Origin of the sequence: Streptomyces sp. NPDC048290, assembly GCF_040652095.1 — a bacterium.
Lineage (GTDB): Bacteria > Actinomycetota > Actinomycetes > Streptomycetales > Streptomycetaceae > Streptomyces.
Window position 1 is genome coordinate 1 of sequence record NZ_JBEZLM010000013.1, and the last position, 55,465, is coordinate 55,465.

The window sequence follows — 55,465 nt, forward strand, 5'->3', positions numbered from 1 at the left end:
GTCCGGTGCGGCGAGAGTGCGTGCCGGGCGTCGCGACGCCACGGAGATCCATCAGACACCCCCTAGGGTGTCGGCGAGGCCCGCCGCCCACTTGTTGACCGTGTTGAACGTGGCCGGCGCCGCCACCACGGCGTCCGGCGGCGGGAACGGGCGGGGGTCGGCGGGACCGCGCCAGGCCGAGCGGACCGGGCGGCCGGTGCGGGCCGCCGCGTCGAGGAACCCGCCGCCCGCCGCGAGCGGGGTGGCGATCACCCCGACGTCCCAGCCACGCCGGCGCGCCTCGTCGATCAGCTCACCGACTCCGGCGGCGATCCCGGCGGCGCAGACGACGACGTAGAGGAACGGTCCGCCGTCCCCGGTGTTCTCCTGGTCCATCCGGCGAACCCTACTGAAGCGGGAGCGCCGCCCCGCGCTCGGCGTCGGGCCGCGGGCCGTGGATACGGCGCTCGTGCTCCTCGATGGGCATGTCGTCGATGCTCGCCTCGCGCCGGGTCATCAGCCCGTGGGCGTCGAACTCCCACAGCTCGTTCCCGTAGGACCGCCACCAGCGGCCCTCGCCGTCGCGGCACTCGTACTGGAAGCGGACGGCGATCCGGTGGCCGTCGAACGCCCACAGGTCCTTGCGCAGCGCGTACTCGTGCTCCCGGGCCCACTTGGCGGTGAGGAAGGCGACGATCGCGGCGCGGCCGGTGACGAAGGTGTCGCGGTTGCGCCAGACCGAGTCCTCGGAGTAGGCGAGCGCGACCGTGTGCGGGTCGCGGCTGTTCCAGGCGTCCTCGGCGGCCTGCACCTTTTGGGCGGCGCTCTCACGGGTGAAGGGCGGCAGGGGCGGGCGGTCCATCGCCATGGGGGCTCCTGAGGGGTATGGAGGGATCGCGGAGAACGAACGTTCTCCCGATGTCGGGATACGCTAGAGAACGTTCGTTCTCCACGTCAAGGAAGGCCGTTCATGGACAGTGCGGACGCCGTACGGGACCGGGCGCTCGACGCCGCCGGGGAGTTGTTCTACGCGCGGGGTGTGCAGGCGGTCGGGATGGACGCCGTACGGGCCGCCTCGGGGCTCTCGCTGAAGCGGCTGTACCAGCTCTTCCCGTCGAAGGAAGGGCTGGTGGAGGCGTATCTCGACCGGCGCGACGCCCACTGGCGCGGCAGACTCGCCGCGTATGTCGAGCGGCACGAGGACCCGCGCGCGCGGATTCTCGCGGTCTACGACTGGCTGGAGCGGTGGTTCGCCGAGGACGGCTTCCGGGGCTGCGCGTGGATCAACGCGTACGGGGAGCTGGGCGCCGCCTCCCCAGGGGTCGCGGAGCGGGTGCGGGCGCACAAGGCGGCGTTCCGGGACCATCTCGCGGTCCTCGTCGCGGACGCCGGGCGGCCTCCCGCCCTGGTGTGGCCGCTGTTCCTGCTGGCGGAGGGCGCCATGGTGACGGCGGGCATCGAGGGCGGCACCGCACCGGCCGCGCGGGCGCGCGACGCGGCACGGTCGCTGCTCGACGGGTGACCGCCGCTCAGGACGGTGTGCCCGACGGGCGTCACGCGGTGGCCAGCTCCGTGATCCGCTGTTCCGCCCCGGCCAGCGAGCGGGCCGCGAGGTCCGCCAGGCCGGTGAGATGGGGCATGAGGTCGACCCGGGTCAGTTCGGCGGTCACCAGGTGCAGGTCGGTGACCCCGAGACCGGCGAAGTAGGTCCGCAGATAGGGGGCCTGGAAGTCGTCGTGCTCGCGCGGGCTGCCGGGGCCGTAGCCGCCGCCCCGGGCCAGCACCGCCACCACCCGGGTCCCGCGCAGCAGACTCTCCCCGGAGTCCGGGTCGGTGAACGCGCCGGGGAAGGTGACCCGGTCGATCCATGCCTTCAGGGACGCGGGCACGGCGAGGTTGTACATGGGCACGCCCAGCAGCAGGGTGCGCGCGGCGAGCAGTTCGTCGATCAGCGGGCGGGTCAGCGCCCACTCGCGCTCCTCGGCGGGTCCGTCGAGCAGCGCGGGCACCTTGTCCGGCGGGACCATGCCCTCGCGCTCCACCCGGCGACCGAGCGCGGTGTAGGCGGCGGTCAGCGGCGGCACCGGGTCGGCGGCCAGGTCGCGGTGGCGGACCGGGCCGCCCCGCCGGGCCGTCCAGGCGGTCAGGAAGCGCCCGGTCAGCCGTCGGCTCACCGAGTCGGCGGGCGTGTCGGCGCTGGAGTCGATGTGCAGCAGAGTCATCCGTGGTCACCTCGGAGGTCGTGGGCTCGTCAGAGTGGTGACGGGGCACGGCGCGGAAAGGTGACCGATGAACGGCGACGGCGGCGACGGGCGCGAGGAACTGGCGCTCCGGTTCGAGGAGCAGCGCGGGCGGCTGAGGGCGGTCGCGTACCGGATGCTGGGCTCGCCGGACGAGGCGGACGACGCCGTGCAGGAGACCTGGCTGCGGCTGGCCCGGACCGGCGCGGAGGGGATCGGCAGTCTGCCGGGCTGGCTGACGACCGTGGTGTCCCGGGTCTGCCTGGACATGCTGCGGGCGCGCACGGCCCGCCGGGAGGACCCCTACGGGCCCGCCGCCCCGGAGCCGGGCGGCCCGGACGAGGGGAACGTGCCCGAGGAGCGGGCGGTGCTCGCGGAGTCGGTGGGGCTGGCGCTGCTGGTGGTGCTGGAGCGGCTGACCCCGGCGGAGCGGGTGGCGTTCGTGCTGCACGATCTGTTCGCGGTGCCGTTCGACGAGGTCGGCCGGATCGTGGACCGCTCCGTCCCGGCGGCGAAGAAGCTGGCGAGCCGGGCCCGGCACAAGGTGCGCGGCCCCGCCGGGCAGCCGGACGCGGCGCTCGGCCGGGACCGGCGGGTGGTCGAGGCGTTCCTCGCGGCGGCCCGGGGCGGCGACACGGCGGCGCTCCTCACGGTCCTGGCCCCCGATGTCGTACGGCACGCGGACCCCTCCGTGCTGCCGCCGGGTGTGCCGGTGGAGCTGCGCGGGGCGCGGGCGGTCGCCGAGGGCACGGTGCTGCTGCGGGAGCGGGCCCGGTCGGGCGCGGTCGCCCTGGTGGACGGCGCGGTCGGCATCGTCGTCGCCCCGGGCGGGCGGCTGCTGTGCGTGCTGCGGGTGACGGTCACCGGGGAGCGGGTCGCCGGGTACGAGGTGGTCGCGGGTCCGGCGCGGCTCGCGGCGGTGGAGGTGCGGGTGCTGGACGGCGGATGAGCGGCGGCGCCCCTACGGGGCGAAGGCGCGGGCCACGGCGAAGCTGTCCTCGTAGACGTGGTGCCGGACGACGAGTCCGTCCCGCACGGTCAGATGCAGGGCATAGCGGGCGCGGTAGGCGCGGCCGGTGGCGGCGGCGGTCTGGCGGATCTCGCCGAGGAGGACGGCGTCGGCGCCGTCCACCAGGAGGCGTTCGACGCGGGTGTCGACCTCGTCGGGGCGGTGGTGGCTGCCGAGGTCCCGGTAGTGGGCGGCGGCGTCGGCGCGGGTGCTGCGGGCGCGGATCCAGGGCGTGGCGGCGCGTCCGTGCTCGTCCTCGGGCCAGCTCAGCTTCCAGTCGGCGCCGTCGGCGTACAGCTCGGCGACCCGCTCCGGGTCCCCGGCGGCGATCCGGCGCAGCAGTTCCTCCACCACGGTACGGGTGTCCGTGTCGGGGGCGGTGGTCATGGTCCCTCCCGGGCCGTCGTGCGATCTTGTTCGCGGTGCTCACCACGGTGCCGGACGGCGCGGCGCCCGCGCGATGACCTCCGGGGTCATGGCGGTGGGCCGGGTGGGCCGGATGAAACGGATGCCGACCGGTGTTGGAGGGGGCAGTTGCGCCGCCGACGGACAGCGCGGCGGCGGGAAGGGACGGAAGTCATGCCTCTGGACGGTGAATACGAGCCGAGCCCCAACAAGTGGGTCGAGGACCAGGTCCAGCTGTACGAGCGGACCGGTGGGGCCGAGGGCAACACCCAGCCGGGCGGCGATCTGCCGGTGGTGATCCTGACCAGTGTGGGCGCCCGGAGCGGGAAGATCCGCAAGACGCCGGTGATGCGGGTGGAGCACGCCGGGACCTACGCGGTGGTCGCCTCGCTGGGCGGGGCCCCGAAGAACCCGGTCTGGTACTACAACCTGAAGGCCGAACCCCGGGTGGAGCTCCAGGACGGGCCCGAGAAACGGGACATGGTCGCGCGCGAGCTGTCCGGCGCGGAGCGCGAGCAGTGGTGGGAGCGCGCGGTCGAGGCGTTCCCGCCGTACGCCGAGTACCAGACGAAGACGGACCGGGTGATCCCGGTGTTCGTGGTGGAGACGGCGGGCGCGGGCTGAGCGGAAGCGGACTCTCCGGACGCGGGGCGAGCCCCGGCCGGCCGGAGCGGAAGCGAACTCTCCGCGCCGGACACGCATAAATCTGCGCCCGCCGGGAACTCGACAGTCAGGCCCCGCCGCGTTCCCCCGTCGCGGCGGGGCTTCCCGCTGTCGGGGCGGGGGCGTACGCGCAGACGGACTGGCGGGATGGGGGCGGGGTGACGCGGATGCCGTCGGCGCCGCGAAGGTCGACCCGGGCGGCTCAGCGCTGGATGCGGTCGTGGCGGGGCACGGTGCGTGCCGGGGCGGCGCCGGGACCACAAAGTACACAACCCCGGTCGCCCTTCGTCCCCAAGAAGGCAGAACTCGCTCTCAATTCGGCGACATATGTCAATCGAACATGCTGGAATTCCTCCTATCGAGGGTAACTTGCAGGGCAGCGAACGGTGTTGAGCCGTGTCCCGCGGGTTCAGCAGGTAGGAGGCGATGTCGTCGTGCAGCAGGACCCCGCGCCGCTCACCCGGCAGCTGAGAGTCCACCGGGTGCGCGGCTACACGGTCGTGGAGTTCCACGGGGAGATCGACATCGCCGCGGCGGCCGAGATCGCCCCGTACCTGGACGCCGTCACCGCCCGCCCCGGCTCGCTGATCGTGCTCGACCTGACCCATGTCGAGTTCTTCGACTGCTCCGGGTTACGGCTGCTCTACCGGGCCCGCAGCCGCGTCCTGGACCGGGACGGACAGCTCCAGCTGGTCTGCGTCCACCCGCTGACCCTGCGGGTGCTGCGGGTGACCGGGCTGTCCCGGCTGCTGCCCCCGCTGCCCACCCTGGAGGCGGCGACGGCCCGTCCGGGGGCGGCGTCGGGCTCGCTCTGACGGCACGCCGGGGCGGGGCGACCACGTCTGGCGCGGGCGCCCACCGGGAAACACGTGTCCCTTCAACCCATCGGTATGGCGCGGCACTTGGCTGGGCATCCGGAAGGGAGGAAGGAGGGCCATCGACATGTCGACTTCCCTCAGGCGCCTCCCCGGCCGGATGCCCGGCTGGGCCAAGCTGGCGAGCGTCGTGGTGCTGATGCTCGTCGTGCTCTTCGCCGGGCTCCGGCTGAGCGTGGTCCCCGGACTGAAGGACCTCTTCGGCACCGAGACCCGGGACCGCTCAGGACCCGCCCTGCTCCAGTCCATCCAGGACATGAGCCGCTACGACGCCGCCTCGGGCACCTTCCAGGTCGTGGTCGATCTGGAGAAGGACGCCCGGCTGCTGCCGGACGCGATCCGCGGCACCCGCACGCTGTACGTCGGCGCGGGCACCGTCGACGCCTATGTCGACCTCGGCAAGGTCGGCGAGCGGGACATCACGGTGAACGAGGACCGGACGTCCGCCACGCTGCGGCTGCCGCACGCGGCCCTCGGCACCCCGGCCCTCGACCCCGACCGCTCCTACGCGGTCTCCAAGCAGCGCGGGCTCCTCGACCGCCTCGGCGACCTCTTCTCCGACAACCCCAACAGCGAGCAGGCCGTGCAGAAGCTCGCCGTCCAGCACATCGGCGACGCGGCGAAGGAGAGCGGGCTGACCGCCCGCGCTGAGCGCAACACCACCGAGATGCTGGAGGGCCTCCTGCGCTCCCTGGGCTTCGAGGACGTCCGGGTCACCTACGGATGACGTAGGCGCGGGGTGCGGGTGAGGCGCGCGTGAGCTACGCGTACGGGGTGCCGGGGTGGCGCAGACCCGGTGCCCGGCGCCCGACGCGCCTTCCCCCCATCCCCCCGTCCCCCCTTCCCCCCGCCCCCCTCTCCCCCATCCCCCCGGTCCACCGACACGAGGAGCCCCGTCATGCCCCGTGCAGCCGCCCGACTCCGGCTACCGCGGCCCCCGAGCCTCGGCAAGGGGAAACCGAAGGCACGACCGACAGCACGATGGACAGCGCGATGGACAGCGCGGCCGAAGGCGAAGCCCGCGCGGACACCGAAGCCGGGGACGGCGGCGGCGCGGCGGACGAAGACCGAGCCCACGGCCCGCCGGTATCTGCGCCTGCTGGTCCGCTTCCTCGCGATGGCCTGCGCGTTCGCCCTGATGGTGGGGTTCGCCGTGGTGCTGGCCCGGCTGACCCTCCAGCCCTCCCCCGCGTCCGAGGCCCTGACCCACACCAATCTGCACCCCGGTCGCTCCCTGACCGGCTATCTCGACCGGCCCGAACTGCGCGAGGCGGCCCAGCAGATCGGCGGGAACCTGCTGCTCGGCGTCCCGTTCGGGGTGCTGGTGCCGGTGATCGCGCCCCGGGCGCGGGGCGTGCTGCGCATTCCGCTGCTCACCGCGTTCGTCATGCTCTGCGTGGAGCTGGTGCAGGGCGCGATGATCACGGGGCGGGCCTTCGACATCGATGACGTGATCCTCAACAGCGCGGGCGCGCTGGCCGGTTACCTGCTGCTGGGACGGCGGCTGGGGCGGGCCGTGCACCGGCGGGAACCGACCGTCTGAGACCGGGAGACCGGTCCGGCGAGGGTCCCGGAGTTCGCCCCCGGAAGGAGCCGGATGCTGGTCCGGACCAAAGTATTGACGGGCCCTTATCTCACAACTTAAATCAAGGGTGACCTCTCTTACCCCCACCTCGGTGGTCGCGCCCGCCCCATCGGGCCGTCCACGGAAGGGAGAGCCGTGGCCACTCCACGACTGCTCCGCAGATGTCTGCTGGCCGCCCTGTCGGCCGTCCTGGTCGGCTCGGCGGCGGTCGCCGCCCCCGCCCAGGCCGGGACCGACACGGCGGCCGACGGTCCGATCGGCACCCAGGCGGTGGTCTTCGCCGACTCCTTCGACGGACCGGCCGGTGCCGCCGTCGACGGTGCGAAGTGGCAGATCGAGACCGGCGACAACGTCAACAACCATGAGCGGCAGTGGTACACGGCGGGCAACGCCAACGCGGCCCTCAACGGCCAGGGCCAGCTGGTGATCACCGCCCGCCGGGAGAACCCGAACAACTACCAGTGCTGGTACGGCCGGTGCGAGTACACCTCGGCACGGCTGAACACCGCGGGCCGCTTCACCGCCCAGTACGGACATGTGGAGGCCCGGCTCAAGGTGCCGCGGGGCCAGGGCATGTGGCCCGCGTTCTGGATGCTCGGCAACGACCTGGGCCAGGTCGGCTGGCCCAACTCGGGCGAGATAGACATCATGGAGAACGTCGGTTTCGAGCCGTCCACCGTGCACGGCACGCTCCACGGTCCCGGCTACTCCGGCTCCGGTGGTATCGGCGCCGCCTACTCGCTGCCGGGCGGACAGGCGTTCGCGGACGCCTTCCACACCTTCGCCGTCGACTGGTCGCCCAACGCGATCACCTGGTCGGTGGACGGCACCGTCTACCAGACCCGGACCCCGGCCGACCTCGGTGGCCGTCAGTGGGTGTTCAACAAGCCGTTCTTCCTGATCCTCAACCTGGCGGTGGGCGGCTACTGGCCCGGCGACCCGAACAGCTCCACGGTCTTCCCGCAGCAGCTGACGGTGGACCATGTCTCGGTGACGACCAGCGACACCGGCACCGGCTCGGCGATCCGGGGCCTGGCCGGAAAGTGTGCCGACGTGGCGGCGGCCAGTTCCGCCAACGGGACCGCCGTCCAGCTCTACGACTGCAACGGCTCCGGCGCCCAGCGGTGGACCGTCGGTGCGGACGGCACCGTCCGGGCACTCGGCAAGTGCCTGGACGCCACCGGCGGCGGCACCGCCGACGGCACGCAGCTCCAGCTGTGGGACTGCAACGGGTCCGGCGCCCAGAGATGGGCGGTCAGCGCGGCCCAGGACATCGTGAACGTCCAGGCGAACAAATGCATGGACGTGACCGGCGCCAACTCCGCCAACGGGACCCGGCTCCAGCTGTGGACCTGCAACGGCTCCGCCGCCCAGAAGTGGACGGTCGGCTGAGCGGACCCGGCGCGGCGGCGGTCAGCGCGGGATCCAGGTGAACTTGTCGCCGCCGACCCAGCAGACCACGTCCGGGTCGTCCAGGTCGTGCACGGTGATGCCCCATTCGGCGGCCACCTCCAGCACGTCGATGACGGTTCTCGCCGCGCCGACCACCTCTCCGTCGATCTCCACGATGCGGAACGGCGGGGAGCCGGGCTGGACGCCGAGCACCATGATCCGCGGGTGGAAGACGCGTGGACTCGCTGCTTCGGTCATGTGTAGAGCGTAGAGCGCATTCGTCAGGAATGATCCGCTGATTCACCTTTTCGTCCCGATCGGCACCGTCGGCCATCGGGGTGGCGCCCGCGGGCCCGCCGGTCGTGTCCGGCGGGCCCGTGGTGTGCCCGTGGCGGCTTCCGGGGTCCGCCGTGCGCCGGACGCGGGGGTGCGGAACCCTGGAGGCAGGAGGTGGCGATGGATGCCGTCGAGGCCCTGGAGCGGATCGCCTTCCTGCTGGAACGGTCCCTGGCGCCGTCCTACCGGGTGCGCGCGTTCCGCACCGCCGCCCGGGTGCTGTCCGGCCTGGGTCCGGACGAGGTGCGGCGCCGGGCGGACGCCGGGACACTGGAGACACTCAAGGGCGTCGGCCCGAAGACCGCCCAGGTGGCCACCGAGGCGCTCGCCGGGCGCGTACCGGCGTATCTGGCCACGCTGGAGGACGAGGCGGCGGCGGAGCCGGGACCCGAGCGGGGCCGGGAGCTGCGGGCGCTGCTGCGCGGCGACTGCCATCTGCACTCCGACTGGTCCGACGGCGGCAGCCCGATCGAGGAGATGGGCCGTACGGCCGCCGCGCTGGGCCATGAGTGGGCGGCGCTCACCGACCACTCCCCCCGGCTGACCGTGGCGCGCGGACTGAGCCCCGCGCGGCTGCGCGAACAGCTCGACGTGATCGCCGCCCTGAACGCCACCTGGGCGCCGTTCCGGCTGCTCACCGGCATCGAGTGCGACATCCACGAGGACGGCACGCTGGACCAGGAGCCGGAGCTGCTGGACCGGCTCGACGTGGTCGTCGTCTCGGTCCACTCCAAGCTGCGGATGGACGCCCGTGCGATGACCCGGCGGATGGTGGCCGCCGTCCGCGATCCGCGCTCGGACATCCTGGGGCACTGCACCGGACGGCTGCTGATCGGGCGGGACGGCGGGAATCCCCGGCCGGAGTCGCGGTTCGACGCGGACGAGGTGTTCGCGGCGTGCGCGGAGACCGGGACGGCCGTGGAGATCAACAGCAGGCCCGAGCGGCTCGACCCGCCCCGGCGGCTGCTGCGCCGGGCGGTGGCGGCGGGCACGCTGTTCTCCATCGACACCGACGCGCACGCCCCCGGCCAGCTGGACTGGCAGATCCTGGGGTGCGCGCGGGCCGAGGAGTGCGGGGTGCCCGCCGAACGGGTGGTGACCACCTGGTCCCGGGAGGAGCTGCTGGCCTGGACCCGGGAGGGCCGGGTCCCCACCGGGGTGGCCCGGTGACGTGGCGGCGGCCCGGTGACCTGGCGGTGGCGCGGTGACCTGGTGGTGGCCCGGTGACCTCGTGGCGGCGCGGTGACCTGGCGGTGGCCCGGTGACCTGGGTCACTCGGGGGGCCGGGAACAGCCGGGGGCGGTCGCCCGTTGTAGAGGGCGTGGGTGCGGAGGGAACAGTGTCCCCGGGCCTCACCTTCCGCCCACAGGGACGATCGTTCGGCTGAAGCCCTGTGGAGCCTTTCGCCAGGAGGCGACCGCCCTTCGCACCCACCCACAGTCCGCCCCGACCGCGGTTCCCCCGTCGCGGTCGGGGCTTTCCCCTGCCCCGGCCTTCCCCTGTCGGGGCCGGCCGTGCGCGCCGGGACGGACACGCGGCGCTCCGCTTGACTTCGAGCGCGCTCCAATTCGTACCGTTCCGGACATGACCACTGCACAGCACAAGCTGGGTTCCGGCTTCGGGTTCCGTACCACCGCCGACGAGGTTCTCCAGGGCGTCGATCTCACCGGGCGGCTCGCCGTCGTCACGGGCGGTTACTCGGGGCTGGGGTTGGAGACCACCCGTTCCCTGGTCCGGGCCGGTGCCCGGGTCGTCGTACCGGCCCGGCGCCCCGAGGCCGCCCGGGAGGCGTTGGCGGGGCTTGACGGCGTCGAGGTGGACGCCCTGGACCTGGGTGACCTGGAGAGCGTGCGCGGCTTCGCGGAGCGGTTCCTCGCCTCCGGACGGACCATCGACCTCCTGATCGGCAACGCCGGGATCATGGCGTGCCCCGAGACCCGGGTGGGGCCCGGCTGGGAGGCCCAGTTCGCCACCAACCACCTGGGGCACTTCGCCCTGGTCAACCGGTTGTGGCCGGCCATCGAGCCGGGCGGGGCGCGGGTGGTGTCGGTCTCCTCCGCCGGGCACCAGAACTCCGGCATCCGCTGGGACGACATCGACTTCCGGGACGACTACGACAAGTGGCTGGCGTACGGGCAGGCGAAGACCGCCAATGTGCTGTTCGCCGTGGAGTTGGACCGGCTGGCACAGGAGCGCGGGGTGCGGGCCTTCGCCCTGCACCCGGGCGGCATCCTGACGCCGCTCCAGCGTCATCTGGCCACGGCGGAGATGGTGGAGCGCGGCTGGATCGACGAGCACGGCGACCCGGTCGACCCGGACGCCTTCAAGACCCCGCAGCAGGGCGCCGCCACCCAGGTCTGGGCGGCGACCTCGCCGCAGCTGGACGGGAGGGGCGGGGTGTATCTGGAGGACTGCGACATCGCCGAGCCCGCTCCCGGGGAGGGCGGGCGCGCCGGGGTCATGGCGTGGGCGACGGACCCGGAGCAGGCGGCCCGGCTGTGGGCGCTGTCGGCCGAGCGGACGGGGGTCGACGCGTTCGCGTGACGGGGGCGCGGGCCGGACGGAGGAGCCCGTCAGAACCGGGTTCCGGGCAGGAATTGCGGATTCCGGATGAACGGCGTGTGTGGCCTCGGGGGACCTCATATGCCGTCTCTCTCCTGGTGATTGACGCCGTCGAACCGGGCTGCGAAGGTCTGGACCTGAGATGGCCGAGCGCGTCCAGCGTCTCGTTCACAGTCAGGAGTCCACGTGCGCAACCCGCTGTCCCCCACCCGAGGTTCCGCCACCCCCACTCGTGTCCGGCGCCGCTCGGTGTGCGTCGCCGCACTCGGCGCGCTGGCCCTGGTCGTCGCGCTGCCCGCCCCGGCCCAGGCGAGTGTGCTCACCCCGCTGCCGCAGAACGCCCCCGGCCTGGACCAGACCTTCTCCCCCGCCTACGACTACGACGGTGACGGCTGCTACGCCACCGCCGCCATCGGCGCCGACGGCACCCTCAACCCCGGGCTCCCGCTCGGCGGTGACGTCAACGGCAAGTGCCATGACTACGCGCAGCTCGCGAGCGCCAACACCTACTCCCGTGCCAAGTGCAACAACGGCTGGTGCGCGGTGATGTACGCGAGCTACTTCGAGAAGGACCAGGCCACGCTGGGCCCGGCCGCGATCGGACACACCCATGACTGGGAGCATGTGGTGGTGTGGGTGCAGAACGACCAGGCGCAGTACGTGTCGGTGTCGCAGCACTCGTCGTACCAGGTGGCGGCCCGCTCGGCGATCCGCTTCGACGGCACCCATCCGAAGATCGTGTACCACAAGGACGGGGCCTCCACGCACTGCTTCCGGTTCGCGGGCACGGGTGACGAGCCCGCCGAGAACGCCACCGGGAACTGGTTCTATCCCCGGCTGGTGGGCTGGGACGGCTATCCGGCGGGCTACCGCGACAAGCTGACGGCCGCGAACTTCGGCTCCGCGTCGCTGAAGATCAGGAACGGCGACTTCGAGTGGCATCTCAACTACGCGAAGCCCGCGGGGATCGCCTTCGACGCCTACGCCTGACCGCGTCACGGCCCGAGGCCGGACACCCCGCGCGGGGTGTCCGGCCTCGGCTCCGCCAGGGGTGTGTGTCACGGATAGCTGGTGAGGTTGGCGACGTTGGTGGTGGAGTTGGAGGGGCCGCCCCGGTCGTTGACGACATGGCGGATGGTCCCGGTGCCGCCCAGCGACACGGTCACCATGGTGGTGAACCGCACATTGGGGTTGTTGGGCGCCTCGATGGCCCGCTCCGCCGCCACACTCGGGTTGACGTTGAAGTAGCAGTAGCTGCCGAGCCCCCACGCCTGATGGCTGGTGACCGTGTTGGCCACCTTGTAGGCGGCGTAGCCCTGGGTGGAGCCGTTCATCCAGGCGGCCTGGTTGGGCGGGTCGTAGGGCATCTCGTTCTGGTAGAAGTACGTGCGCCCGCCGTTGCCGTTCCAGATGGTCTGGTACTTCTGGTAGTGCTCGACGAACAGCCCGTACATGGTGACGTTGTCACCGTTGACGATCAGTCCGGTGTCGCCGGTGTTGCTGTTCCAGCCGATCCCGGAGCCGTGGTCGCCGCGCCAGATCCACATGTGGTCGCCGATGACATGGTCGCTGTTGACGACGAGGCTGGTGGTGGCCCTGCCGACGGCGGCGCCGCCGACCCGGAAGTACACATCGTGCAGCGAGGTCGGGTTCGCGGCGTGCGAGGCGGCCGAGTTCGCCGGGCCGACCTCCATCAGGGTGGCCGAGTTGGTGGTCCCCGCGTCGAACAGGACCCCGGCGATCTTCACCCCGTCGACGTCCGCGACCCGCATCGCGGTGATGCCGTTGTCGGGGATGAAGGTGGCGAGGCCGAGGCCCAGGACGACGGTGTCGGGGCGGTTCACCTGGAGGGTCTGGTCGAGGTGGTAGACACCCGGGGTGACCAGCAGGTTCTTGCCCGCGGCCAGGGCCGCGTTGAGGTCCGCTGCGGTGGCGCCGGGCTTGACGATGTGGAACTGGTCGATCGGCAGCGAGGTGCCCGGCGCGGTGCCGTTCGCCCAGGTGGTGCCGGTGCTGTTGGTGCGCAGGGCGGGGACGAAGACCTGGTAGGCGCCCGCCGAGTCGATGTACAGGAACGGCTTCTCCCGGGTCACCGGAGTCTGCGCGACCGTGGTGTACGGGGGATTCGGGAAGCTGGTGCCGGGGACGCCCTGGCTGCCGACGAACACCATGTTCCAGTTGGACCCGGTCCAGCTGCCCAGCTGCGAGTTACGGGTCAGCCACTGCTGCTGACTCCCCGAGTCGACCTGGCCGTCGATCTTGCTGTCGGCCATGAAGCCGCCGCTGGACCAGCCGCCGTCGCTGAGGGCGAGGCCGCCGCGGACATGCATCCGGCGGTAGGCGGACGCCTGGGAGACGGCCCAGCGGTCGGCGCCGCCGGTCGGGGTGACGGAGAGGTTCTCGGCGCCCCGCCAGAAGTTCTGGGTGGCGTTCTGCGGCGGGAACCAGTCCGCCTCGACATGCACGGCCCCGTTGATGTTCACCGCGTCCGGGGAGAGCCCGAGCCCGGCGACCTGGGTGTAGAAGCCGACGTTGACATCGGCGCTGTAGGTGCCGGGTTTGAAGAGCAGGGCGTAGCGCTGGGAGCCGAACTGGTTGGTCTCCTGCTGCTGGAAGATGGAGTTGACCCGGCTCTGGATGGTCGCGGCGGGCATCGAGGGGTCGAAGACGGCCACATTGGGGCCGAGGTCGACGCCGCCGGGCGGGGCGGTGACCGGGGCGACCTGGAAGCGCTGGGCGGCGCTGCCGTTGCAGGTGTACTGCACCAGTTGGACGCTGTCGGCGGTGGAGGCGGCGGGGACGTCCAGGCACTTGCCGCTGTTGCGGTTCACGAAGTGGTAGGCGCCGCCGCCCTCGTCCACCGGCAGCCACTGCTGGTTGGTGCCGCCGCCGTAGGCCCAGAGGTGGACGACAGCGTTGTCGGCGGTGGACACGTTGGAGACGTCCACCACCTGGGCGGCGTTGTTGCGGTTGTTGATCCGGACATGGCCGTCGCTGGTGGTGGTGAACGACCACTGCTGGGCGGTGGAGCTGTTGCAGGTGTACTGCTGGACGGCGGTGCCGTTGGCGGTGCCCGCGGCGCGGGCGTCCAGACACTTGCCGCTGCCCTGGTTGACGACGGTGGACCAGTCGGTGGGCAGCGCGGTGACGGCGTCCGGGGCGGCCTGGGCGGGGGCCGAGGTGAGGAAGGAGGCGACGGCGGCGGCGCCGAGCAGGGCGGCGGCCCAGCGGCGGACACCGGCGGTTCGGCGGTGCCGTACGGCGGTGGGGGTGGGGGTGGCGGGTGGCAACACACATCCTCCTGACGAGGACTCGGCCGGGGAGCGGCCGTGGATGGGGGGGGTTGTGGAGAGGTGAACGGAGCGGGTGCCCGGACGGTGAAGTCCGGGCACCCGCCCGGGTGTCGCGGTGCCTCGGAAGCTATTGGTCTGCACCAGAGGCGTCAAGAGATGAAACGTGGAGACGTCGTATCTCTCCTCCGGCGCACAGGAGTTGAAGTCATCCTTCCTTCGGGGTCAGGGGGTGAAGCGGGCCGCCCAGTAGGCCGTGCGGTCGAGGTAGGCGGTCTCCGCGTCGGCGCCGGTGCGGCCGTAGGCGCCGTCGTAGGTCTGGTAGCCATGGCCCGTGGGCGGGGTGGAGTCGGCGGGTTCGATGGAGCTGCCCTCGTGCCATTCGTTGAACGAGGTCACCGACACCCAGGTGGGGTTGCCGCCGATCGCCGGGTCCAGGGCGTTGTTCCACTGCCGGTCGTAGGCGGCGCCGTTCGCACGGGCCACGGTCGGGGTGGAGTTGCCCGGGACGGCCCGGTCGTCGATATAGCCGGGGGCGACGGAGGGGGCCCAGATCAGCCCGTTGGCGCGGGCGTGGTCGCCGGCCTGCTTCCAGCCGGGGGCGGTGGCACCGGCGATGCCGTCGTAGGTGTACATGCCGGAGAAGTGCGCGATCTTCGTGGTGTCGGTGGTCTGGGCGAGCACGATGCTGGAGCCGGTGACCTGGTCCAGCGCCGTCCAGTCCGGGATGTCCAGGCTCTGGAAGACGTAGTAGGCGCCCTTGTTCCCGTGGTCGGCGGAGCGGTAGAAGGCCGGATGGCTGCCATAGGTGCTGTTGATGTACTGGATGTCGGCGACCGTGGAGGCGGCGGTGCGGCCCGCGTACGGTTCCAGGTGCCAGGCGACCTTGATGCCCTTATTCTGGGCCGCGTCCAGCACGCCCCGGGCTAGCCGGTCCTCGTAGCCGCCGCGCCCCCACCAGCTGTAGACCAGCACTCCGGCGCCGGAGCGGGCGATCCACTCCATGTGCTGGGTGACGGCTCCCTGGAGGTCACCTGAGTCATAGGCGCCGAGGGTGGGGTAGAGGTCGGCGCCGATGTCGCCGGGCGGGGTGCGGTCGCCCTGCTGCCAGTGGCGCCAGCTCCCGTTGACGGCGGGGCTGCCGTACCAGGGGTAGTAGAAGAGCTGGACGTCGTCGGAGAGGGCCTGGGCGGTCTGGCTGCCCAGGCTGAAGGTGTCGACGTCGAAGAGGGCGCCCGTGCCGCCGGTGAAGCGCAGGAAGAGCGGGCCGGTGGCGGTCGCGGTGAGGGTGGTGGAGACGGTGGTGAAGGTCTCCCAGCCGCCGGTCACCGGGACGGCGACGGAGCCCAGCAGGGTGCCGGTGGCCGAGCCCGAGCGGACCTCGATCCGGCCGCCCGCGCCCGCCGAGGACACCTTGGCGGTGAAGGTGCGGGCGCCCGTGGTGGAGACGGCGGCGTAGCCCGCCCAGTCGCCGTTGTCGATGTAGCCGAGGGTCTGGCCGCCGCTGGCCGGGGCGTGTCCGGCGGCCTGGACACCGAAGGACGAGGTGAAGGACTCGGCCTCGATCTGTCCGGTGCCGGGCGGGGGCGCGCAGTTGGCGGTGACCTGTCCGGCGGCGTAGCGCAGCCCGCCGAGCAGCAGGGAGCGGAAGGCGGGGTCGGCGTAGGACTCGATGGTGTGGCCGAGTCCGGTGTAGAAGGAGCGGCCCTGGCCCTGGCCGTGGCACCAGGTGATGGGGTGGTCGGAGCCCATGGAGCCGCCGCTGTAGGTGCTCTCGTCGAGGGTCTGGAGGACGTGGACGTTGGGGCGGGGGTTGGCGCGGTAGTTGTACCACTCGTCGGTGCGGGTCCAGGTGGCGCCGAGGTGCGCGGTGGCCGGGTGGGTGCGGTCCTCGGTGCGGAGGGTCGCCGACTGGATGGCGGGGTGGCTCTGGAACCAGGCGCCGACGAGCTGACCGTAGTACGGCCAGTCGTACTCGGTGTCGGCGGCGGCGTGCACCCCGAGGTAGCCGCCGCCGGAGTCGACATAGGTCTGGAAGGCGGTCTGCTGGGCGGCGTTGAGGACGTCGCCGGTGGTGTTGAGGAAGACCACCGCCTCGTACTGGGCGAGGTTGGTGGTGGTGAAGGCGCCCGCGTCCTCGGTGGTGGTGACGGTGAAGTCGTTCTGGGTGCCGAGGGTGCGCAGGGTGTCGAGGCCGGTGGGGATGGCGTCGTGGCGGAAGCCCGCGGTCTTGGAGAAGACCAGGACGTCGAAGGTGGCGGCGTGCGCGGTGCCGGACGGGACGAGCAGGGAGCCCAGCAGGGCCAGGGCCGCGGCGGAGGTCGCCCGGCGCAGTGCGCGGGTGAGTCGGGACATGGTCGTCACCCCTTCCGTGCCGTGGTGGGGGCGTTGCCGCCCAGTGCGAAGGTGTCGAGGTCGAACAGGGCTCCCGCGCCGCCGGTGAAGGTGAGGAAGAGCGGGCCGGTGCCGGTGCCGGTCAGGGTGGTGGTGACGGTGGTGAAGGTCTCCCAGCCGCCGGTCACCGGGACGGCGACGGAGCCGAGGACGGGTCCGGTCTGCGATCCGGAGCGGATCTGCACGGTGCCGCCCGCGCCCGCCGAAGACACCTTGGCGGTGAAGGAGGTGGCGCCCGTGGTGGAGACGGAGGCGTAGCCCGCCCAGTCGCCGTTGTCGATGTAGCCGAGGGTGTAGCCGCCGCTGGCCGCGGCGTGCGCGGCGGCCTGGACGCCGAAGGACGAGGAGAACGACTCGGCCTCCCTCGGGGTGGTGCTGGGGCCGCCGGTGCCCAGGGTGAAGGCGTCGAGGTCGAAGAGGTTGCCCTGTCCGGTGGGGCCGCGGAAGACCAGGTACAGCTCGCTGGTCCCGGCGGGGGCTCCGGTCAGGGGGGCGGTGACGTCGGTGAAGGTCTCCCAGCCGCCGGTGACCGGGACGGTCGCGGTGCCGAGCAGGGTGCCGGTGGCCGATCCGGCGCGGACCTCGATCCGGCCGCCCGTGCCGCCGGAGGAGACCCGGGCGGTGAACTGGGTGGCTCCGGCGAGGACATAGGGCTTGAAGGAGACCCAGTCGCCGTCGTCGGTGAAGCCGACCGTCCGGCCGCCCTCGGCGGGGGCGTGGTCGGCAGTCTGGATGCCGGACTGGGCGGCGAAGTGCTCGCCCTGCCGGTGGCGGGGCTGGAGGGTGCGCAGGGAGTGGCCGGTCAGTCCGGCGGAGTCGGTGTACTCGGCGTCGAAGACCCCGTACAGGTTGGCGGCGCTGTCGTGTTCGCCGTCGGCGGGGATGGCCAGGGTGCCCTGGCAGCCGGTGCCGGAGGTGATGGCGTGGGTGTGGCTGTCGTGGCCGAGGAGATAGGTGACCTTGACCTTGGAGCAGTCGATGGTGCCGTCCTCGGGGTCGGTGACCTGGACCTGGAAGGGCACGGTGTCGCCGAAGGAGAACAGCTGTCCGTCCAGGGGCTGTTGCAGGGTCACGGTGGGCGCGGTGTTGCCCGCGGTGACCACCAGGCTGGCGGTGCCGGTGAGCCCTTGCGGGTCACGGACGGTGAGAGTGGGGCGGAAGGTGCCCGCGGTGGTGTACGTGTGGCTGGGGTTGGCCGCGGTGGAGGTGGCGCCGTCGCCGAAGTTCCAGGAGTAGCTGAGCGCGCCGCCCTCGGGGTCGGAGCTGCCCTGGCTGGAGAACTGGACGGTCAGCGGCAGGGCTCCGGAGGTGCGGTTCGCGGACGCCTGGGCGACCGGGTTGCGGTTGGCGCCGCCTATGTACTCGATGCGGTACAGACCGGAGTTGTTGCCGCCGGTGCCGTAGTCGAGGACGTAGAGGGCGCCGTCGGGGCCGAAGTCGGTGTCCATCACCTGGGTGCCGTTCCAGGGCATGTCCTCGATGACGCCGTAGGAGCCGTCGGCCTTGACCTCGATGGCCTTGATCCACTGGCGGCCGTACTCGGCGGCGAAGAAGCGGCCGTCGAGGGACTGCGGGAACTTGACGGTGGAGGGGTTGGCGGGGTCGTAGCGGTAGACCTCGCCGCCCATCGGGGACTCGGAGCCGCCGCCGAACTCGGGCGGGGAGCCCTCCAGTCCGTACTTGATCCAGCTCGGTTTGGCGGGTGGCAGGGTGGACTGGCCGGTGTTGCGGAAGGAGTTGTTGGCGGGGCCGCCCGCGCAGTTGTACTTGGCCGCCGAGGGGCCGCTCGGGAAGGTGTACTCGTTGTAGGTCTCGGCGGTGGTGTTGGTGCCGGTGCAGTACGGCCAGCCGTAGTTGCCGGGGGCGGTGACGCGGTCGAACTCGACCTGGCCGCCGGGTCCCCGGTTGGCGTCGGTGGCGCCCGCGTCGGGGCCGTAGTCGCCGAGGTAGACCGTGCCGGTGGCGCGGTCGACGGACATCCGGAACGGGTTGCGGAAGCCCATGGCGTAGATCTCGGGGCGGGTGTTCGCGGTGCCCGGGGCGAACAGGTTCCCGGCGGGGACGGTGTAGCCGCCGGCCGCGGTGGGCTTGATCCGCAGCAGCTTGCCGCGCAGGTCGTTGGTGTTGCCGGAGGAGCGCTGGGCGTCGAACTGCGGGTTGCGGTTGGTGCGTTCGTCGATCGGGGCGTAGCCGGCGGAGTCGAACGGGTTGGTGTCGTCGCCGGTGGTCAGATACAGGTTCCCGGCGGCGTCGAAGTCGATGTCGCCGCCGACATGGCAGCACTGGCCGCGGTCGTTGGGGACTTCGAGGACGATCTTCTCGCTGGCCATGTCGAGGGTGCCGTCGGTCTTCAGGGTGAACCGGGACAGGTTGAGGTGTCCCTTCCAGGGCGCGAAGTCGGCGGCGGTGCCGGTGACGGGGGCGTCCCCGGCCGGGGTGGTGAGCTTCGGGGAGTAGTAGACGTAGACGAACCGGTTGGTGGTGAAGGCCGGGTCCGCGGCGATGCCCTGGAGCCCTTCCTCGTCATGGTTGTAGACGTCGAGCTTCCCGGCCTGCCTGGTGTTGCCGGCCGCGTCGGTGAGGCGGATCGTGCCGTCGCGGGCGGTGTGCAGCACGGAGCGGTCGGGGAGCACGGCCAGCGACATGGGCTCGCCGGTCTCGGCGGCTCCGGTGGCGAGCTGGACCTGCTGGTAGTCGGCGGGCGGAAGGTCCGCCGGGGCGGCGGTGGCCGTACCTGCCGCGGGTGCCGCGGTGACGGCTCCGGTCAGGACGAGCGCGAGCGCGGTGAGGCTTCGCAGCCCCGCGCGGGGGCGCCAATGCATGGAGGATCGTCCTTCCTGACGGTGGGGGATGTCAGGCAAGACGCGCGCCGGCCACGCTTGCCGGGTGCTGGGGTGGACCCGGCCGTTCCCTGTCCGAGTCCATGAACTGTGCAGTAGTTGCTGAACTGTGCAGTAATTGCATGACACAACAAGGGAATTGCAGAAATCTGCTAACCCTTTGCATATTGTTGGCCACCCGGCCATTTGTCAAGCGCCTGTCAAAACTACGTACCGAGCGGTGCGCCCGGCCGGGAGCACCCGGGCGCGCCGGACCGGTCAGTGCGGTGCGCGCTCCTCCAGGACCGCCTGCCACGCGGGCGCCGGACCCTCCGGGGCGGGTTCGGGGCGGCGCCCGCCGCGCGCGAAGAAGTCGGCCAGCGGCAGGATCGCGGCCCCCACGGTGACCGCGTCGGGCCCGAGCCGCCCCAGCTCCACGGTGACCTGCTGGGCCGGGTAGGTGAGCGCGTAGGACATGGCGTGGCGGCGGACGTCGGGCAGGAAGCGGGTGCCGAGCTGGAGTCCGGCCCAGCCGCCGATCAGGATGCGCTCGGGCTGGAAGAGGTTGATCAGGTCGGACAGCCCGGCGCCCAGATACTCGGCGGTCTCCTCCAGCACCCCGAGGGCGACCGGGTCGGGCGCGGTGTCGTCGGCCGGGTAGGCGGCGGCGAGCATGGCGGTCAGGGCGGTCTCCTCGTCGGCGCCCCTCGGGGGCCGTCCGCCCGCCTCGCGCCAGCGCTCCAGCAGCGATTCGGCGCCCGCGTACGCCTCCAGGCAGCCGAGCGCGCCGCAGCGGCAGCGGCGTCCGCGCACCCGGACCGTCAGATGCCCCCACTCGACGGCCCGTCCGTGCTCCACCTCGGGGGTCACCACACAGGCGCCGACCCCGGAGCCGAAGAGCACCACGACGGCGTTGTGCGCCCCGCGTCCGCCGCCGAACCACATCTCGGCCTGGCCGAGGGTCTTGGCGCCGTTGTCGATGAAGTAGCGCACCGCGCCCGGCAGCGGGGAGCCCTCGCGCAGGAGTTCCTCCAGCGGGACCGCGTCCCAGCCGATGGTCTGGCCGTGCACCACCGCGCCGCGTGCGCCGGTCCGCTCGACGATGCCGGGCACCCCGATACCGACGCCGAGCAGCCGCTCGGGGGCGACGGCGGCGGTCCGGAGGACCTCGGTGACGCCGTCGCGGATATGGCCGGCGATGACATCGGCGTCGTAGCGCTGGGGGGCGAGGGGGCGTTCGGTGCGGGCGAGTTCGGTGAGGGTGAGGTCGAACAGCTCGACCCGGACGCGGGTCTCGCCGACGTCGACGCCGATCATGTGGCCGCTGCCGGGGGCGACCCGCAGCAGGGTACGGGGACGGCCACCGTCGGAGTCGACGCTGCCGGCCTCCTCGACCAGTCCGTCCGTGACCAGGTCGGCGACGACATTGCTGATCGAGCCGGAGCTGAGGCCGGTGGCCGGGCCGAGTTCGAAGCGGCTGAGAGGGCCGTCGAAGTACAGCCGTTGCAGTACGGCTGTGCGGTTGGCCCGCCTCAGGTCCCGTACCGTGCGCCCGTTCCGCCCCGTCATGTGGCTCCTTCCGCCCCGTGTCCCGACCTGCAACATACCTCTCGGGGTGTCCTGGCCGCGACCTTTCTCGAACCCTTAATTCATGTGCTGAGCTAAGCGAAGCGCTCCGCGGGTTGAGCAGGGGGGGCGGTGAGGTGCTGTGTGGGGGCTGTGCGGGGTCGTCGTTCGGGGCACAGGGTAGTGAACTGTGGGTGTTTCGGCGGCCAGGGGGCGTTCGGGGCGGGGGGGTCTGGCGGGTTGCTCGGCGTCGGGGCTGAGTGCGCGGTTCCCCGCGCCCCCACGAGCCTCGGCACAGGGGGTGAGGGCGGGGGTGTCCGGCCAGTTGCTCGGCGTCGCGGCTGAGTGCGCGGTTCCCCGCGCCCCCAAGAGCCTCGGCCCGGCCCCCGTTGACCGATCGCCGTCGCGTCACCCTCACCGGCGTTGCTCGGGGCTGCTGGGGGTCGCTTTAGCTTGGTTTTCGGTTGGGGTTCCTAGCATTTGCGAGTAGGTGTTTGCGAACAGAAAGCAATGCCAGCCCCCCCATGAGAGGACAGCTGCTCATGCCCCAGGAAACCCGTCCGCCCGGCGGCAGCAACCGTCGGACGTTCCTCGCCCGCAGTCTGGGGACCGGGGGGACCCTCGTCGGCGCGACCGTGGTGGGCGGGGGTGCCGCTCCGGTGGAGGCGGCGCCCACCGCGCCGGTTGAGACGACCCGGGTGACCCTGAACGTCAACGGCCGTACCCACACGGTCGAACTCGACATCCGGGCCAGTCTGCTGGAGGCCGTACGGGACGGGCTCGGGCTGACCGGCAGTAAGAAGGGCTGCAACCAGGGCGCGTGCGGGGCGTGCACGGTCCTGGTCGACGGGGAGCGGCAGCTGTCCTGCATCACCCTGGCCGCGCGCTACGAGGGCCGCCGGGTCACCACCGTCGAGGGGCTGGCCCGGGGTGGCCGGCTGCACCCGGTGCAGGCCGCGTTCATCGAGCGGGACGGCTTCCAGTGCGGCTTCTGCACCTCCGGTCAGGTGGTGTCCGCGGTCGGGCTGCTCGCCGAGGAGCCGGAGGTCGCCGACGAGGACATCCCGGAGCTGATGAGCGGCAACCTCTGTCGCTGCGCCGCCTACCAGAACATGCACCAGGCCATCCAGGACGCCCGGGGAAGGAGCTGACGTGCGGACCTTCCACCTCGAACGCCCGCGGACCCTCGCGCAGGCGGTACGGCTGCTGGACGGCGACCCGGACGCCCGGGTCATCGCGGGCGGCACGGACATGGTCGTCCTGATGAAGGAGGGCATCCGGCCCACCGGACGCCTGGTCGACGTGGCCGGGCTCGACCTCGACGGGATCACCCGGGGGGACGACGGCTCGTTCACCATCGGGGCGCTGGCCACCAACAGCGAGACGGCCCGGACCCTGCGGGAGCGGACGCCCGTGCTGTCGGAGGCGATCCGCTCCGGGGCCTCCGCGCAGATCCGCAACATGGCCACCACCGCGGGCAACCTCCTCCAGGGCGTGCGCTGCCCCTACTACCGGCAGACCGAGTTCGCCTGCAACCGCCGCGACCCCGGCAGCGGCTGCGCCTCGATCGAGGGGGCCAATCCCGGGCAGGCCCTCTTCGGCACCTCCTCGTCGTGCATCGCCGTGCACCCGTCCGACATGGCGGTGGCGCTGCTGGCGCTGGACGCGGTGGTGCTGGTGCAGGGGCCGGACGGACGGCGGGAGATCCCGATGGCCACCTTCCACCGGCTGCCGGGCGACACCCCGGAGCGGGAGACGGAGCTGCGCCGCGCGGAGCTGATCGTGGGGGTGCGGATCGGGGCCCAGCCGCGCGGGCGGCGCTCGCACTATGTGAAGTTCCGGGAGCGTACGTCGTTCGCGTTCGCGCTGGTCTCCGGGGCGGTGGTGGTGGATCTGGACGGCCGCCGGGTGCGCTCCGCGCGGATCGCGCTGGGCGGGGTGGCGCCCCGGCCCTGGCGGGTGGAGGCGGCCGAGCGGGCGCTGATCGGGCGGACGTTGGACGCCGAGGCCATCGAGGACGCCGCCGACGCGGCGACCACCGGCGCCCGGCCGCAGCGGGACAACGCGTACAAGGTGGACCTGGTCCGGGGCGTGGTCCGCCGGGCTCTGACGGAGGTGGCAGCATGACGACCGCTCCCGAGCGCGACGGCTGGACCGAGCCGATCGGCGCCCCGCTGGACCGGGTCGAGGCGGCCTCGAAGGTCACCGGCCGGGCCGTCTACACCGGGGACGTGCGGGTGCCCGGCGCGGTCAACGCCAGTCTGGTGACCAGTCGGCTGGCGTCCGCCCGTATCCGGTCCATCGACACCGCGGCGGCCGAGCGGGCGCCCGGGGTGCTCGCCGTCATCACGCATGAGAACCGGCCCGAGTGGACCGGTTCGCTGGAGCCGGAGGACGGCCGCTGGCCGCTGGACGACGACCGGGTGTACTACGGCGGCCAGTTCGTGGCCGTGGTGGTCGCCGAGACCCTCCAGCAGGCCGAGCACGCGGTCACCCTGGTCGACATCGACTACGAGCCGCTGCCCGTGGTGCCCACCCTCGCGGCCGGGCTGAACGACCTGTATCCGTCGCCGCACCCGGCGATGCAGTACTCGCGCGGCGACGCCGAGGCCGGTTTCACGTCCTCGGCGGTGCGGATCGACAGCTCGTTCACCACGCCGGACTACTCGCACGCGCCGATCGAGCCCAGCGCCGCCATCGCCCAGTGGGACGGCGACCGGCTCACCGTGCACGCCAGCAACCAGTACGTGTACCGGGCCCGGGGGACGGTCGCCGCCGCCTTCGGCATCCCGGAGGAGAACATCACCTTCGACACCTCGCTGATCGGCGGCGCCTTCGGCTGCAAGATCCAGGTGTGGGGGTACACCCTGCTGACGGTGATGGCGGCCCGGGTGGTGGACCGGCCGGTGCGGCTGGTGCTGACCCGCAAGCAGCACTTCACCACCACCGGGCACATGGCGGGCACCCGCCAGCGGGTACGGATCGGCGCCGACCGCGACGGCCGGATGCGGGCCATCGTCCATGAGACCGTCAACGGCACCTCGGTGCACACCGACTACACCGAGCGCGCCCCGATGACCACCCCGGACGTGTACGCCGTGGACTCGGTGCTGATCGGCGCCCGGATCACCAAGGTCAACAAGGGCTCCCCCGCCTCCATGCGCACCCCGGGCGACCTCGCCGGGCAGTTCGCCCTGGAGTCCGCGATCGACGAGCTGGCGTACGCGACCAACAGCGACCCGGTGGAGCTGCGCCGCCGCCACTTCGCCAACGCCGACCTCAGCAACGGCGAGCCGTGGACCAGCAACGGGCTGCCGCGCTGCTACGACCTCGGGGTGCGCGAGTTCGGCTGGGAGCGCCGCGACCCGCGGCCGGGCTCGATGCGCGACGGCGACGAGCTGATCGGCTACGGCATGGCGGGCGGCTGCCGCCACGACGGCTACGACCCGGCCCGCGCCCGGATCGAGCTGCGCGCCGACGGCCGGGCCGACCTGTACACCTCGGCGCAGGAGATCGGCGGCGGGACGCTGACCATCCTGGTGCAGATCGCCGCGTCCCACCTCGGGGTGGACCCGGGCCGGATCACCATCCACTCGGGCAGCACCGCGCAGCCGATGGCGGCGCCCACCTACGGGTCGGCGGCCACCGGCAACACCGGCAGCGCGGTGCTGCTGGCCGGGCAGGCGGTGCGGTCGGCGGCGATCCGGCTGGCCATCGGCGACACCCGCTCCCCGCTGCACGGGGCGGCGGAGGACGCGGTGGACGTGGAGGACGGCCGGATGTTCCTCACCGCGCGGCCCCGCACCGGGGAGACGTACACCGCGCTGCTGCGCCGCCATGGCATCGGGGCGCTGAGCGAGACCGGGCAGTACGACCCGGTGGAGAGCGGCCGGGCCAGCGCCAGCTTCGCCGCGCACTTCACGGAGGTGCGGATCGACAGCGGGCTGCGCCGGGTGCGGGTGGTGCGCCATCTGTCGGTGATCGACTGCGGGCGGGTGATGAACGCCAAGACCGCCTCCAACCAGGCCCGCGGCGGGATCATCTTCGCCATCGGCGGCGCCCTGATGGAGCAGATCACCCCGGACCCGGTGACCGGGGTGCACTTGAGTCCCGCGCTGACCGACTACCACTTCCCGGTGCACGCGGACGTCGGGGACATCCAGGTCCGGTTCGTGGAGTTGCCGGACGACACACATCCGCTGGGCACCAAGGGGCTCGGGGAGGTCTGCTCGATCGGGGTGGCGGCGTCGGTCGCCAACGCGGTGTACCACGCGACCGGGCGGCGGGTCCGGGACCTGCCGATCACACCGGAGCGGCTGCTGCACGCGTGACGTGGGGTGAGGTGACGTGAGGTGAGGTGAGGTGGGGCGGGCCGCCGGGGCGGAAAACCGGTGGCCCGCGCCGGGCGGGCTGCGTACTCTAGGCCCGTTCCTAAACCCTTTAGGAACGGGATGGGTCATCCGCCCGTACCCCCTTGCGTCCCCCCCCTGTTTTCTCCGGAGACCCCGATGCGCGCGCTCACCGAGCAGGACATCCGCTCCTCGTTCGTCAACTGCTCCAAGGGCGAGGCCAAGCGGCTCGCCGTGCCCCGGGACCTCGCCGAGCGGGACTGGGAGCACCTCGACTTCCTGGGCTGGCGGGACCCCGGGGCACCGGACCGCAGCTATCTGGTGGGCGAGCGGGACGGCGCCCCGGTGGGCGTGGCCCTGCGCTTCCCCGCGTCGCAGCGCGGGTTCCTGCACCGCAGCATGTGCTCGCTGTGCCTGACCACCCACCGCGGCGGCGGGGTGTCCCTGATGACCGCCCGCAAGGCCGGTGCCGCCGGGCGCGAGGGCAACTCCGTCGGGCTGTACATGTGCACCGACCTGGCGTGCTCCCTGTATCTGCGGGGCCGCAAGGTGCCGGACAGCGGGATGCGGTTCGAGGAGAGCCTCACGGTTCAGGAGCAGATCGACCGGGCGCTCGGCAACCTGTCGGCGTTCCTGGACAAGCTGTACGAGTGAGCCGCACCGGCACGAGGTGAGCCGGGGCCCGCCGCGCGGGAACATCCCTGGGGATGCGAGACGTACGGAAGTGGTGGACGCGGGCCGTCCGGGAGGTGTGGCGGCGCAGCCGCGACCCGGTGATCGTCCAGATGCTGCGGTCCACCTTCGCGGCGACCCTCGCGTATGTCATCGCGCTGCGGCTGGGTCCGGAGCAGCCGCCGCTCACCGCGCCGCTGACCGCGCTGCTGGTCGTGCAGGTGACGCTGTACTCGACGCTCACCACCGGGATCCGCCGGGTCAACTCGGTGGTCGCCGGTGTCCTCGTGGCCATCGCGTTCAGTCTGCTGGTCGGGCTGACCTGGTGGAGTCTGGCGCTGGTGATCATCGCCGCGCTGACCGTGGGGCATCTGGTGCGGGTCGACGAGTTCGTGCCCGAGGTGGCGATCAGCGCGATGCTGGTGCTCGGGGTGACCGCGGTGGGCACCACGGCCTGGTTGCGGGTGGTGGAGACGCTGATCGGCGCGGTCGTGGGGATGGCCTGCAATCTGCTGATCGTGCCGCCGGTGTGGGTGGACGAGGCGGGCGCGTCGATCGAGGAGCTGGCCCGCCGGGTACGGCAGCTGATGCTGCGGGTCGGCGAGGAGGCGTCCGGGCGCACCCCGCCCCAGGAGGCCGCCCGGCGGCTGCACGAGGCCCGGCGTCTCGACCACGACATCAGCGGGGTGGACGCCGATCTGCGGCAGGCCGAGGACAGCCTGCGGCTCAACCCCCGGGTGCGGGAGGGGCTGCTGCACCGGATCGTGCTGCGCACCGGCCTGGACACGCTGGAGATCTGCACGGTGGTGCTGCGGGTGATCGCCCGGACGCTGACCGACCTGGCCAAGGAGCGGGAGCCCGAGCCGCTGTTCCCGCCGGGCACCGGCCCGGTGGTGGAGCAGTTGCTGTCGGAGGTGGCCGACGCGATCGTGAGCTTCGCGGTGCTGGTCACCACCAGTGTGAGCGACAGCGCCGAGTCGGCGGAGGCCCGGCTGGACGCGGAGCTGCGGCAGGCCGCCGCGACCCGGGACGTGCTGGACCGGCTGCTGCTGGGCGCGGTGCGGCACGACCCCCGGCAGTGGCAGCTGTACGGCGCGGTCCTGACCGAGGCGACCCGGATCATCGACGAGCTGGACACCGAGCACCGCACCCGCCGCCTGTTCGAGGAGCTGGACCGGCACTCGCGCGAGCAGCGCGCCCGCCGACCGCGGATCACCCGGCTGCGGGACCGGGCACGGGTCTCGCGCCGGGCGATGCGGAACCGGGCCGCGGGCGCCCGGCGTTCTAGCTGAGGAAGCGGACGCACGGACGGCCACTCTGGGGGCGCTACGCATGACGAACGGATCGGTACGGATCGACGGGAACACACTGCGGCTGCCGGGCGGAGCGGCGGTGCGGTTCATCCGTACGCTGCGGCTGCCGGAGTCGGGGACGCACGCGCTGCCGCCCGGCCTGGGCGACTTCCCGGTGCGCCGGGTCGCGGACTTCCCCGACACCGTGCCGTCCGACTGGCTGGCGCGCGGCGGGGTGATGCTGCCGGTGTATCTGCGCGAGGCGATGTGGCTGAGCTTCGCCGGGACGACGGAGCCCGCGGCGCTCCAGGTCGGTGTCGGCAAGGTGTGCGCGGTGTCGGGCGAGCCGTGGAGCGACCGGCTGACGCGCGATCCGCAGAACTATCTGGTGCTGCCGCGTCAGCCGTGGCTGGACGGCATCAACGCGGGCGCGGGCACGGTCCGGCAGTTCGTCGCGGTGCCGCTGGGGCTCGGCGCGACCGTGGAGGGCCAGGTGACCGGCGAGGAGGTGTGGGGCGGGGTCCAGCTCCAGTCCTTCGCGCTGACCGACGCGGCGCTGGCCGACTGGCGGGAGAAGCAGCGCAGGCTGACCACCGAGCGGCAGCGCTCGGCCGCGGCGTTCGCGGCGCCGATGGCCCCGACGGGCGGCCCGCCCCCGGCTCCGGCCGCGGCGGGCGGGGCGCCCCGGTCGCGCGGCGCGGCGATGGGGCTGGGCGTCGGCGGCGCGATGCGCCAGGAGGTGTACCGCGACGACCGTCCGGCGTCCGACTGGGCCGGGAAGCCGTCCGGCCGGGTCTTCGTGCATCTGGTGACGCCGCCGGAGTGGCGGCGCATCACGGGCGAGGCCCCGCCGCCGTCCCCGGTGGACCGCGCGGCCTACACCCGGGCGGGACTCCCCTGGTTCGACTACTACGACGACGGGGCCGAGGACCTCGCGCCGACCGACGCCCTAGCCGAGGTGAAGCCGGTCGGTGACTGGCTGGGCGACGACCACACGCCGTGGCAAGAGCCGTCGCCCCAGCAGATCAAGCCGCTGGGGGACGCGCCGGGGAAGGCGGTGCAGGACGGGGAGTGGTGAGCGGGCCGACCGGTGCCGCGGCGGGGGTTCGGCCGGGGGTTCCGCCGGGGCACCGGTCCGGCGGGGGTGCCGCCGGGGCGGTGCGGGGGACGCGGTGCGTGGGCGTTGGGGGGTGCGGGATCGGGAGGGGTGACGGGTGCGGGTGCCCCGGCGCCGGGCGGGGGGGCCTGGCGCCGGGCGGGGGGGCCTGGCGCCGGGCGGGGGGTCCTGGCGCCGGGCGGGGGGGGTCGCGGGGGTCGTCAGGCGTCCGCGGTGCCTGGGCGGCGGGCGGGGTGCCACCGATGCCGTCAGTGGTCCACGATCCCCTGGCGCCGGGCCGGGCGCCGCCGGTGTCGTCCGCCGTCCGCGATGCCCTGACGCCGGGCCAGGTGCCGCCACCAGCCGTCCACGGTCCCCGGGTGCCTGACGCCGGGCGAGGTGCGGCCGATGCCGTCAGCGGCCCCCGGGCTCCGGGCTCCGGGCTCCGGGCCAGGTGTCGCCGGTGCCGTCCGCCGTCCGCGATGCCCTGACGCCGGGGCCGGGTGCCGCCGATGCCGTCAGCCGTCGCTGTCCGGGTGTCGGCGTTGGAGCGCGGGGCGGGCGCAGGACGCGGTGCCTGCCTGGGCGAGCAGGACGTGCATCCGCTCGGTGAGCTGGGCGACCGTGTCGGCGGGGGTGTGGAAGGGCAGCCGTACGTCGCCGTGGCCGCGGCGGCGTTCGATGCGCAGGGTCAGTCCGTGGCGGTCGACGGCCAGCGGCTGGACGCGGACCGCGCCCTGGAGGCTCCCGGGCTCCACGAGCCGGGTGAGGCGCTCCACGGCGTCGGGATGGGCGTCGGCGAGATGGGTGAGCAGCCGGGCCTCGGCGGTGGCCAGCGGATCGGGCGCGGCGGCGGCGAACTCGGCCAGGCCGACGACCTCCGCGCCGGCCGCCCGGTGCAGCACCACCCGGGTGGCCTGGAAGACGAGATGGCCGTCCACGCCGGAGAACCAGCCCGCCAGCCAGAGCCGGGCGCGGACGCGCTGGCGCACCGGGACGGGGGCCACGTCGGCGAACTCCAGGACGGCGGACGGCTCACCGCGCGGGGCGCACAGGGCGGTGGCGCGCAGCGCGCTGTCGTCGGGCACGCACAGCAGCACCCGGCCGTCCTCGGCGGTCTCGTGCGCGCCGACGAACTCCTCCCGGGCACCGTCCGCGGTCACCGCGCACGACCAGGCGGCGGCGAGCACCGACCGAGCGCGTTCCGCCGCGCCGGGCGCGGCCGTCCAGGTCTGCCTGTCACCCATCCGTTCCTCCTAAGGTTAGGCTTGCCTAACCTAGCGGACTTCGGGGCGCGCGCCAACCAGGGACACGAGGCGTTCACACGAGCGGGACGCGACCGCCCGCCGGACGGTCTCAGGCGCCGTCGACGACCCCGAGCAGCGCCCGCGCGCACAGGTCCCGCAGCTGTTCCCGGGTCAGTTCGGGCCGCCGCAGCCACTCCAGGCAGACGGAGGTGGTGAACGCCAGCCAGCCGCGCACCGCGAGCCGCAGCTCCGGCCGGGCCACCACCACCGGACCGAACTCCGGGTCCGCCGCCAGCGCGGCCAGTATCTGCCGCTCCTGCGCCGCCAGCGCCCGCTGGTAGACCCGCCGTACGGCCTGGTCGCCCGCCGCGTCCGCGCGGTGGAAGGCGCGATAGCCGTGGGCGTGTTCGCGGACGTACTCCAGATAGGCGTCCAGACCGGCGGTGAGCTGGTCGCGGACCGGGACGCCGGGGCGGGGGGCCGTCATCCGCAGCATGTGGTCGCTCTCCCGGTCCACCACGCCCGCGAAGAAGTCCCGCTTGGTCGGGAAGTAGTGGTAGAGCAGCCCGCGCGACACCCCGGCGATCTCGGCGACCCGCTCGATGCGCACCTCGTCGTAGGGATGCTCGGAGAAGAGGCGCGCGCCGACCGTGAGCAACTGCTCGCGGCGCTGCTCGGTGGTCAGGCGGCGGCGGGTCCGCTCGCCCTGGTTCGCGGCCATGGCCGCACCCTACGACACGCCTTGGCGCGTCCCTTGACGCCGGTTCAGCGGCAGGTCGAGACTGGGACCGCTATTGAACACACGTCCAACAAGTGTCACCGCACCGAGCCGAGGGAGCACCTGCCATGGCGCACACGACGGCCGGCCGGTCCGCCGGGGGCGCGGCCCCGCTGCCCCGGGGGTTCCGCGGCGCCGAGCAGGGCTGGCCGGAACTGCACCGCATCCCGCGTCCGCCGTACCGGGTGCCGCTGCTCGGCGATGTCATCGGGTCCCGGCCCAGCAGTCCGCTCCAGGACTCGCTGCGCCACGGCCGCCGGCTCGGGCCGATCTTCCGGCGGCGGGCGTTCGACAGGGAGTTCGTCTTCGTGTGGGGCGCCGACCTGGTGGCCGAGCTGTCCGACGAGTCCCGGTTCGCCAAGCATGTGGGCCTCGGGGTCGCCAACCTCCGCCCGCTGGCCGGGGACGGGCTCTTCACGGCGTACAACCACGAGCCGAACTGGCAGTTGGCGCACGATGTGCTGGCGCCCGGGTTCAGCCGGGAGGCGATGGCCGGGTACCACCCGATGATGCTGGACGTGGCCGACCGGCTGACCGGGCACTGGGACCGGGCGGCGGACGGCGGGCGGACCGTGGACGTGCCCGGCGACATGACCAAGCTGACCCTGGAGACCATCGCCCGCACCGGGTTCGGCCATGACTTCGGGTCCTTCGAACGGGACCGGCCGCATCCGTTCGTCACCGCGATGGTCGGCACCCTCGGCTACGCCCAGCGGCTGAACACCGTGCCCGCGCCGCTCGCCGGGCTGCTGCTGCGCCGGGCGGGCCGCCGCAACACGGCCGGGATCGCCTATCTCGACCGCACGGTCGACGGGCTCGTCCGGGCCCGGCGCGAGGCGAGCGGTCAGGGCGATCTGCTGGACCGGATGCTGGCCACGGCCCACCCGGAGACCGGTGAGCGGCTGTCCGCCGAGAACGTCCGGCGCCAGGTCATCACCTTCCTGGTCGCGGGCCACGAGACGACGTCCGGGGCGCTCTCGTTCGCCCTGCACCATCTCGCCCGCGATCCCGAGGTGGCCCGGCGCGCACGGGCCGAGATCGACCAGGTGTGGGGCACCACCGAGCGGCCGGGCTACGACCAGGTGGCCAAGTTGCGGTACGTGCGCCGGGTGCTGGACGAGACGCTGCGGCTGTGGCCGACCGCCCCGGCGTACGCCCGCGAGGCCACCGAGGACACCGTGCTCGGCGGGGAGCACCCGATGCGGCGCGGCGCCTGGACGCTGGTGCTGACCTCGCTGCTGCACCGCGATCCCCGGGCGTGGGGCGCGGACGCCGAGCGGTTCGACCCGGACCGCTTCGAGGCGGCGGCGGTCCGGGCGCGGGCACCGCACACCTTCAAACCGTTCGGCACCGGCGTACGGGCCTGTATCGGCCGTCAGTTCGCCCTGCACGAGGCGACGCTCGTCCTCGGGCTGCTGCTGCGCCGCTACGACCTGACCGCCGACCCGGACTACCGGCTGCGGGTGACGGAACGGCTGACCCTGATGCCGGACGGGCTGCGGCTGGGGCTGACCCGCCGCCGGGACGCGGGCTGAGCCGACCGAGTTGGCCGAGCCGACCGAGTTGGCTGAGCTGGCTGAGGGCACCGCGCAGACGCGCCCCCCGCCGGTCCGGCCCCGCAGACCCGCGCGGACCAGTTCGCCGGCGCGCAGCAGCAGGTCACCGGCCGTACGGCGGAGCGCGTCCGGGTCCAGCGCGGCGAGTTGCCCGGGTGTGCCGCCCGCCGGACGCTCGGTCCGGACCCGGGCGGGTGAGCGCCTCGGTGGGATACCGGAGCAGTTCATGCAGCCGGCGGACCACGGGGAACACCGCGAACATCCGGCGGCGGTGCACCAGCGGGCCGGTACGCCGGTCGACACCGCCGCACACGGTCCGCGCGACCCGCTGCCCGGCGCCGCAGCAGTCGTCACCGGTTTTCCGCGCGGGGGGCGCGCCGGGGGTCAGCGGGTGAACAGTTCGAAGGCCACCGCCGGACGGCCGCCGAAGCGGGTGCCGGCCTCCTCGGCGAAACCGGTGAGCAGGTCGCGCGCGTACGTCTCCGGGTCGGTGTCGGTGAGCGCCTCGATGTAGGTGCGGTGGGCGAGCAGCGAGCGGACCGCCCGGTCCAGCCCCTCGGTGGCGTCCACGGCGTGCGTGGGGGACGTCGATCCGGCGACGGCGACCCAGCGGACGCCGTCCCAGGGTTCGAGGCCCTGCTCCGCGATCAGCTCCGGGAAGATCCAGCGGTTGCCCGCGTCGGCCGCCGCGTCCAGGGTGGCCCGGCCGACGGCCACATGGTCGGGGGTGTTCCAGTGGACACCGCCCCAGGTGTCGCGGTGGTTGAGGGTGAGGAGCAGTTCGGGGCGGTGGCGGCGGATCGCGGCGGCGATGTCCCGGCGCAGCGCGGTGCCGTACTCGACGACACCGTCGCGGTGGTCGAGGAACTCCACGCTGGCCACTCCGACCTCGGCGGCGCTGGCCCGCTGTTCGCGTTCGCGCAGCGGGGCCGCCTTCGCGGGCTCCAGGGTGTCGATCCCGGCCTCGCCCCGGGTCGCCAGGACGTACGCGACCTCACGGCCGCCGTCGGTCCAGCGGGCGACGGCCGCCGCGCACCCGTACTCCAGGTCGTCCGGGTGCGCGACCACCGCGAGGGCGCGCTGCCAGTCCTCGGGCATCGGGTCGAGTGGAGTGATCGTCGGCTCGCTCATGCGGGCAGACTAGCCCGCGGTCCGGGACCGGGGCGCGCGTGTTTCCGGGCCTCGTCAGGGCGAGTTCACGCCTCGTCGTGGGCGCTCACGCCTCGTCGCGGGCCAGTGCCAGCAGCCGGTCCAGGACGCGCGGGCCGCCCGCGCGGACGCCGTCGTGCTCGAACTCGTCGGTGACCCAGGTCCGCAGACCGCGCACCGCGCGGGCGGTGGTGAGGGAGTGGCCGGTGTCGACGTACATGTCGTCGTGGTAGACGGCCGCGGCGACCGGGACCTCGTTGGCGGCGAGCCGCTCGGGGTCGTACAGGGGGCGCCAGTCGGTGCGGGCGGCGAGCAGGTCGGCGGTCTCGCGCAGCGGGCGCAGCGCGGGGTCGCAGTCGAACGTCCAGGGGTGCACGGACTCGCCGGTGAACAGCAGCGGTCCGTCGCCGGTGAGCGTCTTGGCCGCGTCGAACTGGGGGAACTCGGCGCGCACCCGCTCCGCGGACCAGTCGGTGGGCCGGGTGTCCTGGCCGTAGGAAGCCTCGTGGACCAGGGCGTACAGCGGGTGCCCGGCGTAGGAGAGGAGGGCCTGGACGTCCTCCTGGAAGGCGTCGGACAGGACGCTGCCCTGCGGGGTGCGGACGAAGGCGTGCTCCAGCAGGTAGTGCAGGCGGTGGCTGCCGTCACTGCCGCCTAGGAGGATGCCGAGGGACTGGAACGCCTCGACGGTGAGCCGGTAGCCGTTCGGCAGGACGACGTCATGGGCGAGGAGGTGGTCGGCGATCCGGCGGGCGCGTTCGACGTCCTGCGGGTAGCGGGCGTAGTGGGCGGCGACCTTGCGTTCGACGCGCGGGTAGGCCGCGCGGTAGGCGTCGTCGGCGTGGGCGTCGAGCGAGGGCAGACCGCCGGTGATGACGGCGGTGCTCAGGCCCTCGGGGGCGGTGGAGAGGTAGTGCACCGCGCAGAAGCCGCCGAAGCTCTGGCCGAGCACGGTCCAGGGCGCGCCGCCGGTCAGCTCGCGGCGGATCAGCTCGCAGTCCCGGACGATCGAGTCGGCGCGGAAGCGGGTGAGGTAGTCGGCCTGTGCGGCGGGGCCGCCGCGCAGCGGCAGGGTCTGGCGGTTGACGGGGGTGGAGTGGCCGGTGCCGCGCTGGTCCAGGAGGAGCACGCGGTACTCCTTCAGGGCCCGCTCCAGCCATGCCTGCTTCCCGATGAAACGGTTCGCCCCGAAGCCGGGGCCGCCCTGGAGATAGACCAGCCAGGGCAGGTCCTGGCCCGCCTTGTCCCCGGCGACGACCTCCCGCGCGTAGACGTCGAGGGTCTCGCCGTCGGGGGCGTCGTGGTCGAGCGGGACGGTGAAGCGGTGGTCGGTGAGGACGACGCCTGGCTGGCGGTAGCTGACACTCAACGGGTCTCCCGGTGCGGACGTGAACGATGACCGCGTCCCAGTGGAGCACACCGGGGCGCGGTAGGGGCGGGCGGGACGGGGGGACATGCTGAACGGCCGGTCAGTGGGGCTGCCTCCGGCGGTGGGGCGGGGGGCGGGTGTCGGACGCCCCGGCGGGTCCCCGTTCGGCGTGATCCCGCGTACCGTGGCCCCCGGACACATCCGATGAGCCATGGTCCATGGACGACGAGGAGCCGCGATGCGTGTCGCCCTGTTCCTGACCTGTGTCAACGACACGCTGTATCCGGACACCGGCAGAGCGGTGGTGAAACTGCTGACCAGGCTGGGTGTCGAGGTCGATTTCCCGATGGCGCAGACCTGTTGCGGACAGGCCCACTACAACACCGGCTACCGGCATGAGGCCGAGCCGCTCGCCCGGCATTTCTCCGATGTCTTCGGCGCGTACGAGGCGATCGTGACGCCGTCGGGGTCGTGCGCGGCGATGGTCAGGGAGCTGTATCCGAGGATGGGTGAGCGGGCCCGCGCGGAGGGCCGGGGCGGCGGGCTCGCGACGCTGCTGGGACCGGTCGTGCCGAAGACGTACGAGCTGACCGAGTTCCTGGTGGATGTGCTGGGGGTGACGGATGTCGGCGCGTACTACCCGCACCGGGTGACCTATCACCCGACCTGTCACGGGCTGCGGTCGCTCGGGCTCGGGGACCGTCCGCTGCGGCTGCTGCGCGCGGTCAGGGGGCTGGAGCTGGTGGAACTGCCGGGCGCCGAGGAGTGCTGCGGCTTCGGCGGGACGTTCGCGCTGAAGAACCCGGACGTGTCGGCGGCGATGGGCACCGACAAGGTCCGCAGCGCCGAGTCGACCGGCGCCGAGGTGCTGTGCGCCGCCGACAACTCCTGTCTGCTGCACCTGGGCGGCACCATGACCCGGCTGGGGACACCGCTGCGGCCGGTGCACCTCGCGGAGATCCTGGCGGGCACGGAGACGGAGACCGGCGGATGAGCGGCACGTTCCTGGGGATGCCCGCGTTCCCCGAGGCCGCGCGGGAGGCCGTGCGGGACGCGACGCTGCGGGGCAATCTGCGGCACGCCACCCACACCATCCGCGCCAAGCGGGCGGCGGCGGTGGCCGAGGTGTCCGACTGGGCGGAGCTGCGGGAGGCGGGCCGCCGGATCAAGGACCACACCCTGCGCCATCTCGACCGCTATCTGCTGCGGCTGGAGGAGTCGGTCACGGCGGCCGGGGGCACGGTCCACTGGGCGGCCGACGCCGCCGAGGCCAACCGGATCGTCACGGACCTGGTCCGGGCGACCGGTGAGCGCGAGGTCGTGAAGGTCAAGTCGATGGCCACCCAGGAGATCGCTCTGAACGAGGCCCTGGAGGCGGCCGGGATCCGCGCCTACGAGACCGATCTCGCGGAGCTGATCGTGCAGCTCGGCAAGGACCGGCCCTCACACATCCTGGTCCCGGCGATCCACCGCAACCGGGGGGAGATCCGGGACATCTTCGCCCGGGAGATGGGCGCCTGGGGGCGCCCCGCGCCCGAGGGCCTCACCGACTCCCCCGCCGAACTGGCCGAGGCGGCGCGGCTGCATCTGCGGGAGAAGTTCCTGCGCGCCCGGGTCGGGATCTCCGGCGCCAACTTCATGGTCGCCGACACCGGCACGATGGTGGTCGTGGAGTCCGAGGGCAACGGCCGGATGTGTCTGACCCTGCCCGAGACGCTGATCTCGGTGGTCGGCATCGAGAAGGTCGTGCCCACCTGGCGGGACCTGGAGGTCTTCCTCCAGACGCTGCCGCGCTCCTCCACCGCCGAGCGGATGAACCCCTACACCAGCACCTGGACCGGGACGACCGGCGGTGACGGGCCGTCCGTGTTCCATCTGGTGCTGCTGGACAACGGCCGTACCGACACCCTCGCCGACGACATCGGCCGCCAGGCCCTGCGCTGCATCCGCTGCTCGGCCTGTCTCAACGTGTGCCCGGTGTACGAGCGGGCGGGCGGCCACGCCTACGGGTCGGTGTACCCCGGCCCGATCGGCGCGATCCTCAGCCCTCAGTTGCGCGGCACGGGCAGTGCGATCGACGCCTCGCTGCCGTACGCCTCCTCGCTGTGCGGGGCCTGCTACGAGGTGTGCCCGGTCGCCATCGACATCCCCGAGGTGCTGGTGCATCTGCGGGAGCGGGTCGCGCAGGGCGGTCCGGCGGTCCGTGGCGGCAACAAGGTGGTGCTGCGCCCCGCGAAGGGCCACGCCGCCGAGCGGGCGGCGATGCGGGCCGCGCGCTGGGCGCTGACCCGGCCCGGCGCGCTCGGCACCGGCCAGCGGCTGGCCGCCCGCACCCGGCGCTTCCACCCCCGTTCCCTGCCCGGCCCGGGACGGGCGTGGAGCGCCGCCCGGGATCTCCCCGAGGTGCCGCCGGAGCCGTTCCGGGACTGGTGGCGGCGGACGAACGGACCGGAGGGCGGCGCGAAGTGAGCGGCAGGGAACGGATCCTGGGCCGGGTGCGCCGGGCGCTGGACGGCGTACCACGGGACGAGCGGCCGTACGAGACGGTGGTCGGGCGGGACTATCTGCGGGAGCACGGGGAGCTGACCGACGGGCGGCGGGTGGAGCTGCTCGCGGAGCAGCTGGCGGACTACCGGGCCGTCGTGCACCGCTGCGCGGACGCGGAGCTGCCCCTGACGCTCATGCGGCTGCTCGCCGCGCGGGGCGCGGGCACGGTGCTGGTGCCGCCGGGGCTGCCGCCCGGGTGGCTGAGCGCGGTGGACGCCGTCCAGGTCCCCGACCGGGCCGCGAGCACCCCCGCCGAACTGGACCGGGTGGACAGTGTGGTCACGGGCTGCGCGGTGGCGGTCGCCGAGACGGGGACGCTGGTGCTGGACGGGAGCCCGGACCAGGGGCGGCGGCGGATCACCCTGATCCCCGACCACCACATCTGTGTCGTACGGGTCCCCGACCAGGTGGTGTCGTCCGTGCCGCGGGCGCTCGAGCGGCTGGACCCGGCCCGTCCGCTGACCTGGATCTCCGGTCCTTCGGCCACCAGCGACATCGAGCTGGACCGGGTGGAGGGCGTACATGGTCCGCGCACGCTGGAGGTGGTGCTGGTGACCGGTGGCGGCCGGGGAGCGGCCCCGGGGCGGCCCGGCTAGCGTGAGGGGATGATCCGGTTCGAGCAGGTCACCAAGCGGTACCCGGACGGGACGACGGCTGTCGACGGACTGAGCTTCGAGGTGGCCGAGGGGGAACTGGTGACCCTGGTCGGCCCGTCCGGCTGCGGCAAGACCACCACGATGATGATGGTCAACCGGCTGATCGAGCCGACCTCGGGCCGCATCCTGCTGGACGGCGAGGACATCATGCGCGCCGACCCGGTCACGCTGCGCCGCCGCATCGGATATGTGATCCAGCAGGTCGGGCTGTTCCCGCACCGCACGGTCCTCGACAACACGGCGACCGTGCCCGCGCTGCTCGGCTGGAAGCGGGGCAGGGCCCGCGAGCGGGCGGCGGAGCTGCTGGACCTGGTCGGCCTCGACCCGAAGACGTACGGGCCGCGCTATCCGCATCAGCTGTCGGGCGGTCAGCGCCAGCGGGTCGGGGTGGCGCGGGCGCTGGCCGCCGATCCGCCGGTGCTGCTGATGGACGAGCCGTTCGGCGCGGTCGACCCGGTGGTGCGCGAGCAGCTCCAGGACGAGTTCCTGCGGATGCAGGCCACCGTGCGCAAGACGGTGCTGCTGGTCACCCATGACATCGAGGAGGCGGTCCGGCTCGGCGACCGGATCGCGGTGTACGGCCAGGGCCGGATCGAGCAGTACGACACTCCGGGCGCGGTGCTGGGCACGCCCGCGTCGGCGTATGTCGCCGGGTTCGTGGGCGCGGACCGGGGGCTGAAGCGGCTGTCGGTGACCGCGATCGAGCGGGGGGATCTGGAGCAGCCGCCGGTGGTGCGGATGGACGAGACCGGGCAGCGGGCGGCGGCCCGGATGCGGGCGCAGCGGGCGCGCTGGGCGGTGGTGCTGGACGCGGACGGCGATCTGCACGGCTGGGTGGGTCTGGAGGAGCTGGACACCGCGGACGCCGTGTCGACGCTCGCGCACCGGATGAACGCCTGGGTCCCGGTGGGCGCGCCGCTGAAGCAGGCGTTCGGGGTGATGCTCCAGCACGACGCCGGGTGGGTGGCGGTGCTGGACGGCTCCCGTTTCCTCGGGGTGCTGACGCCCGCGAAGCTGCATGAGGCGCTGCGCCGCTCGGTGGACGCGGACGCGCAGGGCGTGGCGCGCGGGCAGGTGGACTTCGACTCGGTGTCGGACGCCTGAGCCGGTGCGCTAGCCGAGCAGGCCCTTGTCCTTGAGATAGGTGCGGGCCACGTCCTCGGGGAGCCGGCGCCAGCTGTCCACCTGCTCGTTCATCGAGGCCAGGTCGGCGGTGGTGAGGACGTCGTTGAGCTTGCCGAGGGCCTTGGTGACGCCGGGGCCGCCCGCGCGGGCGCGGTTGACGACCGGGACGACGTAATCGGCGTTCTGGAGGTGCTTGTCGTCGGTGAGCAGCACCAGTCCGAACTGGTCGAGGGTGGCGTCGGTGGTGGTGGTCAGCACCATCTGGTCCTGCCCGCTCTGCACCGCCTTCTTGGCCTGGGTGGTGCCGACGCCCTTGGGGTCGACGGCGGTGATGTCGATGCCGTACACCTTCTTCAGTCCGGGGGCGCAGTACGGCCGCTGCACGCATTCGTCGCCCGCCGCTAGCCGTACCTTCAGTCCGGAGGCGCCGAGGTCGCTGAGGGTCTTGAGGTGGTGTTCGCGGGCGTAGGCGGCGGTGACGGCGAAGGCGTTCTGGTCGACGGCCCGGCCCGGGTCGAGGACGGTGAGGCCGCGCGGCGCGGCGAGGGCGCGCAGGGCCTCCATGGTGGTGGCGAGGTCCGGTGAGCCGACCGGGGGCGCGTCGGGGCCGTGGGTCTTGGCGTTGAGCCAGTCGGCGAAGGTGGCGGCGTACTCGGGGACGACGTCGATCTGTCCGGACTCCAGGGCGGGTTCGTACAGTTCGCGGTTGGCGACGGTGAGGAACGACGTCCGGTATCCGGCCTGGTCCAGCAGCAGGGCGTACATCTGGGCGAGGAGGTCGCTCTCGGTGAAACCGGCCGAGCCGACGGTCAGGTCGTGGCGGTCGCCGGGGGGCGCGGTGACCTCGCCCCGGTCCTCCAGGGAGGGGCCGGTGGAGCAGGCGGCGGCCAGGGCGAGCAGCAGGGCGGCCGGGAGGGCCGTACGGGGGCTCATCGGGTGTCCCTCGTCCAGGTCGGGGCCAGGCGTTCGGCGATCTCGAAGACGCCCTCCACGAGCAGGGCGAACACGGCGACCAGGACCGCTCCGGCCACCACCATCGGGGTGCTGGCGAGATGGAATCCGGCGGTGATGATCCGGCCGAGCCCTCCCCCGCCCGCGAGGGCGGCGATGGTGGCGGTGGCGACGAGCTGGACGGCGGCGATCCGGACCCCGTTGAGGATCATCGGGGACGCCAGGGGGAGTTCCACCTGGACCAGGACCTGTCGGCCCGTCATGCCCATGCCGCGCGCGGCCCGTACGGTGGCCCGGTCGACCTCGCGCATCCCGACATAGGCGTTGGTGAGCAGCGGGGGCACGGCGAACAGGACCAGGGCGACGACGGTGGGGCCCTCGCCCCAGTTGCCGACCGGGGTGAGCAGCAGCAGGACCAGCACGGCGAAGGTGGGGACCGCGCGGCCGACGTTGGAGAGGTTGACGGCGAGCGCGCCGCCCTTGCCGAGGTGGCCGAGGACCAGGGCGACGGGCAGCGCGATCAGACAGCTGAGGACGAGACAGACGACGGTGAGCACGAGGTGCTGAAGGAGGCGCTGGCCGATGCCGTCGGCGCCGGACCAGTTGGCGGGGTCGGTGAGCCAGTGCCAGGCGTCGGTGAGGGTGTTCATCGTCGGCGCACCTCCGGGGCGGTCACGCGTGGGCCGTCCGGGTCCAGGGGGTGAGCAGCCGCTGCACTCCGAGCAGCAGCAGATCGGCGAGGACGGCGATGACCACGCAGAGCACGGACGCGGTGAGCACCTGCGCCTTGAAGAAGGTGTTCATCCCGGCGTAGATGAGATTGCCGAGACCGCCGTAGCCGACGATCGCGCCGACCGTGACCAGGGAGATGGCGGAGACGGTGGCGATCCGCAGTCCGGCCATCGCCGCGGGCAGGGCGAGCGGGAGTTCGACGGTGAGCAGCAGCCGGACGGGGCCGTAGCCCATGCCGCGGGCGGCCAGCCGGGTCTCCTCGGGGACGGCCCGCAGTCCGGCGAGGATGTTACGGACCAGCAGGGTCAGCGAGTACAGCACCAGCCCCGCCACCACCAGGGTCGCGGACAGCCCGTACAGGGGCAGGAGCAGGGAGAACATGGCGAGCGAGGGGATGGTGTAGAGGATCGTCGTCGCGCCGAGGACGGGGGGCGCGGCCCAGCCCCAGCGGCGGGCCAGCACGGCGAGCGGCAGCGCCACGGCGAGCGCGATGAGCACGGCCAGGGACGTCAGCTGGAGATGCTGGAGCACCGCGTCCACGACGATCTGACGGCGGGTGCTCAGATACTCCCCGCAGATCCAGTCGTTGCGCGCGAGACAGTCGTCCGGGGGCGCGGCCATGGGTCCATTGCAGCGGCGGGGGCCGGGCGGGGCGCGCTGGGGTCGCCCGTTCGGGGGGAGCGCGGCGGGCGCCGCAGGGGTCGCGGGGGTGCCGCTGGGGTGTCGCTGGGGTGTCGCTGGGTACACCCCCCGATCCGGGTTCTGCGCCCCGTGTGGCGCGGCGGGGTGCTCCGTAGCGTCGTCGGTGAGGCACAGGGGGTGCCGCACGGAGGGTGATGACGATGTTCCGCACCGGGGCGCGGGGAGCGCGCGACGGCGGTCCCGCCGACGAGGCGCTGCGGCTGGTGAAGGTGTCCAAGGTCTACGGGGCGGGCGAGGGCGCGGTGCGGGCGCTGGACGAGGTGACGCTGAGTCTGGCCCGGTCCACGTTCACGGCGGTGATGGGACCGTCCGGGTCGGGCAAGTCGACACTGCTCCAGTGCGCGGCGGGGCTGGAACGGCCGGACAGCGGGATCGTGACGGTGGACGGGGCGGTGATGACGGGCGGCGGCGAGGCGGAGCTGACCCGGTTCCGGCGGGCCCGGATCGGGTTCGTGTTCCAGCGGTACAACCTGCTGGACACGCTGACCGTCGCGCAGAACACGGTGCTGCCGCTGAAGCTGGCCGGACGGCGGGTGGACCGGCGCCGGGTGCGTGAGGTGCTCGCGGCGGTGGGGCTCGGCGCCCGGCTCGGCGCCCGTCCGGCGCAGTTGTCCGGCGGGCAGCGGCAGCGGGTGGCCATCGCGCGGGCGCTGGTGACCGAGCCCCGGCTGCTCTTCGCGGACGAGCCGACCGGCGCCCTGGACCTGCGCAGCGCCCGCGAGGTGCTGGACCTGCTGCGCGAGGCGGTACGACGGCATGGGCGGACGGTGGTGATGGTGACCCACGACCCGGTGGCCGCCTCGTACGCGGACCGGGTGCTGTTCCTCGCGGACGGACGGCTGGCGGGCGCGCTGGACGCACCGACACCGGACCGGGTCGCGACACGGCTGGCACGGCTGGGCGACGAGGTGTGGGGTGGTGCGGGGTCTGGCGGTGGGGTGTCCGGCGGTGGGGGCGGCGGGGCGGCGCCCGGCGGGGCGGGCGGGGGCGCGGCTCCCGGCGGGACGGTGTCCGGCGGTGGGGCGCCCGGCGGCGGCGCTGCGCCCGACAGCGGGGGCGGGGGTGCGGCGCCCGGCGGCGGAGGTGGGGCGCCCGGCGGGGCAGGCGGCGGCGCGGTGTCCGGCGGCGGCGTGCGAGCGGGGGTGTGAGCGGTGCTGGTGCTGGCGCTCCGGTCGATCGGGCAGCGGCCCGGACGGTTTCTCGCGACGCTGCTGGCCGCGTTCCTGGGCGCGGCGGTGGTCATGACGTTCCAGTCGCTGCACGACACGGCGGCCGGGCCGGGCGTGGACCCGGTCAGTTCGCAGACCCTGACGACGACGGCGGGCGTGGTCGGCGGGTACGGCTCGCTGCTGGTGTTCTTCGCCGTCGCCTCCACCCTCACCGTGAACGTCCGGCAGCGGACGGCGGAGCTGGAGCTGCTGCGCTGTTCGGGGGCGACCCCGGCGCAGTTGCGGCGGATGGTGGTCGGTGAGGCGGTGGCCGTGGCGCTGGCGGGCGCGGCGCTGGCGGTCGTACCGGGGATGCTGGGCGGCCGGGCGCTGCTCGCGGTGTTCCGGGACAGCGGGCAGGTCGCCGGGTCGGTCGAGCCCGCGTTCGGGCCGATCGCCCTGGCTTCGGGGTTCTCGATCACCCTGCTGGCATCGGTGGGCGCGGCGTTCCTCGCGGTGCGCCGGGCCACCCGCAGGACCCCGCCGCGCGGCCGGACCCGTACGGTCCTGGCGTACGGGGCGCTGCTTCTGGGCGCGCTGTCGGCGGCCGGTACGTTCGCGCTGGACGCGACGGACGCGGCGCTGATGGCACCGGCCGCCTACGGGGCGATCCTGCTCTCGGTGGGGTCCGCGCTGCTGGCGCCCCGGCTGCTGCGCCGGGTGCTGGCCCGTCTCGACCCGTCCGGGGCGGGCGGCTGGCTGGCCGTGCGCACCCTGCGGCAGCGGGCGGACCAGCTCGCCGGGACGCTGACCGCGCTGATCCTGTGCACGGCCGTGTCGGCGGCCACGCTCACCCTCCAGGCCGTGGAGAGCGCCGAGGTGACGGCGTCGGGCCTGGTCAAGCCGGTCGACGCGAAGAATCTGGAGACCCTGAACCTCACCGTCGTCGGGATCGTCGCGGTGTTCGTCTGCGTGATGCTGGTCAACTCGCTGTACGCGGCGACGGTGTACCGGGCGCGGGAGTTCGGCCGGCTGCGGCTGGCGGGGGCGACCCCGGGGCAGGTGCTGGCGGCGGTCGGCGTGGAGTCGCTGGTCCTGACGGCGACCGGGCTGTGCTGCGGTACGGCGGCGGCGCTGGCCGGGGTGGTGCCGTTCACCGTGGTCCGCTCGGACGCGGTGCTGCCGGCGCAGTTCGGGGGCGTCTGGCCGGCGGTGGCGGCGGGCGCGGCGGCGGTGACCGTGGGGACGTCCCTGCTGACCGCGCGCCGGGTGCTGCGGACTCCGCCGGTACGGGCGGTGACGGCGGCGGTGTGAGCGGGTACGGGGGCGCCGGCCGGTGCCGCGCGGACGGCGCCCGGTCCGGCCCGAACTGGTGCTGCTGTGCGACATGCCGGGCTCGGTGGCCGGGTTCCCGGACTTCACGATGCTGCTGGTGCGGGCGCTGCACGACCAGTTCGGCAAGGTCCGGGTGTTCGCCTTCGTCAACCGGATCGACGAGGTGACCGGGCTGCTCGCGCACGGCACCGCCGACCCTGAGGGGCTGGGCGCCCGGATCCACGCGGAGGCGACCCTTACGGGCTGGCACGGCGGCAGCGACTACGGGGGGTCGCTGGGCGAGTTCGCCGAGCGGTACGCGCGGACGGCGGTGGGTCCGCGCACCACGGTGTTCGTGCTCGGCGACGCCCGCACCAACCGCGCCGACCCCAACCCGGCGGCGCTGCGCGCGCTGTCCCGCCGGGCCCGCCGCGTGTACTGGCTCAACCCGGAGCCACGGGAGCTGTGGGGCACCGGCGACTCGGCGGCGCCCGCGTACGCGTCCGTGGTGGAGATGCACGAGTGCCGCACGGCACGGCAGTTGGGAGCGGTGATCGAACGCCTGCTGCCGGTGTGAGGGCCCGGACCGGAGGAAGTCCTCCGGGCTCCGTAAGGGGGGCGTACCGGGGTGGATTCAGGGTTCCGCCCTGATGTCGGGCGGGTCCGGCGTGTCTAGGCTTCCAGGCATGGGGTGAGACATCTCGTGCGGACCGAGGGGGGCCGGATGAAGGCAGTGGTGCAGGACGGGTACGGCGGATGGGACACGCTGGCGCTGCGCGAGGTCGAGCGGCCCGTGCCCGCGCCGGGCGAGGTGCTGGTCCGGGTGCGCGCGGCATCGGTCAACGCCTACGACTGGCACTATCTGCGCGGCGATCCGAAGATCGCCCGGCTGGCGTTCGGCCTGCGCGGACCCCGGGCGGCGATCCGCGGCCGGGACTTCGCCGGGGTGGTGGAGACGGCCGGCGCCGGAGTGACGGGGCTCGCGCCGGGCGACGAGGTGTACGGCGAGGCGGACGGGGCGTTCGCGGAGTTCGTGTGCGTGGCGGACGGCGCGGTGGACCGCAAACCGGCGCGGCTCACCTTCGAGCAGGCCGCCGCGGTACCGCTCGCCGCGAACACCGCGCTGACCGGGCTGCGCGATGTGGCCGCGGTCCGGGCGGGCGACTCGGTGCTGATCAACGGGGCGTCCGGCGGGGTCGGCACGTTCGCCGTCCAGATAGCCAGGGCGTACGGCGCGGAGGTCACCGGCGTGTGCAGCGCGCGGAACGCGGATCTGGTCCGCTCCCTGGGCGCCGGCGAGGTCGTCGACTACACCCGCGAGGACTTCACCCGCTCCGGGCACCGCCATGACGTGGTGCTCGACCTGGTGGGCAACCGTTCCCTGACCGCCCTGCGGCGCGCGCTGGCACCGGGCGGCACGCTGGTGCTGTCCGGCGGCGGTTTCTACGAGGGCGGGAGTCTGCTCGGTCCGATGCCGCTGTTCTTCCGCAGACGGCTGCTGGGACCGTTCGTCCGCGAGCGACTGCGGGAGCTTCCGGCGAAGCCCGCCAAGGAGAACCTCACGGCGCTGCGGGATCTGATCGACGCCGGGAAGGTCACACCGGTGGTGGAGCGGACGTATCCCCTCGGGGAGGCGGCGCGGGCGATCCGGCACATGGAGGTGGAGCACACGCGAGCGAAGATCGTGGTGACGGTGTGACCGGGTGAGGGGGGTATGGGGGACCGGGGGGCACGGGAGAGCGGGGGCGGGGGCGCCGGGGCGCGGGACGGCATCGGTATGCGCGCGGACGCCCCGGCACAGGTCACCCCGCGCCCCGTCTCCTGGCGACCGGCCCGTCAGGACCGGCCCGTGGCGACCGGTCGTTACGACTGGCCCTCACCGGCCCTGGCGTACTCGTTCGCCATGGACCCGGCGAAGTCGTAGACCACGACCTGTTCGTCACCGATCACCCAGGCGTCATGGCCCGGGGAGAGCACGAAGACATCGCCGGGGCCGACCTCGCCCTCGGCGCCGTCGTCCATCAGGACCCGCATCCGGCCCTGGACGACATAGCCGTTGTGGTGGATCTGGCAGGTGTCGGTCCCGGCGAGCGAGGCCAGGGACTCCGACCAGCGCCAGCCGGGCTCGAAGGTGGCGACGGCGAAGTCCAGTCCGGTGAGGTGCACGGTTTCGAGGTGGCCGCGCGGGAAGTCCCGTCGCTCGTCCGGTTTGTCGAGCGTCTTGGTCTCGAACATGACGCTCCTCCTTTCCGGCCACGGGGCGGTGCGGGCGTTCCGGCCGCACATCCCGGTGACCGGGGCCGGTCTCCGTCTCCCGCTCGCCCGCCGCGAGCGGCGTCGGCGGGGCCGGGCCCCTCGCGTCCCATCCTCCGCCCGCCGGTGCGGGGCGCGCCATCGGGGAGCCGGTGCGGCGGCTCGCCCATGAGCCGATCGCCGGGTGAGGAGGGCGGCCGGGCGGGGTGCCGCCCGCATCCGGCTGGGCGGGGCAGGGGGCACCGGGCAGCCGCCCGCACCTGCGACGGCCCGGGTCGTCCGGGCCGGGGACCTGCGGCCACCGGCTCCGGACGGCCCGGGTCGTCCGGGCCGGGGACCTGCGGCCACCGGCTCCATGACGGGGCGGACGGCACCGCGGGCGGCAGACGGAGCGGAAGGACGACCGCGGGTGCCGGAGCGCCACCGCCGCGAACGGCGGACGCGGGTCCGGCGGGGAAGGCGTCGGCCCCGAGGCGCCCGGCTGCCCGCGCGGGCACGTTCCTGGCTGCCAACGTGCGGCAGCCCTGGGCGCCGGGGGGAGTCAGACCGCTCCGGTGCCGCACAGGGCCGTGAAGCGGTCCGTGTCGATGTTGCCGCCGGAGATGATCACGCCGATCCGGCCGGTGAGGGGGGTGGTGCGTCCGCTGAGCAGGGCGGCCAGCGGGGTCGCGCCGCTGGGCTCCACGACGATCTTCAGCCGCTCGAAGGCGAACCGCATGGCCGCGCGGATCTCGTCCTCGCCGACCAGGGCGATCTCGTCCACCAGCCGCCGGTTGACGGAGAAGGTCAGCTCTCCGGGGGTGGGCAGGGCCTGGCCGTCGGCGATGGTGTGGGGCACGGGGATGGTCACCCGCCGTCCGGCCGCCAGTGAGCGGTGGGTGTCGTCGCCGGACTCCGGTTCCACGCCGATCATCCGGACACGGGGGTGCAGGGCCTTGGCGATGGTGGCGCTGCCCGCGATCAGTCCGCCGCCCCCGACGGGGGTGAGCAGGGCGTCCAGTTCGCCCGCTTCCTCCAGGAGTTCGAGGGCGGCGGTGCCCTGGCCGGCGATCACATGGGGGTGTTCGTAGGGCGGGATGAGCGTGAGACCGCGTTCGGCGGCGAGGGCCTCGCCGAGGGCGACCCGGTCCTCGGTGTAGCGGTCGTAGGTGACGATCTCGGCGCCGTAGCCCTCGGTGGCCGCGCGCTTGGCGGCCGGGGCGTCCTCGGGCATCACGATGACGGCGGAGGAGCCGAGTTCGCGGGCGGCGAGGGCGACCGCCTGGGCGTGGTTCCCGGAGGAGTAGGCGGCGATCCCGCGGGCCAGTCGGGCGGGTGTGAGGCGGGAGGCGGCGTGGTAGGCGCCACGGAACTTGAAGGCGCCGACCCGCTGGAAGTTCTCGCACTTCAGCAGCACCTCGGCACCGACCAGGGCGTCGAGGGTGCGGGAGCGCACTACGGGGGTGCGATGGGCGACACCGGCGAGGCGGACGGCGGCGGCACGGATGTCGTCCGGGGTCACGGGCGGCGGGGCGAGGGGCGGAGGCGTGGCGGTCGGGGTCATGGGCGGTCTCCCTGGGGCGCGGGCGGGTGGGGACGGGCCGTGCGCCGGGACGGGGCGGGCCCGGCGGGGGCGTCGGCGCCGGACGCGGCGGGGGCTGCTCCGCTGGGCACGGCGGAGGCTGCCCCTCTGGGCGATTCGGAGGCTGCCCCGCTGGGTGCGGCGAAGCCTCCCCCGCCAGGCGATGCGGAAGCTCCCCCGACAGACACGGCGGAGGCGGCCCCTCTGGACGCGGCGAAGGCCCCCTCGCCGGGCGCGGCGGAGCCTCCCCCGCCAGGCGATCCGGAAGCTCCCCCGCCGGACACGGCCGAGCCTCCCCCGTCGGGCGCGGCTGAAGTATCGCCCTCTCTCGCGGACGGCGACCGTGACCGTGACAGATAGCTGTACGCCGAGGCGCGGGAGATGCCGAGGCGGGTCGCGACCTGCTCGACGGCGTGGCGTACGGCGAAGACACCGCGCTCGTCCAGGCGGCGGAAAAGGGCGAGCCGGGCGGGGCGGTCGAGCGCGGCCCAGGCGGTGTCCTGGTGGGCGTCCACCAGGGCGTCGACCACCGCGTCGATGTCGTTGCCGAAGGTGGTGACCGGTTCGGGCGCGGGTGTCGCCGGGGCGGTGGGTCCGGCGAGGGCGTCCAGCAGGGCCCGCGCCCTGTCCACCGCGTCCGCGTCGACATTGACGCACAGGGCGCCGAAGACCGCCCCGGTCGCGTCGCGCAGCACCATCGTGGACGACTTGACCAGGTGGCCGGTCCCGGTGCGGGTCAGGTAGTTCAGCTCGTCCTCGGCGGTGTCGCCGCGCGCCAGGACCCGCAGACCGATCTCGCTCATCGCACCGCCGACGGCCCGGCCGGTCACCGACCCGGCCACGGCGACCACCGAGTGCTCCGGCCGCCGGTAGTCGTGCAGCACCACTTCGCACACCGGCCCGAAGGTCGCCGCGATCCCGTGCGCCACCGGGGTGAGCGCGGCGAGGATCGCGTCCCGCTGCGCTTCCAGATCCCGCTCCCGTCGTTCCCCCGACTCCCCCGCCACCCGCGACACCACCGGCACCACCGACACCTCCGGAGACAGAATTGGACTGGGAATCCAATCTCTGGATTCCCAGTCTAATCACACCCGCCGGGAGGCGGACCGGACCCCGTCGATCAGATCGGTCAGATCGGTCAGACTTCTGCCTTCTCCACCTTCCGGGCCGCCCGCGCCAGGTCCATGTCCGTCGTCTCCGGCGCCAGGAACTGGGACACGATCCCACCGATGGCCAGCACACCCGCGCCCACCAGCAGCACGAACGTGGGCCCGTACCGGTCCAGGCCCATCGGCAGCAGGAACGTGCCGATCGCCGCGCCGACCCGGCTCATGGCGGTCGCGAAGCCCACGCCGGTGGTGCGCAGCGAGGTCGGGAACACCTCCAGCGGATAGATGGCGGTCAGCGCGCTGGACGCGGCGTTGAGGAAGATGAAGAACAGGAACCCGCCGACGATCACCGGCGTGGAGGTGGGCCAGACCGCGACCAGCGCCAGCGCGCCCGCGGTGATCCAGAACGGCGGGATCAGCAGCTTGCGGCGGCCGATCTTGTCGACCACCAGACAGCCGACGGTGACACCGGCGACGGCGGTGAACGAGTACACGAGCAGCGCGGCGGTCGCGTTGTCCCCCATGTTCAGCGCCTCGAACACCTGCGTCCAGAAGGTGCCGATGGCGAAGTACGGCAGGACGAGCGCGGCCCAGAAGACGCTGGCGAACACCGTGCTGCGCAGATGGCGGCGGCTGAACAGGGCGCGGAAGCCCTCCCGGTGGGCCCGTTCGCGCTCCTCCAGCTCGGCGTCGACGTCGACCTCGATGCCGTACTTGTGGATCAGTTCCTCCGCCTCGGCGCGGCGGCCCTTGCTGAGCAGCCAGCGGGCCGATTCGGGGATGCCGCCGCGCAGCGCCACACACACCACGGCGATGACCGCGCTGGACGACAGCGACCACCGCCAGCCGCCGTCCATCCCGGCGAACAGGGCGCCGACCACGGTGGCGAGGGCATAGCCGAGGTACCAGCTGATCTCCAGGCTGGCCAGCAGACGGCCGCGGCCCTGCCGTGGGGCGTACTCGGACAGCAGCGGCGCGCCGATCGCGTACTCGCCGCCGATGGCCACGCCCATCAGCAGCCGGATCAGGAAGAGCTGGGTGCCGTCGGTCACGAAGAACTGCACGATCGACCCGATGAGGAAGATCATCATGTCCACGAGGAACACCGGTCGGCGGCCGAAGCGGTCGGCGAGACGGCCGAACAGCGGGCCGCCGATGAAGATGCCGATCAGCGGGGAGGCGCCGACCAGGCCCTCCATCAGCGTGGACAGTTCGAGGTCGACGGTGAGCGCGGCCATCGCCATGCCGATGCCGCCGATGATGTAGCCGTCGATGCCCTGGCCGATCTGGGTGGCCAGCTTCAGCTTGATGTGCAGTCTGCGGCGTTCTCGGATCAACCCGGGTGAGACCGGCGGTTCCTGGGCGGTCTCAGGCGTCGTTGCCATGTGCGGTCCTTGGGGAGAGGGGACGGGAGGAGGCAGGGCGGGAGAGCGGAGAGATGAGAGATGAGAGATGAGAGCGGAGGGCGGGCGGGGCCGGTCAGTCGGACGTCGGCCAGTCCAGGGCCAGATACTGGGTCTCCAGGAACGCCTCGATGCCCTCCCGGCCCCCCTCGCGGCCGAGTCCGGACTGCTTGACGCCGCCGAAGGGGGCCGCCGGGTCGGAGAGCAGCCCCCGGTTGACACCGACCATCCCGGCTTCGAGGCGTTCGGCGATCCGCAGGGCGCGGCCGAGATCGCGGGAGTAGACATAGGCGGCGAGGCCGTGGACGGTGGCGTTGGCGCGGGCGATCATCGCGTCCTCGTCGGTGAAGACGGTGAGCGGGGCGACCGGGCCGAAGACCTCCTCATGGAGGATGCGGGCGTCGTCGGGGACGTCGCTCAGCACGGTCGCCGGGTGGAAGTGACCGGGGCCGTCGGGCACGAAGCCACGGGCGGCGATCCGGGCGCCGCGCGCCACGGCGTCGTCGACCAGGGCGCGGATCTTGTCGACGGCGGCGCGGTTGATCATCGGGCCGAGGGTGACGCCGTCCCCGAGTCCGTGGCCGGCGCGGACGGCGGTCATCGCGGCGCCGAACTTCCAGGTGAACTCGGCGGCGACATCGGTGTGCAGATAGAAGCGGTTGGCGGCGATGCAGACCTCGCCGCCGCCGCGCATCTTGGCGTCCATCGCTCCGCGCACGGCGGCGTCGACATCGGCGTCCGCGCAGACCACGAAGGGGGCGTTGCCGCCGAGTTCCATGGTCACGTTGACGACCCGCTCGGCGGCCTGCGCGAGGAGCAGCCGGCCGGTGGCGGTGGAGCCGGTGAAGGAGAACTTGCGGACCCGCTCGTCGCCGAGCCAGCCGGAGACCACCTCGGGCGCCCGGTCGGTGGGCAGCACATTGAGCAGACCGTCGGGGAGTCCGGCCTCGGTGAGCAGGGCGGCGACGGCGAGGGCGGTGAGGGGTGTCTCGGGGGCGGGCTTGAGGAGCACCGGGCACCCGGCGGCGAGCGCGGGCGCGATCTTGCGGGTGGCCATGGCGGCGGGGAAGTTCCACGGGGTGACGAACGCGGTGACGCCGACCGGGTGTTTGCGCACGACATGCCGGAAGCCACCGGCGGGCGCGTCACCGAAGGACGAGCCGATCCGCACGGCCTCCTCGGCGAACCAGCGGAAGAACTCGGCGGCGTAGCCGACCTCGGCGAGGGCGTCCCGGTACGCCTTGCCGTTCTCCCGCACGATGAGCCGGGCGAGGGTGTCGTCGTGCTCGCGCATCAGGGCGAACGCCCGGTGCAGGATCTCCGAGCGGCGCCGGGGCGGGGTGGCCCGCCATCCGGCCGCGGCCGACGTGGCGGCGTCGACCGCGGCGCGGGCGTCGTCGGGACCGCCCGCGGAGACCTCGCGGATCAGCTCGCCGGTCGCCGGGTCCTGGACGGGGTACACCCGTCCGTCGGCCGCCGGGCGCCACTGCCCGCCGATCAGCAGATCGCCCTCGGCGACAGGTGCCTTGGCGAGGGATTCGATCCCGACGAGGTTCATGAGCTGCCCTTTTCTCCGTTCCGGACGGTGATCCGTCCAATGCGCGGTGAATTTACGAGCGCGTCATGACAGCGACAAGGCTGGTCAGCCGGATCGCAATGGGGGTTGCTGTGAGGGCAACCGCCGGATCATGCGGGCGGACGACGGGGCGGCAACGGCGGGGTCACGGGGGCGAGCGGGAACGAGTAGGAAGGGGACGGCGCGCCCCGCGCGGGCGAGCGGAACGCCGACACGCGCGGGCACCCGCGTACGGGTCCTCGCGCGGGCGCCCATGTGCCGGGCGCCCCGCGCGGCGCCTACATGCCGGGCGCCCCGTACGCCGCCCACATGCCGGGCGCCCCGTACGCCGCCCACATGCCCGGCACCCCGTACGCCGCCCACATGCCCGGCACCCCGTACGCCGCCCACATGACCGGCACCCCGTACGCCGCCCACATGACCGGCACCCCGCGCGGCACCCACATGCCAGGCACTCCACGCGGACGCCCCCCAGGGGCACCCCGCACGAGCACCCCGTACGCCTGCCCCCCCTCACGTCAGCCGGGCGCGGGCCGGTGCCGCCCGCCGCGGCTCCCAGCCGAGCAGGGCCGAGATCCGCCCGGCCGCCCGTGCCGTCGTACGGCCCGCCTCGTCCAGGTGGTCGCCGAGGCGGGCCTTGGGGGCGGAGATGTTGAGCGCGGCGACGACCCGGCCACGGAAGTCGCGGACCGGCGCCGAGACCCCGACGAGGTCCGACTCGAACTCCTCGCTGACCCGGGCGTAGCCGCGCTGCCGGGCCTCCTGGATCAGCGCCCACAACTCCGGTACCGGCATCCTGGTGGCCGTGCCGAAGCGGACGTACAGCTCGTCCGGGGTGGCGTCGGCGAGCAGGACGCGTCCGGCGGAGGTCTGCATGGCGGAGGCGCCGCGACCCTCCCAGCCGTGCACCCGGAAGTCGTGCCCGGAGACGGACAGCAGGGTGAGCACCTCGCGGTCGCTGAGGACGCACAGGTGGCTCGTCTCCTCCAGCTCCGCGGAGAGCGCGTGCATCGCCGGTTCGGCGACCCGGACCAGCCGGCTCTGCGAGGTACGGGCGACCAGGGAGAACAGCCGCCAGCCGAGCCGGTACTCCAGGGTGTCCGGGTCGCGTTCCACGATGCCCTCGGCGGCCAGCGCCTTCAGCGCGCGCGAGACCTGCGTCTTCTCCCGGCCGACGAGCTGCGCCAGGCGGACCACGCCGAGCCCGCCCGCGTGCTGCGCCTCCTGCGAGGCGAGGGCCTCCAGCAGATCGATGTCCCGGCGCAATCCATGGCCACGGGTGCCCGAGGGGGTTTCCATCACCCGCGTCATCCTAGGCTCCGGGACCGGCCCAGGGGCCGTGAAACGGGGTGAGAAGCCCCAGGTCAGCCATGGAGTTGTCCGGAGAGCAACCGTGATTGCGATTCCCCTGGCCGTCTTGCGACGCGGTACCGCCCGACCTAGATTCGCCGTCATCGGGCCGGATGAACTGCGCCGAATGCGCGGTTCGCCCACCCTCGTCACCCCGTTTTCGCTTTCTTCCCCCACCGTGGCCCCCCTAGCCCAGGAGTTCTGATGCCCTCCCCCTTCGCCGCGACCGCGCTGATCGGCGAGTCCTTCGTCGGTGACGGCGCCGACGCCGCGCACACCAACGTCGTGATCGGCCGCAAGGGCGGCCCGGTGGAGACCGCCTGGGCCACCGCGCTCGCCACCCCGAGCGCCGGTCATGTGCCGTTCCTGACGGTGCTGCGGCCGTCCGTGCCGGTGAAGCCGCTGACCCTGTTCGTCACCAAGGCCGCCGCCGCGGGCGAACTGCACGGGCGGGCCATCTGGGGCGCGGCCCAGGCGGGGCTGGCACAGGGCGTGCTGGACGCGGTCACGGAGGGACTGCTCCCGGCCGAGGACGCCGACGACCTGCTGATCATCGCCGCGGTGTGGGTGAACCCGGCGGTCGGCGACCTGGACGCCGCCTTCCGCAACCAGCGCGCCGCGGCCCACCGTGCCGTCCGGGCCGCCGTCACCGGGACGCCGACGCTCAAGGAGATCGAGGCCGCCGCGGCGGACGGCCCGTCGAACCCGTTCTACACCCCGAGCCCCGAGGTGCTGGCCGGATGAACCCCCACTCCACGCCGAGCCCCGAGGCGCCCGGCCCGATGAACCCCTCCCCCACCCCGAACCCCGAGGCGCCCCGCCCGATGAACCCCTCCCCCACCCCGAGCCCCGAGGTGCTGGCCCGATGAAGATCACCGACATCACCCTGGACCGGCTCCGGCTGGAGCTGGACCCGCCGTTCCGCGCCGCCTGGGACCCCGAGCCGCGCGGCCACTTCGACGCCACGATCGTCCGGGTGCACACCGACGAGGGCGTCACCGGCGTCGGCTCCGGCGATCTGATGGACGGCTTCGAGACCTACCGGCACCTCTTCGTGGGCGAGGACCCGCTCCAGATCACCCGGCACGTCCGGGCCATCGAGACGGCCAGCTTCCACGGCGCGCCCTACTGGCCGCTGGAGGCGGCGCTGTGGGACATCATCGGCAAGGTGCACGGCCGTCCGGTCAGCGAGCTGTTCGGCAACACGACCAAGCGGCTGCCCGCGTACGCCTCCTCCGGTGAGCTGAAGTCGCCCGAGGAGCGGGTGGCGACCGCGCTGAAGGTGCGCGAGGCCGGGTTCCGGGCGCTGAAGATCCGGATCGACCGGGACCGGGTGGACGAGGGCATCGCCGCCGTACGGGCGGTGCGCGAGGAACTCGGCGACGGCTTCGACATCATGGTCGACCTCAACCAGTCCTGGCGGATGGCCGGGGACACCGCCCCCGCCGCCGATCTGGCCCGCACCCGGCGGACCGTGGCCCGCCTCGCCGAACTGGATGTGTTCTGGGTCGAGGAGCCGCTGCCGTACGCCGATCTGGACGGGTTCAAGCGGCTGCGGGCGGAGAACCCGGGGGTGCGGATCGCGGCCGGGGAGATGCACCACTCCCCCACCGAGCTGCTGCGCTATCTCGAAGAGGACGCGCTCGACGTGTACCAGATGGACGTGGTGCTGGCGATCGGGATGCACCGCGCCCGTACCCTCGCCGAGCTGGCCCAGCTCAAACACCGTCAGTTCACCCCGCACAGCTGGACCAACGGCATCGGTGTGCTGGCGAACCTGCACGTGGCGGCGGGCGTCGGCGGGGGACCGTACTTCGAGTTCCCCTACGACCCGCCCGGCTGGACCCCGGAACGCCGGGACTTCATGCTCGCCGAGCCGGTCCGGCCGGCCCCCGACGGCTGTCTGGAGGTGCCGGACCGGCCCGGTCTCGGCGTGGAACTGGACGAGGACGCGATCGACCGCTGGAGAATCAAGTGACCCACCCCGACGAGAACCTCCCGCACAGCGCCGCCTCCCTGCGGGGCGTCCCGATCGAGAAGCTGCTGACCCGGTCCTACGACGAGTGGCGCGACACCGCCGCCCGGCTCACCTTCGAGACCCGCCCCTACATCGACGGCGCCTTCACCGACGCGGCCTCCGGAGACACCTTCCCGACCACCTCCCCGCGCGACGGCACGGTCCTCGCCCAGGTGCAGGCGGGCTCCGTCGCCGACGTGGACCGGGCGGTGCGCGCCGCGCGGACCGCCTTCGACGACGGCCGCTGGCGCACTCTCGCCCCGCGCGAGCGGAAGGCGGTCCTGCTGCGCTGGGCCGACCTGATCCGCGCGCACGCCGCCGAACTCGCCCTCCTGGACACCCTGGAGATGGGCAAGCCCATCACCGAGTCGCTCCGGATCGACGTGGCGAAGACCGCC

At 73.4% G+C, this 55,465-nt stretch carries 48 protein-coding genes and 4 pseudogenes (1 of these 52 cut by a window edge); 29 read left to right on the forward strand and 23 right to left on the reverse strand.

Going from position 1 to position 55,465, the window contains the following annotated elements; translation table 11 throughout:
- Positions 1 to 63 precede the first annotated feature (63 nt).
- Positions 64 to 375, reverse strand: a pseudogene (locus AB0D49_RS22710) (flavoprotein); the annotation flags it as partial.
- 10 nt (positions 376 to 385) lie between these two features.
- Positions 386 to 847 (reverse strand): nuclear transport factor 2 family protein, encoded by a 462-nt coding sequence (locus AB0D49_RS22715; protein ID WP_362760207.1) that lies wholly within the window; start codon positions 845 to 847, stop codon positions 386 to 388.
- A 102-nt stretch (positions 848 to 949) separates the two neighbouring features.
- Between AB0D49_RS22715 and AB0D49_RS22720 the strand changes: the two genes are divergently transcribed.
- Positions 950 to 1,501, forward strand: a complete 552-nt coding sequence (locus AB0D49_RS22720; RefSeq protein ID WP_362760210.1) for a TetR/AcrR family transcriptional regulator — start codon at positions 950 to 952, stop codon at positions 1,499 to 1,501.
- 31 nt (positions 1,502 to 1,532) lie between these two features.
- Here AB0D49_RS22720 and AB0D49_RS22725 read toward each other — a convergent pair whose 3' ends face one another.
- The gene (locus AB0D49_RS22725) at positions 1,533 to 2,201 is read right to left on the reverse strand and encodes an NAD(P)H-dependent oxidoreductase (protein ID WP_362760213.1); all 669 of its coding nucleotides are present in this window, start codon (positions 2,199 to 2,201) and stop codon (positions 1,533 to 1,535) included.
- A 67-nt stretch (positions 2,202 to 2,268) separates the two neighbouring features.
- Between AB0D49_RS22725 and AB0D49_RS22730 the strand changes: the two genes are divergently transcribed.
- Positions 2,269 to 3,168 carry a sigma-70 family RNA polymerase sigma factor gene (locus AB0D49_RS22730; protein WP_362760216.1) on the forward strand — a complete coding sequence of 300 codons (900 nt, stop codon included), beginning with the start codon at positions 2,269 to 2,271 and terminating at the stop codon, positions 3,166 to 3,168.
- Between the two features lie 12 nt (positions 3,169 to 3,180).
- On the opposite strand, the gene AB0D49_RS22735 is transcribed toward AB0D49_RS22730, so the two are convergent.
- Positions 3,181 to 3,615 (reverse strand): nuclear transport factor 2 family protein, encoded by a 435-nt coding sequence (locus AB0D49_RS22735; RefSeq protein WP_362760219.1) that lies wholly within the window; start codon positions 3,613 to 3,615, stop codon positions 3,181 to 3,183.
- A gap of 192 nt (positions 3,616 to 3,807) precedes the next feature.
- Between AB0D49_RS22735 and AB0D49_RS22740 the strand changes: the two genes are divergently transcribed.
- The 5 genes from AB0D49_RS22740 (at position 3,808) to AB0D49_RS22760 (ending at position 8,148) form a co-directional block, all read left to right on the forward strand.
- Positions 3,808 to 4,257, forward strand: a complete 450-nt coding sequence (locus AB0D49_RS22740; protein WP_362760222.1) for a nitroreductase family deazaflavin-dependent oxidoreductase — start codon at positions 3,808 to 3,810, stop codon at positions 4,255 to 4,257.
- Between the two features lie 473 nt (positions 4,258 to 4,730).
- The gene (locus AB0D49_RS22745) at positions 4,731 to 5,111 is read left to right on the forward strand and encodes an anti-sigma factor antagonist (protein WP_362760225.1); all 381 of its coding nucleotides are present in this window, start codon (positions 4,731 to 4,733) and stop codon (positions 5,109 to 5,111) included.
- Between the two features lie 127 nt (positions 5,112 to 5,238).
- The gene (locus tag AB0D49_RS22750; RefSeq protein ID WP_362760228.1) at positions 5,239 to 5,898 is read left to right on the forward strand and encodes a DUF4230 domain-containing protein; all 660 of its coding nucleotides are present in this window, start codon (positions 5,239 to 5,241) and stop codon (positions 5,896 to 5,898) included.
- Between the two features lie 171 nt (positions 5,899 to 6,069).
- Complete coding sequence (locus tag AB0D49_RS22755) at positions 6,070 to 6,714, forward strand: VanZ family protein (RefSeq protein WP_362760231.1); 645 nt, start codon at positions 6,070 to 6,072, stop codon at positions 6,712 to 6,714.
- Positions 6,715 to 6,891: 177 nt separating this feature from the next.
- Positions 6,892 to 8,148, forward strand: a complete 1,257-nt coding sequence (locus AB0D49_RS22760; RefSeq protein WP_362760234.1) for a family 16 glycosylhydrolase — start codon at positions 6,892 to 6,894, stop codon at positions 8,146 to 8,148.
- Between the two features lie 21 nt (positions 8,149 to 8,169).
- On the opposite strand, the gene AB0D49_RS22765 is transcribed toward AB0D49_RS22760, so the two are convergent.
- On the reverse strand, positions 8,170 to 8,406 hold the full coding sequence (locus tag AB0D49_RS22765) for a hypothetical protein (RefSeq protein WP_362760237.1): 237 nt from the start codon (positions 8,404 to 8,406) through the stop codon (positions 8,170 to 8,172).
- Between the two features lie 198 nt (positions 8,407 to 8,604).
- Between AB0D49_RS22765 and AB0D49_RS22770 the strand changes: the two genes are divergently transcribed.
- The 3 genes from AB0D49_RS22770 (at position 8,605) to AB0D49_RS22780 (ending at position 12,036) form a co-directional block, all read left to right on the forward strand.
- On the forward strand, positions 8,605 to 9,654 hold the full coding sequence (locus AB0D49_RS22770) for a PHP domain-containing protein (protein ID WP_362760240.1): 1,050 nt from the start codon (positions 8,605 to 8,607) through the stop codon (positions 9,652 to 9,654).
- A gap of 414 nt (positions 9,655 to 10,068) precedes the next feature.
- Positions 10,069 to 11,028, forward strand: a complete 960-nt coding sequence (locus tag AB0D49_RS22775; RefSeq protein ID WP_362760242.1) for an SDR family NAD(P)-dependent oxidoreductase — start codon at positions 10,069 to 10,071, stop codon at positions 11,026 to 11,028.
- 267 nt (positions 11,029 to 11,295) lie between these two features.
- The gene (locus AB0D49_RS22780; RefSeq protein WP_362760850.1) at positions 11,296 to 12,036 is read left to right on the forward strand and encodes an NPP1 family protein; all 741 of its coding nucleotides are present in this window, start codon (positions 11,296 to 11,298) and stop codon (positions 12,034 to 12,036) included.
- Between the two features lie 68 nt (positions 12,037 to 12,104).
- Here AB0D49_RS22780 and AB0D49_RS22785 read toward each other — a convergent pair whose 3' ends face one another.
- The 4 genes from AB0D49_RS22785 to AB0D49_RS22800 all read right to left on the reverse strand — a co-directional run bounded on the left by AB0D49_RS22785 (position 12,105) and on the right by AB0D49_RS22800 (position 21,118).
- Positions 12,105 to 14,261: an RICIN domain-containing protein gene (locus tag AB0D49_RS22785; protein WP_362760852.1), complete on the reverse strand. Its 2,157-nt coding sequence runs from the start codon at positions 14,259 to 14,261 to the stop codon at positions 12,105 to 12,107.
- A 300-nt stretch (positions 14,262 to 14,561) separates the two neighbouring features.
- Complete coding sequence (locus tag AB0D49_RS22790; protein WP_362760244.1) at positions 14,562 to 16,691, reverse strand: ThuA domain-containing protein; 2,130 nt, start codon at positions 16,689 to 16,691, stop codon at positions 14,562 to 14,564.
- A 5-nt stretch (positions 16,692 to 16,696) separates the two neighbouring features.
- The gene (locus AB0D49_RS22795) at positions 16,697 to 19,552 is read right to left on the reverse strand and encodes a carbohydrate-binding protein (protein ID WP_362760247.1); all 2,856 of its coding nucleotides are present in this window, start codon (positions 19,550 to 19,552) and stop codon (positions 16,697 to 16,699) included.
- Between the two features lie 276 nt (positions 19,553 to 19,828).
- Positions 19,829 to 21,118 (reverse strand): ROK family transcriptional regulator, encoded by a 1,290-nt coding sequence (locus tag AB0D49_RS22800; protein WP_362760249.1) that lies wholly within the window; start codon positions 21,116 to 21,118, stop codon positions 19,829 to 19,831.
- A 539-nt stretch (positions 21,119 to 21,657) separates the two neighbouring features.
- Between AB0D49_RS22800 and AB0D49_RS22805 the strand changes: the two genes are divergently transcribed.
- The 6 genes from AB0D49_RS22805 to AB0D49_RS22830 all read left to right on the forward strand — a co-directional run bounded on the left by AB0D49_RS22805 (position 21,658) and on the right by AB0D49_RS22830 (position 28,506).
- The gene (locus AB0D49_RS22805; RefSeq protein ID WP_362760252.1) at positions 21,658 to 22,266 is read left to right on the forward strand and encodes a (2Fe-2S)-binding protein; all 609 of its coding nucleotides are present in this window, start codon (positions 21,658 to 21,660) and stop codon (positions 22,264 to 22,266) included.
- Between the two features lies 1 nt (position 22,267).
- Entirely contained in the window at positions 22,268 to 23,242 is a 975-nt protein-coding gene (locus AB0D49_RS22810) for a xanthine dehydrogenase family protein subunit M (RefSeq protein WP_362760255.1), read from the forward strand.
- Complete coding sequence (locus tag AB0D49_RS22815) at positions 23,239 to 25,446, forward strand: xanthine dehydrogenase family protein molybdopterin-binding subunit (protein ID WP_362760257.1); 2,208 nt, start codon at positions 23,239 to 23,241, stop codon at positions 25,444 to 25,446. Before AB0D49_RS22810 ends, AB0D49_RS22815 begins: the two co-directional genes overlap by 4 nt.
- Positions 25,447 to 25,623: 177 nt before the next feature.
- Positions 25,624 to 26,118, forward strand: a complete 495-nt coding sequence (locus AB0D49_RS22820) for an FBP domain-containing protein (protein WP_362760260.1) — start codon at positions 25,624 to 25,626, stop codon at positions 26,116 to 26,118.
- A 53-nt stretch (positions 26,119 to 26,171) separates the two neighbouring features.
- Entirely contained in the window at positions 26,172 to 27,428 is a 1,257-nt protein-coding gene (locus AB0D49_RS22825; RefSeq protein ID WP_362760262.1) for an aromatic acid exporter family protein, read from the forward strand.
- Positions 27,429 to 27,468: 40 nt separating this feature from the next.
- On the forward strand, positions 27,469 to 28,506 hold the full coding sequence (locus AB0D49_RS22830; protein WP_362760265.1) for a hypothetical protein: 1,038 nt from the start codon (positions 27,469 to 27,471) through the stop codon (positions 28,504 to 28,506).
- A gap of 536 nt (positions 28,507 to 29,042) precedes the next feature.
- Here AB0D49_RS22830 and AB0D49_RS22835 read toward each other — a convergent pair.
- Entirely contained in the window at positions 29,043 to 29,771 is a 729-nt protein-coding gene (locus tag AB0D49_RS22835) for a DUF2470 domain-containing protein (protein WP_362760267.1), read from the reverse strand.
- Between the two features lie 109 nt (positions 29,772 to 29,880).
- Positions 29,881 to 30,492, reverse strand: coding sequence for a TetR/AcrR family transcriptional regulator (locus tag AB0D49_RS22840; protein WP_362760269.1), 612 nt, complete (start codon positions 30,490 to 30,492; stop codon positions 29,881 to 29,883).
- A 125-nt stretch (positions 30,493 to 30,617) separates the two neighbouring features.
- Here AB0D49_RS22840 and AB0D49_RS22845 point away from each other — a divergent pair, with 125 nt between their 5' ends.
- On the forward strand, positions 30,618 to 32,084 hold the full coding sequence (locus tag AB0D49_RS22845; RefSeq protein WP_362760271.1) for a cytochrome P450: 1,467 nt from the start codon (positions 30,618 to 30,620) through the stop codon (positions 32,082 to 32,084).
- A 405-nt stretch (positions 32,085 to 32,489) separates the two neighbouring features.
- Here the strand turns inward: AB0D49_RS22845 and AB0D49_RS22850 are convergent, their stop codons facing one another.
- Entirely contained in the window at positions 32,490 to 33,236 is a 747-nt protein-coding gene (locus AB0D49_RS22850; protein ID WP_362760273.1) for a PIG-L deacetylase family protein, read from the reverse strand.
- An 85-nt stretch (positions 33,237 to 33,321) separates the two neighbouring features.
- Positions 33,322 to 34,623, reverse strand: coding sequence for an alpha/beta fold hydrolase (locus AB0D49_RS22855; protein ID WP_362760275.1), 1,302 nt, complete (start codon positions 34,621 to 34,623; stop codon positions 33,322 to 33,324).
- A gap of 238 nt (positions 34,624 to 34,861) precedes the next feature.
- Between AB0D49_RS22855 and AB0D49_RS22860 the strand changes: the two genes are divergently transcribed.
- The 4 genes from AB0D49_RS22860 to AB0D49_RS22875 are packed head-to-tail and all read left to right on the forward strand — an operon-like array spanning position 34,862 to position 38,930.
- Positions 34,862 to 35,617 carry a (Fe-S)-binding protein gene (locus AB0D49_RS22860; protein ID WP_362760277.1) on the forward strand — a complete coding sequence of 252 codons (756 nt, stop codon included), beginning with the start codon at positions 34,862 to 34,864 and terminating at the stop codon, positions 35,615 to 35,617.
- Positions 35,614 to 37,092 (forward strand): lactate utilization protein B, encoded by a 1,479-nt coding sequence (locus AB0D49_RS22865; protein ID WP_362760280.1) that lies wholly within the window; start codon positions 35,614 to 35,616, stop codon positions 37,090 to 37,092. The genes AB0D49_RS22860 and AB0D49_RS22865 overlap by 4 nt, the downstream gene beginning before the upstream one ends.
- Positions 37,089 to 37,766: an LUD domain-containing protein gene (locus AB0D49_RS22870; protein ID WP_362760283.1), complete on the forward strand. Its 678-nt coding sequence runs from the start codon at positions 37,089 to 37,091 to the stop codon at positions 37,764 to 37,766. Before AB0D49_RS22865 ends, AB0D49_RS22870 begins: the two co-directional genes overlap by 4 nt.
- Positions 37,767 to 37,775: 9 nt before the next feature.
- Entirely contained in the window at positions 37,776 to 38,930 is a 1,155-nt protein-coding gene (locus tag AB0D49_RS22875) for a betaine/proline/choline family ABC transporter ATP-binding protein (RefSeq protein WP_362760287.1), read from the forward strand.
- A gap of 9 nt (positions 38,931 to 38,939) precedes the next feature.
- Here the strand turns inward: AB0D49_RS22875 and AB0D49_RS22880 are convergent, their stop codons facing one another.
- Genes AB0D49_RS22880 through AB0D49_RS22890 form a run of 3 tightly spaced genes read right to left on the reverse strand, consistent with a single transcriptional unit; the run spans position 38,940 to position 41,255 of the window.
- Entirely contained in the window at positions 38,940 to 39,884 is a 945-nt protein-coding gene (locus AB0D49_RS22880) for an ABC transporter substrate-binding protein (RefSeq protein WP_362760290.1), read from the reverse strand.
- Positions 39,881 to 40,552 carry an ABC transporter permease subunit gene (locus AB0D49_RS22885; protein WP_362760293.1) on the reverse strand — a complete coding sequence of 224 codons (672 nt, stop codon included), beginning with the start codon at positions 40,550 to 40,552 and terminating at the stop codon, positions 39,881 to 39,883. The genes AB0D49_RS22880 and AB0D49_RS22885 overlap by 4 nt, the downstream gene beginning before the upstream one ends.
- Before the next feature lie 22 nt (positions 40,553 to 40,574).
- Positions 40,575 to 41,255, reverse strand: coding sequence for an ABC transporter permease (locus tag AB0D49_RS22890; RefSeq protein ID WP_362760296.1), 681 nt, complete (start codon positions 41,253 to 41,255; stop codon positions 40,575 to 40,577).
- Positions 41,256 to 41,476: 221 nt separating this feature from the next.
- On the opposite strand from AB0D49_RS22890, the pseudogene AB0D49_RS22895 reads away from it, so the two are divergent.
- The 4 genes and pseudogenes from AB0D49_RS22895 to AB0D49_RS22910 form a co-directional block, all read left to right on the forward strand.
- A pseudogene (locus AB0D49_RS22895) lies at positions 41,477 to 42,247 on the forward strand (ABC transporter ATP-binding protein); the annotation flags it as partial.
- A 240-nt stretch (positions 42,248 to 42,487) separates the two neighbouring features.
- On the forward strand, positions 42,488 to 43,798 hold the full coding sequence (locus AB0D49_RS22900; RefSeq protein WP_362760299.1) for an FtsX-like permease family protein: 1,311 nt from the start codon (positions 42,488 to 42,490) through the stop codon (positions 43,796 to 43,798).
- 16 nt (positions 43,799 to 43,814) lie between these two features.
- A pseudogene (locus AB0D49_RS22905) lies at positions 43,815 to 44,375 on the forward strand (VWA domain-containing protein); the annotation flags it as partial.
- A 147-nt stretch (positions 44,376 to 44,522) separates the two neighbouring features.
- Positions 44,523 to 45,497 carry an NAD(P)-dependent alcohol dehydrogenase gene (locus AB0D49_RS22910; protein ID WP_362760301.1) on the forward strand — a complete coding sequence of 325 codons (975 nt, stop codon included), beginning with the start codon at positions 44,523 to 44,525 and terminating at the stop codon, positions 45,495 to 45,497.
- Positions 45,498 to 45,661: 164 nt separating this feature from the next.
- Here the strand turns inward: AB0D49_RS22910 and AB0D49_RS22915 are convergent, their stop codons facing one another.
- The 7 genes and pseudogenes from AB0D49_RS22915 to AB0D49_RS22945 all read right to left on the reverse strand — a co-directional run bounded on the left by AB0D49_RS22915 (position 45,662) and on the right by AB0D49_RS22945 (position 52,999).
- Positions 45,662 to 46,033, reverse strand: a complete 372-nt coding sequence (locus tag AB0D49_RS22915) for a cupin domain-containing protein (RefSeq protein WP_362760303.1) — start codon at positions 46,031 to 46,033, stop codon at positions 45,662 to 45,664.
- 559 nt (positions 46,034 to 46,592) lie between these two features.
- Positions 46,593 to 47,594: a pyridoxal-phosphate dependent enzyme gene (locus tag AB0D49_RS22920; protein WP_362760306.1), complete on the reverse strand. Its 1,002-nt coding sequence runs from the start codon at positions 47,592 to 47,594 to the stop codon at positions 46,593 to 46,595.
- 356 nt (positions 47,595 to 47,950) lie between these two features.
- Positions 47,951 to 48,583 (reverse strand): annotated as a pseudogene (locus AB0D49_RS22925) (helix-turn-helix transcriptional regulator); the annotation flags it as partial.
- 167 nt (positions 48,584 to 48,750) lie between these two features.
- The gene (locus tag AB0D49_RS22930; RefSeq protein ID WP_362760308.1) at positions 48,751 to 50,106 is read right to left on the reverse strand and encodes an MFS transporter; all 1,356 of its coding nucleotides are present in this window, start codon (positions 50,104 to 50,106) and stop codon (positions 48,751 to 48,753) included.
- Between the two features lie 94 nt (positions 50,107 to 50,200).
- Complete coding sequence (locus AB0D49_RS22935) at positions 50,201 to 51,682, reverse strand: NAD-dependent succinate-semialdehyde dehydrogenase (protein ID WP_362760311.1); 1,482 nt, start codon at positions 51,680 to 51,682, stop codon at positions 50,201 to 50,203.
- 296 nt (positions 51,683 to 51,978) lie between these two features.
- The gene (locus AB0D49_RS22940; protein WP_362760314.1) at positions 51,979 to 52,146 is read right to left on the reverse strand and encodes a hypothetical protein; all 168 of its coding nucleotides are present in this window, start codon (positions 52,144 to 52,146) and stop codon (positions 51,979 to 51,981) included.
- A gap of 67 nt (positions 52,147 to 52,213) precedes the next feature.
- Complete coding sequence (locus AB0D49_RS22945; RefSeq protein WP_362760317.1) at positions 52,214 to 52,999, reverse strand: IclR family transcriptional regulator; 786 nt, start codon at positions 52,997 to 52,999, stop codon at positions 52,214 to 52,216.
- Positions 53,000 to 53,254: 255 nt separating this feature from the next.
- On the opposite strand from AB0D49_RS22945, the gene fae reads away from it, so the two are divergent.
- The 4 genes in view from fae to AB0D49_RS22965 are tightly spaced (each overlapping or abutting the next) and all read left to right on the forward strand, a layout consistent with a single transcriptional unit that may run on beyond the window.
- Positions 53,255 to 53,794, forward strand: coding sequence for a formaldehyde-activating enzyme (fae, locus tag AB0D49_RS22950; RefSeq protein WP_362760320.1), 540 nt, complete (start codon positions 53,255 to 53,257; stop codon positions 53,792 to 53,794).
- The gene (locus AB0D49_RS22955) at positions 53,791 to 53,919 is read left to right on the forward strand and encodes a hypothetical protein (RefSeq protein WP_362760323.1); all 129 of its coding nucleotides are present in this window, start codon (positions 53,791 to 53,793) and stop codon (positions 53,917 to 53,919) included. Before fae ends, AB0D49_RS22955 begins: the two co-directional genes overlap by 4 nt.
- The gene (locus AB0D49_RS22960) at positions 53,916 to 55,028 is read left to right on the forward strand and encodes a mandelate racemase/muconate lactonizing enzyme family protein (protein WP_362760326.1); all 1,113 of its coding nucleotides are present in this window, start codon (positions 53,916 to 53,918) and stop codon (positions 55,026 to 55,028) included. Before AB0D49_RS22955 ends, AB0D49_RS22960 begins: the two co-directional genes overlap by 4 nt.
- On the forward strand, positions 55,025 to 55,465 hold the 5' end (the start) of the coding sequence (locus tag AB0D49_RS22965) for an aldehyde dehydrogenase (RefSeq protein WP_362760329.1). It continues 1,125 nt past the right edge of the window; only the first 441 of its 1,566 coding nucleotides appear in the window; it begins with the start codon at positions 55,025 to 55,027; its stop codon lies beyond the right edge, outside the window. Before AB0D49_RS22960 ends, AB0D49_RS22965 begins: the two co-directional genes overlap by 4 nt.

What these genes read in the sequence shown, in the direction of transcription:
- AB0D49_RS22725 (WP_362760213.1), bottom strand. Translation starts at nt 2,201, where the DNA reads ATGACTCTGCTGCACATCGACTCCAGCGCCGACACGCCCGCCGACTCG.
- AB0D49_RS22765 (WP_362760237.1), bottom strand. Translation starts at nt 8,406, where the DNA reads ATGACCGAAGCAGCGAGTCCACGCGTCTTCCACCCGCGGATCATGGTG.
- AB0D49_RS22770 (WP_362760240.1), top strand. Translation starts at nt 8,605, where the DNA reads ATGGATGCCGTCGAGGCCCTGGAGCGGATCGCCTTCCTGCTGGAACGG.
- AB0D49_RS22825 (WP_362760262.1), top strand. Translation starts at nt 26,172, where the DNA reads ATGCGAGACGTACGGAAGTGGTGGACGCGGGCCGTCCGGGAGGTGTGG.
- fae (WP_362760320.1), top strand. Translation starts at nt 53,255, where the DNA reads ATGCCCTCCCCCTTCGCCGCGACCGCGCTGATCGGCGAGTCCTTCGTC.
- AB0D49_RS22775 (WP_362760242.1), top strand. Translation starts at nt 10,069, where the DNA reads ATGACCACTGCACAGCACAAGCTGGGTTCCGGCTTCGGGTTCCGTACC.
- AB0D49_RS22945 (WP_362760317.1), bottom strand. Translation starts at nt 52,999, where the DNA reads ATGGAAACCCCCTCGGGCACCCGTGGCCATGGATTGCGCCGGGACATC.
- AB0D49_RS22835 (WP_362760267.1), bottom strand. Translation starts at nt 29,771, where the DNA reads ATGGGTGACAGGCAGACCTGGACGGCCGCGCCCGGCGCGGCGGAACGC.
- AB0D49_RS22845 (WP_362760271.1), top strand. Translation starts at nt 30,618, where the DNA reads ATGGCGCACACGACGGCCGGCCGGTCCGCCGGGGGCGCGGCCCCGCTG.
- AB0D49_RS22720 (WP_362760210.1), top strand. Translation starts at nt 950, where the DNA reads ATGGACAGTGCGGACGCCGTACGGGACCGGGCGCTCGACGCCGCCGGG.
- AB0D49_RS22940 (WP_362760314.1), bottom strand. Translation starts at nt 52,146, where the DNA reads ATGTGGGTGCCGCGCGGGGTGCCGGTCATGTGGGCGGCGTACGGGGTG.
- AB0D49_RS22715 (WP_362760207.1), bottom strand. Translation starts at nt 847, where the DNA reads ATGGCGATGGACCGCCCGCCCCTGCCGCCCTTCACCCGTGAGAGCGCC.
- AB0D49_RS22850 (WP_362760273.1), bottom strand. Translation starts at nt 33,236, where the DNA reads ATGAGCGAGCCGACGATCACTCCACTCGACCCGATGCCCGAGGACTGG.
- AB0D49_RS22735 (WP_362760219.1), bottom strand. Translation starts at nt 3,615, where the DNA reads ATGACCACCGCCCCCGACACGGACACCCGTACCGTGGTGGAGGAACTG.
- AB0D49_RS22930 (WP_362760308.1), bottom strand. Translation starts at nt 50,106, where the DNA reads ATGGCAACGACGCCTGAGACCGCCCAGGAACCGCCGGTCTCACCCGGG.
- AB0D49_RS22880 (WP_362760290.1), bottom strand. Translation starts at nt 39,884, where the DNA reads ATGAGCCCCCGTACGGCCCTCCCGGCCGCCCTGCTGCTCGCCCTGGCC.
- AB0D49_RS22875 (WP_362760287.1), top strand. Translation starts at nt 37,776, where the DNA reads ATGATCCGGTTCGAGCAGGTCACCAAGCGGTACCCGGACGGGACGACG.
- AB0D49_RS22955 (WP_362760323.1), top strand. Translation starts at nt 53,791, where the DNA reads ATGAACCCCCACTCCACGCCGAGCCCCGAGGCGCCCGGCCCGATGAAC.
- AB0D49_RS22750 (WP_362760228.1), top strand. Translation starts at nt 5,239, where the DNA reads ATGTCGACTTCCCTCAGGCGCCTCCCCGGCCGGATGCCCGGCTGGGCC.
- AB0D49_RS22790 (WP_362760244.1), bottom strand. Translation starts at nt 16,691, where the DNA reads ATGTCCCGACTCACCCGCGCACTGCGCCGGGCGACCTCCGCCGCGGCC.
- AB0D49_RS22865 (WP_362760280.1), top strand. Translation starts at nt 35,614, where the DNA reads ATGAGCGGCACGTTCCTGGGGATGCCCGCGTTCCCCGAGGCCGCGCGG.
- AB0D49_RS22820 (WP_362760260.1), top strand. Translation starts at nt 25,624, where the DNA reads ATGCGCGCGCTCACCGAGCAGGACATCCGCTCCTCGTTCGTCAACTGC.
- AB0D49_RS22795 (WP_362760247.1), bottom strand. Translation starts at nt 19,552, where the DNA reads ATGCATTGGCGCCCCCGCGCGGGGCTGCGAAGCCTCACCGCGCTCGCG.
- AB0D49_RS22935 (WP_362760311.1), bottom strand. Translation starts at nt 51,682, where the DNA reads ATGAACCTCGTCGGGATCGAATCCCTCGCCAAGGCACCTGTCGCCGAG.
- AB0D49_RS22910 (WP_362760301.1), top strand. Translation starts at nt 44,523, where the DNA reads ATGAAGGCAGTGGTGCAGGACGGGTACGGCGGATGGGACACGCTGGCG.
- AB0D49_RS22960 (WP_362760326.1), top strand. Translation starts at nt 53,916, where the DNA reads ATGAAGATCACCGACATCACCCTGGACCGGCTCCGGCTGGAGCTGGAC.
- AB0D49_RS22890 (WP_362760296.1), bottom strand. Translation starts at nt 41,255, where the DNA reads ATGGCCGCGCCCCCGGACGACTGTCTCGCGCGCAACGACTGGATCTGC.
- AB0D49_RS22730 (WP_362760216.1), top strand. Translation starts at nt 2,269, where the DNA reads ATGAACGGCGACGGCGGCGACGGGCGCGAGGAACTGGCGCTCCGGTTC.
- AB0D49_RS22830 (WP_362760265.1), top strand. Translation starts at nt 27,469, where the DNA reads ATGACGAACGGATCGGTACGGATCGACGGGAACACACTGCGGCTGCCG.
- AB0D49_RS22755 (WP_362760231.1), top strand. Translation starts at nt 6,070, where the DNA reads ATGCCCCGTGCAGCCGCCCGACTCCGGCTACCGCGGCCCCCGAGCCTC.
- AB0D49_RS22740 (WP_362760222.1), top strand. Translation starts at nt 3,808, where the DNA reads ATGCCTCTGGACGGTGAATACGAGCCGAGCCCCAACAAGTGGGTCGAG.
- AB0D49_RS22840 (WP_362760269.1), bottom strand. Translation starts at nt 30,492, where the DNA reads ATGGCCGCGAACCAGGGCGAGCGGACCCGCCGCCGCCTGACCACCGAG.
- AB0D49_RS22915 (WP_362760303.1), bottom strand. Translation starts at nt 46,033, where the DNA reads ATGTTCGAGACCAAGACGCTCGACAAACCGGACGAGCGACGGGACTTC.
- AB0D49_RS22805 (WP_362760252.1), top strand. Translation starts at nt 21,658, where the DNA reads ATGCCCCAGGAAACCCGTCCGCCCGGCGGCAGCAACCGTCGGACGTTC.
- AB0D49_RS22885 (WP_362760293.1), bottom strand. Translation starts at nt 40,552, where the DNA reads ATGAACACCCTCACCGACGCCTGGCACTGGCTCACCGACCCCGCCAAC.
- AB0D49_RS22860 (WP_362760277.1), top strand. Translation starts at nt 34,862, where the DNA reads ATGCGTGTCGCCCTGTTCCTGACCTGTGTCAACGACACGCTGTATCCG.
- AB0D49_RS22815 (WP_362760257.1), top strand. Translation starts at nt 23,239, where the DNA reads ATGACGACCGCTCCCGAGCGCGACGGCTGGACCGAGCCGATCGGCGCC.
- AB0D49_RS22920 (WP_362760306.1), bottom strand. Translation starts at nt 47,594, where the DNA reads ATGACCCCGACCGCCACGCCTCCGCCCCTCGCCCCGCCGCCCGTGACC.
- AB0D49_RS22800 (WP_362760249.1), bottom strand. Translation starts at nt 21,118, where the DNA reads ATGACGGGGCGGAACGGGCGCACGGTACGGGACCTGAGGCGGGCCAAC.